This is a genomic window from Polaromonas sp. (assembly GCF_029945895.1).
Lineage (GTDB): Bacteria > Pseudomonadota > Gammaproteobacteria > Burkholderiales > Burkholderiaceae_C > Polaromonas.
Genome location: NZ_JAQSDL010000030.1, coordinates 1 through 56099 on the forward strand (window position 1 = coordinate 1; position 56099 = coordinate 56099).

Consider the following 56099-nt stretch of genomic DNA (forward strand, 5'->3'; position numbering starts at 1 on the left):
GGCAGCCGGTGTTGCCGGCCGGGAAGTTGATGATGTTGTACTTGGCGTAGAACTCACGCATCAGCTTCAGGCCATTGCCCTCGTACATCCAGGCCGACATCTGGCGGCTGTTCAGGCCGAAGGGGATGGCACAACCCAGGGCGAAGGTTTCGTCCTTGCCAAAGAAGTAATACGGCGCGGTGTGCGCGACTTCGACCGTGCCGTTCTGCACGCCATCCACCACGCCGAATGCAGGCATCAACTCGCCGGCAGCATGGGTCGAGATGGTGAATTTGCCACCGCTCATTTCGCCGACTTTTTTGGCAAAGGTCTCGGCTCCGCCAAAAATGGTGTCCAGCGATTTGGGGAAGCTTGATGCGAGGCGCCAGCGGATGGCGGCCCCCTGGGCCTGAACGGCAGGCGCGATGCCGGCAGCCAGGACGCCGGCAATACCGGCATTTTTGATAAGCGAACGACGATCCATGAGCAAACTCCTCAGTTATAGATAGATTAAAAGGATTACTGACACCCCGCGAGTCTAGGAGGAGGTCGATCTATAACTATTGGGAGTTACCCCCTCAGGGCTTCACCTGATGGAGAAAATGCAACAGGACGCCACCCCGCCCGCTCGGGGGAAGTGACGTCCTGTCCGGCCGGCCGCAGCGGCTTACAGTTTCTGCGACTGCATGAAGCTGTCGAAACGCGCTTCCGTGAAGCGGAACCACAGGTTCTGGTCACGCCGGAAGCTGGAGAAATCGTCGTAGATTTTTTTCCAGGCCGGGTTTTTTGCGCTGATCTCGGCGTACAGGGCCATGGACTCCTTGAAGGCGCGGTCCATGATGTCCTTGGGGAAAGGCAGAACCTTGGTCTTGCTGCCCACCAGTTGCTTCAGCGCGGTCGGGTTCTTGGCATCGTACTTGGCCTGCATCTCGACGTGGGCGTAAGCCGTAGCCGCTTCGACGATCGCCTTGTTTTCCGGCGAAAGGGCTTCATAGGCCTTGTTGTTGATGAAAAACTCGAGCTGCGGGCCACCCTCCCACCAGGCCGGGTAGTAGTAGTAAGGCGCGACCTTGTTGAAGCCGAGCTTCTGGTCGTCGTAGGGGCCAATCCACTCAGCCGCGTCCAGCGTGCCTTTTTCGAGGGCCTGGTAAATTTCACCGCCCGGAATGTTCTGAGGCACCACGCCCATGCGCTCGAGCACCTTGCCGGCAAAACCGCCGACGCGGAATTTCAGGCCCTTGAGGTCGGCCACCGACTTCATTTCCTTGCGGTACCAGCCGCCCATCTGGCAGCCCGTGTTGCCGCCCGGGAAGTTCACGATGTTGTAGTTCTTGTAGAACTCACGCGTCAGCTTCAGGCCGTTGCCCTCATACATCCAGGCGGTCATCTGGCGGCTGTTCAGGCCAAAGGGAATCGAGCAGCTCAGGGTGAAAGCGTCGTCCTTGCCAAAGAAGTAGTAGGCAGCGGTATGGGCCATTTCGACCGTGCCGTTCTGCACGCCATCGACCACGCCGAAAGCAGGCATCAACTCGCCAGCCGCGTGTGTGGAAATGACAAATTTTCCGCCGCTCATTTCGTTGACCTTTTTGGCAAAGGTCTCTGCACCGCCGAACACCGTGTCCAGCGACTTGGGGAAGCTCGATGCGAGGCGCCAGCGGATGGCGGCCTGGGCGTGTACAGCCGGTGCAACACCAGCTGCAAGCACACCCGCGATACCGGCATGTTTGATGAGGGAACGACGATCCATTGAGAAAGCTCCGGGAGTTGATAAAACGGTTGTTTGCTAACAGCGCCGCGCAAAGCGGGGCCCTGTTCGTATGTGTACTTATTGTAGAAAAAGGAGAAGCCCGGGCAGCGGGGGTTATCCCGTCAAAACACCTCTCAAATCGCAGGTCTTCAGGCTACTGTCAGGAATGAAAAAAAGCGGTGCGCCCGAGCACGCAGCGTTCAATCGATGGCGCGCTCGATCACCGCATAGGCATCGTGAGCGTGGATCGATTCGAAGTTGGTGACCTCCACCCGGTAGCCGGCGATGCGGGCGTCGGCATCGAGCGCCAGGGCCACGTCACGGATCAGGTCTTCGACAAATTTGGGGTTGGCATACGCCCGCTCGGTGACCCATTTTTCGTCGGGTCGTTTGAGCAGGCCCCAGAGCTCGCAGGACGCGTTGTCCTCGGCAAAACGCACCAGCTCGCTCCAGTCCATCGTTCCGGCCAGCATGGCCAGCAGCTTGATGTGCGAGCGCTGGTTGTGCGCACCGTCATCGCTGACCTCCTTGGAGCACGGACACAGCGACTTGACCGGCACCGTGGCCTGCATGCTGATGCGGGTGGCGCCACCCTGGCGCCGGGCCAGCCAGGCGCCGTCGTACTCCATCAGGCTTTGCAGCCCGCTCACCGGTGCCGACTTCCGGATGAAAAACGGAAACTTCACTTCAATGTGGCCTTCATCGGCTTCCAGCAAGCGCAGCATGCTCTCCATTTCGGAGCGCAGCAAGTTTGCCGTCAGCGCCTGGCCGCGCAGCGTCAACGCATCCAGCCACGCGATCAGGCGCGACATGTGGGCGCCCTTCTGGTCGGCGCGCAAACCCACATCGAGTGTCCAGCTGCCCACCGTCGGCTGTGCCTGGCCTGCCACCACCACGCTCAGGGGGTAACGCAGCGAGGTGATGCCGACGCGCTGGATGGGCAGTCGGCGCAGGTCGGCCCGGCCCTGCACATCGGGCATGGCCGAGAACCCCTGCAAAGGGCTGTCCCCCATTTTCACGATCGCCGTCATGCCACGGATTTGAGCGTGTGCTTGGCCGGCCGGGCCGGCGCGGGCAGGACACCAAAACGCGTGACGATCGCCAGCTCGATCCCGGCAGCGTCCAGCCCCTGCAGGGCCAGCAGCCTGGCCGGATCACCGTGCTCCGTGAATTCATCGCGCAGGCCCAGGTGCAGCAAGGGCTTGACGACACCTGCGGCAGCCAGCGCCTCCGCCACGGCGCTGCCGGCGCCACCCATGATGGAGCCTTCTTCCACCGTGACCAGGGCCTCATGACTGCCCGCCACCTGCAGCAGCAGTTCGATGTCGAGCGGCTTGGCCCAGCGCATGTTGACCACCGTGGCGCCGAGTTTATTGGCCGCTTCCAGGGCCGGATGCAGCAAGGTGCCAAAGGCCAGAATCGCCACGCCCGCGCCCTGGCGACGCAGCTCACCCTTGCCAAAAGGCAAGGCATCGAGGTGGGCCTGCGTGGCCACACCGGCACCGGCGCCGCGCGGATAACGTACGGCCACCGGATGGTTCTGCTCATACGCGCTGCTGAGCAGCATGCGGCACTCGTTCTCGTCGGCCGGGCAGGCGACGCTCATGTTGGGGATGCAGCGCAGGTAAGCGATGTCGTAGGCGCCCGCGTGCGTGGCACCGTCGGCTCCCACCAGCCCGGCGCGGTCGAGGGCAAACACCACCGGCAGGTTCTGCAGCGCCACATCGTGGATCAGCTGGTCGTAACCACGCTGCAGAAAGGTCGAATAGATCGCCACCACCGGCTTGAGGCCTTCGCAGGCCATGCCCGCGGCAAACGTGACCGCGTGTTGCTCGGCGATGCCGACGTCGTAATAACGGTCGGGGAAGCGCTGATGGAACTCCACCATGCCCGAGCCTTCGCGCATGGCCGGGGTGATACCGACCAGCCGGCTGTCCTTCTCGGCCATGTCGCACAGCCAGTGGCCGAAGACCTGGGTGAAAGTCTGTTTTGCCGGTGCCGTGGACTTCTGCAGCCCCATGGTCGGATCGAACTTGCCCGGGCCGTGGTAGGCCACCGGGTCGGCCTCGGCCAGCTTGTAGCCCTGGCCTTTTTTGGTGACCACGTGCAGGAACTGCGGGCCCTTGAGGTGCTTGATGTTTTCCAGCGTGGGGATCAGCGACTCCAGGTCATGGCCGTCGATGGGGCCGATGTAGTTGAAGCCAAAATTCTCGAACAGCGTTGCCGGCACCACCATCCCCTTGGCATGGGTCTCCAGCCGCTTGGCCAGCTCGAAAAGCGGTGGTGCCACCTTGAGCACCTGCTTGCCGACATTTTTGGCCGAGGCATAAAACTGCCCGCTCATGAGCTGCGCGAGGTAGCGGTTGAGCGCGCCTACCGGGGGGCTGATGCTCATGTCGTTGTCATTGAGGATCACCAGCAGGTTGCAGTCGCAGACACCGGCATTGTTGAGCGCCTCGAAAGCCATGCCTGCACTCATGGCGCCGTCACCGATGATGGCCACCGCATGGCGCTCTTCACCCTTTTGTTTGGCCGCCATGGCCATGCCCAATGCGGCGGAAATCGAGGTCGAGGAATGTGCGGTGCCAAACGTGTCGTATTCGCTTTCATCGCGCCGCGGAAAGCCGCTGAGCCCGCCGAACTGGCGCAGGCTGGCCATGCGTTCGCGCCGGCCGGTCAGGATCTTGTGCGGGTAGGTCTGGTGGCCCACGTCCCAGACCAGCCGGTCCTCGGGCGTGTTGAACACGTAGTGCAGCGCCACCGTGAGTTCGACCGTGCCCAGGTTGGAACTCAGGTGCCCGCCGGTCTGCGACACGCTGTGCAGCACATAGGCGCGCAACTCGTCGGCCAGCGTCCTGAGCTGGGGACGCGGCAGCAGGCGCAGGTCTGCCGGGCTGTGGATGGTTTCTAGCAGTGGGTACATCGTGGTGTCTTGTTTCTGATGTCTCGTTTTCTGGAGAGGCCGGTCGCTATTTTTTCTCGAGTCTGTGCTCACGACGTTCGGTTGACCAGCATGTCGGCCAGCGCGCTGAGCGCAGCCGTGGGCCCGAGTTCGCTGGCTTTCAGGCTGTGATGCGCTTGGGACAGCAACTCCTGCGCGTAATTGCGCGAGGCCGGCAGGCCCATTAGCGACACAAAGGTGGGCTTGTCCTGGGCGGCGTCCTTGCCCGCGGTCTTGCCCAGCGTCGCCGAATCGGCCGTGACGTCCAGGATGTCGTCCACCACCTGGAAAGCCAGCCCCACGGCGGCGCCGTAGTCACACAGCGCGTTTCGTGCCGGGGCCGGGGCAGCGCCGCAGGCGGCGCCCATCATCACGCTGGCCTGCAGCAGGGCGCCGGTCTTGAGCCGGTGCATGTCATGCAGCTCCGCCGAGGTCAGCGCCTTGCCGACGCTGGCCAGGTCGATCGCCTGCCCGCCGGCCATGCCCTGGTAGCCCGCTGCCTGGGCCAGCATGCGGCACAGGGTCGCCTGCGTCGCGGGGTCGATGGAGCCGTCTTCCGGTGTCAGCAGCTCGAAGGCCAGCGCCTGCAGCGCATCGCCGGCCAGCAAGGCCTGCGCCTGGCCGAATTTCACATGCACCGTCGGCTTGCCGCGTCGCAGGATGTCGTTGTCCATGCAGGGCATGTCGTCGTGCACCAGCGAATAGGCGTGAATCAGTTCCACCGCACAGGCCACGCGCAGCGCCGCAGCGGGACTGCCTTGCACCGCCTCGCAGGCGGCCATGACCAGCAAGGGACGCAGCCGTTTGCCTCCATCGAGCACCGCGTAACGCATGGCATCGCCGAGCCCGGCCGGTGCGGGTCGGGGTTCAGGTGGGGCCACCCAGCGGTTCAGGGCCTGCTCGACGGCGGCGAGTTGGCGGGCGCTCCAGGCGCCCAGCTCAAAATGGATGTACTCAGTCAATGGGCTTACTCTTGGTTCCAGGGCTTGGTGTCGTTGCCTTCCAGCACCTTGATCTGGTTTTCCACGGCCTCAAGCTTGCCGCGGCAGAACTTGAGCAGCTCGGCGCCGCGCTGGTAACCGGTGAGCAGCTGATCCAGCGGCAATTGGCCGGATTCGAGACGGGCCACCAGGGTTTCGAGTTCTTCCAGCGCAGCTTCGTAACTGGCGGGTGTGGCGGGGACGGGGGCAGAGGAGGTTTTGGCCATGGGTATTTGGTTGGAAGAGTGATTTTAGGCCGTTGTGCGGCGTTTTCCGCCCTGATGGCATTGTGGGCGTTCCAGACCACCTGTTCATGGGATGGCGCTCACCCGCCCGGGGCAGCGCGCAGCGGCACAAAGCGGGGCCCACACGGTACAATCGACGGGCTTCACGCCTTGACGCCCCGCCTGCCTGACAGGGTTGTCTGCCCCTTCATCCACCCCCGAAACTGCCTGTTTCGGAAATTGCATGTCTGATCTAAGCCTCCGTCTCCTGCAGGCCACCAGCCAGCTCCCCGTTTCCAGCTACTTTGACGCCGGCCTGTACCAGCGGGAGCAGCAAAAGCTGTTTGCCCGCGGCCCGCGCTATGTGGGGCATGAGCTCTCGGTGCCCCATCTGGGCGACTACTACGCCCTGCCCCAGGAACTCGGCGGCCGCGCGCTGGTGCGCAATGCGACCGGGGTCGAGCTGATCTCCAACGTCTGCCGGCACCGCCAGTCCACCATGCTGCAGGGCCGGGGCAACACCGGCAGCAACATCGTCTGCCCGCTGCACCGCTGGACCTACAACACCAACGGCGAGCTGATAGGCGCCCCGCATTTCGAGGTCGACCCCTGCCTGAACCTGAACCGCTACCAGACCAGCAGCTGGAACGGCCTGGTGTTTGAAGACAACGGCCGCGACATCGCCGCCGAGATGGCCCCGCTGGGTGCCATGCCCGATCTCGACTTTTCGGGCTATCAGCTCGACCGGATCACCCTGCACGAATGCAACTACAACTGGAAGACCTTCATCGAGGTCTATCTGGAGGATTACCACGTTGGCCCCTACCACCCGGGCCTGGGGGCCTTCGTGACCACCGACGACCTGCGCTGGGAGCTGACGCCGCACTACTCGGTGCAAACCGTCGGCGTGTCCGACAAGCTCGGCAAGCCGGGCACCGATGTCTACAAGAAATGGCATGACGTGGTGCTGCAGTACCGCAAGGGTGTGCCGCCCAAGTACGGCGCCATCTGGCTGACCTACTACCCCAACGTGATGGTCGAGTGGTACCCGCACGCCCTGGTGGTCAGCACCCTGCACCCGCAGGGGCCGGACAGGACGCTCAACGTGGTGGAGTTTTTCTATCCCGAAGAGATCTGCGCCTTCGAGCGCGAGTTCATGGATGCGCAGCAGGCCGCCTACATGGAGACCTGCGTCGAAGACGACGAGATCGCACTGAGCATGGACGCCGGCCGCAAGGCCCTGATGCAGCGCGGCGACAACGAGTTCGGCCCCTACCAGAGCCCGATGGAAGACGGCATGCAGCACTTTCACGAGTGGTACCGCCGCGAGATGGGCGCGAGCAAAACCACGCAAATGCTTTGACGCGGTCTGTCCGGCAGTCAAAGCTATGAATTTCATAGCTGCTTGCGCAGGACCCGCCTGGGCTGCAACCACTTTCTACTTCTAACCACGAGCTCCGCGATGCAAGCCCTCTGGATGTTGGCCGCCGCCTTCTTTTTTGCCACCATGGCGGTGTGCGTCAAGTTCGCCTCGGTGCATTTCAACAGCGCGGAACTGGTGTTTTACCGCGGACTGCTGGGCATGCTGTTCATGTGGGCGCTGGCCCGCACACGTGGCGTGACGCTGGCCACCCGTTATCCCGGCATGCACATGTGGCGCAGCCTGGTCGGCGTGATTTCGCTGGGCGCCTGGTTTTACGCCATCGCCCACCTGCCCCTGGCCACGGCCATGACGCTGAACTACATGAGCAGTGTCTGGATCGCCACCTTTCTGGTAGGCGGCGCGTTGCTGATGGGCTTGCTTCCCGCGCGCGGCCAGGCCTCGGCGGGAAGCATCTCCTCGCAAGGTCCGCTGGTGCTGACGGTGATCACCGGTTTCATCGGAGTCGTGATGATGCTGCGACCAACGATAGAGCAGAACCAGGCCTTCGCCGGCCTGATCGGGCTGATGTCCGGCCTGTTGGCCGCCTTTGCCTACATGCAGGTCATGGCCCTGGCCCGTGTCGGCGAACCCGAAACCCGCACGGTGTTTTATTTCGCAGTCGGCTCGGCCATCGCCGGTGGCCTGGGCATGCTGGTGGCCGGCATCTCCGAGTGGCACTGGAAGCCGGCGCTGTGGCTGCTGCCCCTGGGCGTGCTGGCCTCGCTGGGCCAGCTGTGCATGACGCGGGCCTATAGCATGGCCAAAACCCGCAGTGCCACCCTGGTGGTCGCAAACTTGCAATACTCCGGTATCGTGTTTGGCGCAATCTACAGTCTGGTGCTTTTTGGCGACCATGTTCCCCTGCTGGGCTGGGCCGGCATGGCGCTCATCGTGGCCAGCGGCATCGCAGCCACGGTGCTGCGCGCCCGGGCCGCGCCGGGCGCGCCTGCCGAAGAACACTGAATCACGGGCTTGTTTTTCAACCGGAGCGACCATGTACCCCACCCTGATTTCTGCCGAACAGCTGCAGGCCCTGATGGGCAGCGGCCAGCCCTGCCGCGTGTTTGACTGCAGCTTCGAGCTGATGCAGCCCCATGCGGGCAAACAGCTGTATCTGGAGGCTCACATCCCGGGTGCGGTGTATGCCAACCTCGATACCGACCTGAGCGCCAGACACGGCGTGCCTGGGACGCACGGGGTGCTCACCGTGCGCAGCGGCGCGGACCAGCCCGCTTCCGGCGGTCGCCATCCGCTGCCCAATCGCGAAAAATTTGCCACCTGGCTGTCCAGCGTGGGCTTCAGCAATGACATGCAGGCCGTGGTGTATGACCGCAACGGTGCCAACTACTGCGGCCGCCTGTGGTGGATGCTCAAGTGGGCCGGTCACGAAGCAGTCGCCGTGCTCGACGGCGGGCTGCAGGCCTGGCGGGCCGCGGGCGGTGCGGTCAACCGCGGCGAAGAGCCTTCGCACTTCCAGTCCATCTTTTTCCCCGGCCCTGAAAAGGCGCTGCTGGTCGATGGCCAAACGGTGACCGACCACCTCGGCCAGCCCGGCCAGACCCTGCTGGACGCCCGCGCGCCAGCAAGGTTTCGCGGCGAAGTGGAACCGCTGGACCCGGTGGCCGGCCACATTCCCGGCGCACTGAACCGGCCGTTTGCCGAAAACATGGGGCCTGACGGCAAGTTCAAGCCCGCCGTGCAGTTGCGGGCCGAGTTTGAAGCACTGCTGGCCGGCCGCAACCCGGCGAGCGTGGTGCACCACTGCGGCAGTGGTGTCAGCGCGGTGCCCAATCTGCTGGCGATGGAAATCGCCGGCCTCGGCCGCACCGGTCTTTACGCCGGCAGCTGGAGCGACTGGTGCAGCGACCCCGGCCGTCCTGTGGCCACGGGGAACTGAGGCCACCAACAAATAGTCGCCAGCGCGCAATGCAGTGCTTTAGTATTCACCAAACCTGCACCCGCCATGTCCGACACCTCCGCTTCCCACGAATCCACCCGCCAGCTGGCGGCGGCGCTCATAGAGCAACGTTATTCACGCGGGCTGCGCTCCCTGTTGCTGATGCTGCTGGCCAGCCTGCCGCTGGTGCTCGGCCTGTCGCTTGCCCAGGAAATCGGCGACGTCCAGATCATCGTGATCGTCACCGCCCTGACACTGACTGTATTTGGCTACTGGCTGCTGCACCGCGGGTACTACCAGTGGACTGGCTACCTGCTGGTTTATGCCCTGATCGGGCTGTCGGCCGCTGGCATGGTGGCTTACGGCTCGGTCCGCAGTGCGCTGTTGCTGGGTTTTGTCGGCGCCGTGATCGCCGCCGGAATGATGCAGGGGAAAAAGTCCCTGATCGCGGCGGTTGTGATGAGCTCCCTTGTCCTGGGCCTGCTGAGCTGGGCCGAACAGGCCGGCCTGCTGGTCAAGCCGGATTTTTCGGTCAACCTGAGGTTCTGGCTGGTCAATGTCCTGCTGCTCACCGGCATTGCCGGCAGCGTGTTCACCAGCCGTCAGGTGGTGCTACGGGCACTGCGCGAGCAGCATGCCGAATTGCGCCGGCGCGAGAAAGCTGAAGACGAACTGCGACTGAGCGAAGACCGCTTCAGCCGCATTTTTCGCAGCAGCCCGGCGGCCATCATCGTGCAGGACCTCGAAGCGATGACGGTACTCGACGTGAACCCCGCCTTCGAGCGCCTGTGGGGCTACACGCGTGATGAGTCCCTGGGCGGCACCGACGTTCACCTGTGGCAGGACCCGCAAGCGCGCAAGTCATTCCAGTTGCAGATGGCCACCTCGGGCCGTGCCATCAACCTGCCGCTGGAAGGCCGCAGAAAAGACGGCCGCCTGATCAGCGTCCTGCTGTCAACCGAAATTGAAGGCCGCGGCCAGGGCCGTATCGTGGTCTCCACCATCACCGACGCCACCGCCGAAACCCAGGCCAGGCTGGCAGCGCGCCAGTCGGCCGAACTGTTCTCCAAGGCTTTTGATCACAGCCCCATCAACATGACCATCACGCGGGTTTCCGACGGCACCTTCCTGGCCGTCAATGCCGCCGAGGACTACGTGCAGGGTCTCACCCGGGAAGAACTGCTGGGCCGCACCTCGGTGGAAGCCGGGGTCTGGACCAGCGAGCAAGAGCGTGCGCAGTACATCGCCGAAATTCGTGCAAAGGACGGTGTGGTGCAGCGAGAAACCCGGATGCGGCATAAAAACGGGACCATGATGGACTGCCAGATCTGGTCGGTCATCGTCGATATTGCCGGCGAGTCCTGCATCCTGAGCTCCACCATCAACATCAGCGAGCAAAAGCGCCGGGAAGCCCAGCTGATCGATGTCGCCAAAGCCCTGTCGAGCGGCACCGGCGAAGCCTTCTTCCGTTCCGTCGTCCAGCACCTGGCCATGGCCCTGGATGCAGATCTGGTGATCGTGGGCGAAATCATGCCGGACCAGAGCGTGGCCTCACTGGCCATGGTTCAGGACGGCGAGTTGCAGCCTGACATCCGTTATGCGCTGGCCGGCACGCCCTGCGACCAGGCCCTCAGCCAGTCCGACCTGTGTGTCCACAACGAGGGCGTGCAACAACTTTTTCCGCACGACCGGGTTCTGGCGGAGGGCAACTTCCACGCCTACGTGGGCGCGGCGTTGCGCGATGCCGATGGCACCCCCATAGGTGTCGCCAACGCCTTGTGGCGAAACCCCCAACCCCGCTCCGCCGACCGGGACGCGCTGATGCAGATTTTTGCCAGTCGCATCACGGCCGAGCTGGTGCGCCTGCGGCGCGACCGCGAAATTTCGCGCTTCAATGAAACGCTGGAGCAGCGCGTCAACGAGCGCACCGAGCAGCTCCTGGCGACCAACGCAGAGCTGGAGTCTTTCGGCTATTCGGTCTCACACGACCTGCAGTCGCCGCTGCGCAGCATCGAGGGCTTCAGTGTGCTGCTGGCGCGCCGCCTCAAGGGCCGGCTCAGCGACGAGGAGCAGCGCCTGTTTGATCGCATCCGGGTCAACGTGGTGCGCATGCACGAACTGATCAACGACCTGCTGGCGCTGGCCCGCGTCAGCAAGGGACGGCTGGTACTGGAGGAAGTCGACCTCAGCTTCATGGCGGAGCAGGTGGTCATGCAGGAAAGGCAACGCGACCCGAAGCGCCCGGTGAGTGTCACCATCCAGCCGGGCATCCAGGGCCGCTGCGACAGTAAACTCGCACGCATCATCCTTGAAAACCTGATCGGCAACGCCTGGAAATACTCGCGCCAGCAGTCGGAGGCGACCATCGAGTTCGGCCAGATGCCCGCGCGCGAGGGCGGGCGCAAGATGCTGTTCGTGCGCGACAACGGCGCCGGATTCAACATGGACTATGCGGACAGCCTGTTCAAGCCTTTCCACCGGCTGCACCATGAAACCGAATTTGAAGGCAGCGGCATCGGCCTGGCGACCGTGCACCGCATTCTGGAGCGGCACGGCGGGCTGATACGCGGGGAGTCATCCGAGGGTCAGGGCGCGTGTTTCTATTTTTCCTTCGATCCCCGGGTTGGCGCCATCGTGGCCTGAGCGCCGCGGCAAGCCGTCAGGACAGACCCCCGCGCGGCGGGGGCCGTGGTCAGGCCTCTCAGGCAGACACCCCGTCATTGGCCAGCAGCTCTTCCTTGAGCGTCTTCAGATCGGCGACCATGCCCTTGAGGTCCATGTCGCTCTTGCGGGCCTTGGTGAACATCTCCTCACGCTCTTCCTCCACGTGATGGTCAATGTATTCGCCAAGCACAATGACCTTGGCGTCGAACAGCTCTTCGTCGGCTTCCATGCCCGAAATCTGCGCAATCAGGTCCTTCGCGCTGGCATGCTCGACCTCGGCTTCGTTGAGCAACGCGTCGTCACCGATGGCCTCGCGCGCTGCGGGGTAGAAGATCTGCTCTTCGATATCGGCATGCACGGTCAGCTCCTTGCAGATCCGGTCGGCCAGGGCCTTGCGTTCCGCGGCGGGCGCCTCGGTTTCACTGAGTTTTTTGAACTGGGTGAACAGTTTCTTGACGGCAATGTGATCGGCATCGAGCAGATCGACGGCATCGTTCATCTTGGGCGGGGCTTTGCTCATGGTGGGCTTCCTGGTAATGGTAGGTTGGTGACTTGCAGCACCGGCAGTGCTGCATGCATGGCGGAGGGCCAGACACAGAAATGACTTTAGGTAGCGCCCTCATGCGCTTTTGTCAGACGCAGTTGATGTTTTTGTAGGACAGCACGAAACGACGCCTCATTGCGATTTGTCCTATAGCCGGAGCCTGGAGACATTGAGCGTCGGCGCGTGAACTTGCTGAGTGGAAGACAGGGCCGCCCCGGCAGCGTGCCGTCCCTCCACACCGGACTGCCCTCGGCTTTTAGCCACAAAATTTTTCATCAAATCGGTCCGAAGTCCAATGAAAACCGGCGTTAACTGCTATTTATTCTGTAGCAACCCCCAGAGTGCTACCATTTGCTGAAACTGGTTTCACGCCGTGTCCACGGCGCCTGCCTCGCCATGCCCACCTCTGCACTCCTGACTGCCACCGCTACCGCGCCGCGCCCCACCATTGCCGATGTGGCGCGTGCCGCCGGGGTGTCCAAAGCCACCGTCTCGCGCTTCCTGAACCACCGCGACAAGCTCCTGAGCCCTGACATCGCCAGCCGCGTCGAGGTCGCCGTCGCCGCCCTGTCCTATGTGCCCAGCCCGATGGCGCAGGCCCTCAAGCGCGGCCGCTCGCGCCTGATCGGCCTGGTCGTGGCCGACGTGACCAACCCGTTTTCCGTGGCCGTGCTGCGCGGGGCCGAAAAAGCCTGCCAGGAGGCCGGCTACCTGCTGATGCTGTACAACCTTGGCAACAACGGCGCGCGAGAACGCGAAGCCATTGAAGCCCTGACCTCTTACCAGGTCGATGGTTTCATCCTCAACACTCTGGGCCGGGATGCCGGGGCGGCGGCGGCGGCGGCGCGCCACGGCAAGCCGGTCGTGCTGGTGGACCGGCGCCACCAGGGCATGCAGGCTGACTTTGTCTCGCTGGACAATGCCGGCTCGGTGCGTCTGGCAGCCAGCCATCTGGTCGAGCGCGGCTATCGCGAGCTGCTGTTCGTGTCGGAACCGGTCCGCGACGTCAGCTCTCGCGTGGAACGCGAAGCCGCCTTTCATGCCTTCCTCTTGGAGAGCTCAAGCTCGCCGGCAGTGACAGGCGCTACCTTCGAGAGCAGCGCCGACGATGCCGACGGACTGGACCAGGCCTTGCGGGCGCTGCGTCAGCGCGCCGGCCAGCGCCTGCCGGGCATCGTGGCAAGCAACGCGGTGGTCACCCTGCGGGTGGTCGCGGCCATGGCCAGACTCGGCTGGCGTTTCGGCGAGCAGGTGGGACTGGTCGGGTTTGACGAAACCGAATGGTCGCCCTACGTCGGCCCCGGCCTGACCACCATCGCGCAGCCGACCGACGATATCGGCCGCACGGCCGCTGACTGTCTGCTTGAGCGCCTACGCGGCCTGGCGCCGCCGGCGCGGCAGATTCTGCTGCCCAGCCAGCTCATCGTGCGCGGCTCGTCCTCGCCACACCAGCCCGACCCGCCCTCCGGCCAGGCCTAGGGTTATCCATGCTTTCGGCAGGTACGGGAATTCTTCTATAATTCACTGAAACCGGTTTCATAGACCTTCGCAACCTCTCCAGCTGAGTGTCCAGCACGTCGTTCCAGGAATTTTCGCGTTTCCCTGATTGCGGCGCCTGCGCGCCACCCAGCGCCGCCGCCCGTCCATGAATTACACATTTCAATTCGGTGATGTCTTTGCAGCCTGGCCCCTGTTGCTCAAGGGCACCTGGAACACCATCGAGCTGTCGCTGCTGGCGATGCTGTTCGGGCTGGTCCTGGCCATCGCCTGCGCATGGGGCAAAACCGCCGGGCCCCGGCCCCTGCGGTTTGTGATCAATGCCTACATCGAGCTGATCCGCAACACGCCTTTCCTGGTGCAGCTGTTCTTCTTCTTTTTTGCACTGCCGGCGCTGGGCCTGCGCTGGTCAGCCTACACCGCGGCGCTGACGGCCATGGTCATCAACCTCGGGGCCTATGCGACGGAGATCATCCGCGCCGGCATCGAATCCATTCCCAAGGGCCAGATCGAGGCAGGGCTGGCGCTCAACCTCAAGCGCCACGAGATTTTCCGTTTTGTGATTCTCAAGCCGGCACTCAAGGCGATCTACCCGGCGCTGACCAGCCAGTTCATCCTGCTGATGCTCAGTTCAGCGGTGGTCTCGGCGATCTCCGCCGACGACCTGACCTCGGTCGCCGCCAACCTGCAGTCGCAGACCTTTCGCAGCTTCGAGATCTACATCGTGGTCGCCGGCATCTACCTGCTGCTGGCACTGGCCTTTTCCGCGCTGTTCCGCCTGATCTACCGGAGCAGCCTCAACTACCCGGACCGCCGCTGATGCGTACCTTCGGCCTTCCCGAATTCCTGTTCATCCTGCAGGCGGCGCAGTGGACCATTGTGCTGTCGCTGATCGCCTTTGCCGGTGGCGCCATCGGCGGGCTGATGATTGCCCTGGCGCGCACCTCCGGCAACCGTTCAGCACAGCTGCTGTCGGGCGGCTTCATCCAGATTTTTCAGGGCACACCGCTGCTGCTGCAGCTGTTCCTGGTGTTTTTCGGCGCGCCGGTGCTGGGTTTGGACATCAATCCCTGGGTCGCGGCCGGCGTGGCGCTGGTGCTCAACAGCAGTGCCTTCCTCGGCGAAATCTGGCGCGGCTGCATCCAGGCGGTGCCAGCGGGACAGACGGAAGCAGCCCATGCGCTGAGCCTCTCCTACAGCGCGCGCCTGCGCGACGTGGTCCTGCCGCAGGCCTTCAAGATCGCGCTGGCGCCCACCGTGGGCTACATGGTGCAGATCATCAAGGGCACCTCACTGGCCGCCATCATCGGCTTCACCGAGGTCACCCGCGCCGGCCAGATCATCAACAACGCCACTTTCCAGCCGCTCATCGTTTTCAGCGTGGTCGCGGCGATTTATTTCGTGCTGTGCTGGCCGCTGTCGCTGCTGGCCGCGCGGATGGAGCGCCGGCACGCCGCAGCGCTCTCACGCTGACCGCAAGGCAGCAGCTTCGCAGCTTTCGTTTCTTCCCCTCAATCCACGGAGACTTCCCCATGATCAAATCCCTGCAACGCCGCGTGTTCACCGGCACCGCCCTCGCCCTCGCCATGGCCGCCACGCTGTCGGCCTGGGCCCCCGCGGCCAACGCGCAAAGCGTGGCTGACATCAAGAAAAAAGGCGAGCTCACCGTCGGCATGCTGGTGGACTTTCCGCCCTATGGCACGACCAACAGCGCCAATCAGCCCGACGGTTACGACGCCGACGTGGCGCGCCTGATGGCCAAGGACCTCGGCGTCAAGCTCAACCTGGTGCCGGTGACCGGCCCCAACCGCATTCCCTTCCTGCTGACCAACAAGGTCGACCTGTTGGTCGCTTCGCTGGCCGTCACGCCCGAGCGCGCGAAGCAGGTGCAGTTCTCCAAGCCCTATGCCGCCGCCAGCATCGTGGTCTACGGCGACAAGAAGGCCGGCATCAAGACCGCCGCCGACCTCAAGGGCAAACGTGTCGGCGTGGCCCGGGCCAGCACCCAGGACGTGGCGCTGACCGCCGTGGCGCCTGAAGGCACCGAGATCCGCCGCTTCGACGACGACGCCTCGGCCATGCAGGCGCTGATGTCCGGCCAGGTCGATGTGATCGGCTGCTCGACCACGGTCGCTGCGCAGATCGACAAGCGTGCGCCGGCCAACACCTATGAAAACAAGTTCCTGCTGCGCCAGCAGGTCATGGCGGTTGCCATGCGCCCCGGCCAGGCCGAGCTGCTCAAGACCGTGGACGACTTCGTCGCCCGCAACACGGCCAACGGCGAGCTCAACAAGCTGTACCGCAAGTGGCTGGAAACCGATCTGCCGAAAATGCAATAAACCCCTGGACGGTGCTTTCATGACAGACACAATGCCTTCCCGGCCCCCGGTCGCGGGGGCCGAACCCATCATCCGCATCGAAGCGGTGGACAAATGGTTCGGCAAGTTCCAGGTGCTGACCGACATCAACCTGAGCGTGGCGGCCGGGGAACGCATTGTGGTCTGCGGGCCGTCGGGCTCGGGCAAGTCCACGCTGATCCGCTGCATCAACCGCCTGGAGACCGTGCAGAAAGGCCGCATCGTGGTGGACGGCATCGACCTCACCGCCGGCGGCAAGAATGTCGATTCGGTGCGCCAGGAAGTCGGTATGGTGTTCCAGCAGTTCAACCTGTTTCCGCACCTGACCATCCTGCAGAACTGCATGCTGGCGCCGATGCGCTCGCGCGGCCTGAGCAGGCAGGAAGCCGAAGCCATTGCGATGAAGTACCTCACGCGCGTGCGCATTCCGGAGCAGGCACAGAAATACCCGAGCCAGCTCTCGGGCGGCCAGCAGCAGCGCGTGGCGATCGCGCGGGCGCTGTGCATGACGCCCAAGATCATGCTGTTCGACGAGCCCACCTCGGCGCTGGACCCGGAAATGGTCAAGGAGGTGCTGGACACCATGATCAGCCTGGCCGACGAAGGCATGACCATGCTGTGTGTCACGCACGAGATGGGTTTTGCCCGCAGCGTGGCCGACCGCGTGATCTTCATGGCCGACGGCCGCATCATCGAGCAGGCGCCGCCTCAGCAGTTCTTCAGCAACCCGCAGCACGAGACGACACGCAACTTCCTCGGCCAGATCCTGAGTTCGCACCAACATGCCCACTGAAGGGACCGGCGTACAGGACAGCGCGCTGGACGTTGTCACCTTCGGCGAAGCCATGCTGCTGCTGGTCGCCGACCGGCCCGGCCCTCTCGAGGACGCCGGGGCGTTCCACAAACGCACGGCCGGCGCCGAAACCAATGTGGCGATCGGCCTGGCCCGCCTGGGCCTGAAAGTCGGCTGGGCCAGCCGCCTGGGCACCGACATGATGGGCCGCTACCTGATCAAGGCCATGGCCGGCGAAGGCATCGACTGCTCGCACGTGATCTGTGACCCCACGCAGAAAACCGGTTTCCAGTTCAAGGGCCGCGTGTTCGACGGCAGCGACCCGCCGGTGGAATACCACCGCCAGGGCTCGGCCGCCAGCCACATGGGGGTGCAGGACATCGACGAGGCCTGGCTGCTGTCGGCGCGGCATCTGCACGCGACCGGCGTGTTTGCCGCGGTGTCGGCCAGCACACTGCCCGCCGCGCGCCGCACCCTGGACCTGATGCGCGCCGCTGGCCGCAGCGTGTCCTTCGACCCCAACCTGCGCCCCACGCTCTGGGCCAGCCCCGCGCTGATGCGTGAAGCCATCAACGACCTGGCAGCACGCGCCCACTGGGTGCTGCCCGGCCTCGAGGAAGGCCGCTTTCTCACCGGTGAAACCAGCGCCGAAGGCATTGCCCGCTTTTACCGCCAGCGCGGCGCACAACTCGTGGTCGTCAAGCTCGGCAGCGAGGGCGCGTATTTCGATGGCGACAGCGGCTGCGGCCACGTGCCCGGCTTTCCGGTGCCCGAGGTGGTCGACACCGTGGGCGCCGGCGACGGGTTTGCCGTCGGTGTGATCAGCGGCCTGCTCGACGGACTGAGCGTGCCGCAGGCGGTGCGACGCGGCGCCTGGATAGGCGCGCGCGCCGTGCAGGTGCTGGGCGACAGCGAAGGCCTGCCCACCCGCGCCGAACTCAACGCCGCCCAACTCTGAACAAGGCTCTCCTCATGCGCAAACACGTCCTGGTCTTTCGCGAACTGCCCCCGGACCAGCTGGCACGCCTGCAGGCGCAGCACGAGGTGACCGTAGCCAACCCGCGCATCCCCGCCCAGCTGCCGGCGTTTCGCGCAGCGCTGGCCACGGCCGAAGGCCTGATCGGCGCGAGTTACCCGGTGGATGAAGCGCTGCTTGCCGCCGCGCCGCGGCTGCGGGTCATCTCCAGCGTCTCTGTCGGCGTGGACAACTACGCGCTGCCCGCCCTGGCGGCACGCGGCATCCTGTTGTGCCACACGCCGGGCGTGCTCGACGAGACCGTGGCCGACACCGTGTTTGCCCTGCTGATGGCGACCAACCGCCGCATCGTCGAACTGGCAACCCTGGTCCGCGACGGCGGCTGGACAAAAAACATCGGCGAAGAAATGTTCGGTGTTGACGTGCATGGCAAGACGCTGGGCCTGCTCGGCTTTGGCCGCATCGGACAGGCCATTGCGCGCCGGGCAGCACTGGGCTTCGGCATGCCCGTGCTCTACCATGCACGCCGGCCTGTCGACCTGGCGGTACAGGCGCCCGAACTGCACGGCCGTGCCAGGCACACGCCGCTGGACGCGCTGCTGGCGCGCGCAGACATCGTGGTGGCCATGCTGCCCCTGTCCGGCGAAACACGCGGCCTGATGGGTGCGCGGGAGTTCGCGCTGATGAAAGCCGGCGCCATTTTTGTCAACGGCGGGCGCGGCGCCACGGTGCAGGAAGACGCCTTGTTGCAGGCGCTGGACCACGGCACGCTGCGCGCCGCCGGGCTGGATGTATTTGCCACCGAACCGCTGCCGATGGATTCGCCCCTGCGCCGCCATCCGAAAGTCACGGCCTTGCCGCACATCGGTTCGGCGACTTTCGAGACCCGGCACGCGATGGCCGAGCTGGCCACCACCAGCTTGTTACAGGCCCTGGCCGGTGAACGTCCGGCCGCGGTGTTCGACACCAGCACGTCGTAGCGGATCACTTCCCGGCTGTCGCGGCGTTGATGCGCTCAGGCGCTCAGGCGCGTCAATTCACAACCAGATCTGCCAACAGCCCTTGTGCGGCGGGCGCTGGCAGCTATCGAAACAGGAGTGATTGGTCCGGCTGGAGTTCGGCCAGCACAGGCGCCCTCGCGCCGCACGCATCGCCCCATTCCACATTCCCTGCGCCGACACGTCAAAGGTCCGACATGGCGGCGCGCGGCGCGTCCCCCCCGTTACATCGGCTGAGGCGTCGGCTGTACCTGACCCGGATTGGGCGGGGTGGCGATGGGCTGCACCGGTTCGGGCGGCGGCACGTTGGGGTCGGTGGCCATACCTGGTTTTTGTTCGGACACGTTCTTACTTTCTGTGCGGTGCATGGGCGGGGGACGGCTCCACCCGCTGGTCGAGTTCACGGATCATGCGCTCGCCTTCAAGGTCGCGCCCGTCGGACGGAATGTCGCGTTCGTTGCCGATTTGCGGCTCTTCGGTGGGCAGTGCGAGCGCCGTGTCATTGGCCGAGATGTCCACCGCCGGATTGCGCTGCGGCGTGCCGCTCGGGTCCACCGGCAGTGGCGGTGTGGGGTCGTCGTTGCTGTCGTCGCCCGGCGTCACTGCCGGTTCGTCCGGCCCTTCTTCGTCGGGCAGGGCCTTCGGTTCGGCATGCATCTCAGAACCCGCCCAGCGTCAGCGGCACGGTCTCGGTGACCACGGCCGCCGCGGCAGCCATGCTGGCGCAGACGGTGGTGAGGTAGGCGACGTAGGCCGCGGCGATACGGCGGGCCCGGCGGGGTTTGAAAGGGGTGGCTGTCGGCAGGTTCATGGCGGCGTCCTCAAAGAATGCCTTCATGATGGCCGCGCCCGGGCGCCGCGCCTATAGGCTGCCATGCACTGTGTTTGTCAGTGTCCGGCTGACATGGCCGGCCTCCAGCCGCTCAATGCGAGGAATGCGCCAGCCCGCTGACCAGCGTGACCAGGGCAATGCCCACACCCAGCCAGGCAATTTGTGCGAGTGTCTCGCGGGCTGTCAGCCTTTTTTGCAGCTGCGGTATCAGGTCGGCCAGTGCCACATACACAAAGCTGCTGGAGGCCACCACCAGAAAATACGGCAGCCAGTCGTGCAGCATGTCCACCAGCGCGTAACCGATCAGGCCGCCCAGGGCGGTCACGGCGCCGGCCAGCGACACCTTGACCAGGGCCGCGCTGCGGTTGCTGGAGGTGTGGCGCAGCACCACCAGGTCACCCATGTGGTGCGGCACTTCATGCGCCAGCACGGCCAGCGCGGTGATCACGCCCAGGCGCATGTCGGCAACAAAGGCCGAAGCAATCAGGATGCCGTCACCGAAGGCATGCACGCTGTCGCCGGTCAGCACCGCCCAGCTGCCCGATCGGGCGGGGTGGCCGTGGTGATGGTGGTGCGGGTGGCCGTGCTCCAGCGCACCGGGCGCGGTGTTGACGTGTTCGGCCCGTCCGGAGTTGCCCGAGCGCAGCGGCGCGAGCAGATGGCCCGTATCGCCCTGGCCCTGCGGGTCATGGTGCTCATGGCCGTGGTGATACAGCTCGGCCTTGTCGAGCAGGAAGAAAAACACCAGCCCGACCAGCAAGGTGGCAAACAGCTCCTGCGCACCGGCCTGGCTCTCGAAGGCCTCGGGCAGCAGGTGCATGAAGGCGGTCGCCAGCAAGGCGCCAGCAGCCATGCTGAGCATGTGGTTGGTGTAGCGGGCCAGCACGCCAAAGCTGAGCAGCGCCGCCAGCCACACGCTGCCGATGCCGGCAGCCAGGGTGCCGGTCAAAATTGCTATCAATGTCATAGCTGCTCACGCCCGATCTATATGGGCTGAAGCCCGAAAACGTTGTAAAAATCGCCTCAAACGCAAAAAAGCCGCCACACATCGCTGTGGGGCGGCTCCATGCCGGGCGGGCTTGAACTTAAGCGACGCCGTTGGCCTTGAACCACGCCAGAGCGCGTTTCCAGCCGTCTTCTGCCGGCTCCTTGCGGAAGCTCGGGCGGTAGTCGGCGTGGAACGCGTGCGGGGCATCAGGGTACACCACAAACTGGGACGCCTTCGCCGCGGCACTGCCACTGGCCAAGGCCACTTTCATCTTATCAACCGTGTCAAGGGGGATGCCGCTGTCCTGCCCGCCGTAGAGGCCAAGCACGGGGCCGTTCAGGATGGGGGCAATGTCGATCGGGTGTTTGGGCGTGAGCGGCGTGCTGGCGCCGACCAGGCGGCCGTACCAGGCCACGCCAGCCTTGACACCGGGGTTGTGTGCGCTGTACAGCCAGGTGATGCGGCCACCCCAGCAAAAGCCGGTGATGCCCACCTTGGCGGTATCGCCGCCGTTGGCACCCGCCCACTTCACCGCGCCGTCGAGGTCGGCCATGACCTGGCCATCCGGCACCTTGGAGACAACATCGGCCATCAGCTTGGCCATTTCGCCGTACTGCGAGGGGTCGCCCTGGCGCGCATAGAGCTCGGGCGCGATGGCCAGGTAACCGGCCTTGGCAAAACGACGGACGGTGTCGGCAATGTATTCATGCACGCCAAAAATTTCCTGGATCACCAGGATCACGGGCAAATTGGTTTTACCGGCAGGCGCGGCGTAATAGGCCGGGACCTTGAAACCGTTGACTTCAAACGAGGTTTCGCCGGCCTTCAGGCCCTCGGCCGAGGTCTTGATCGCGGTCTGCGCCATGATCGGCAGGGCTGTGGCGGCATAACCGACACCGAGGGCCGCCTTCAGCGCCGTGCGGCGGGTTGCGCCGTTTTCGGTGCTCTGGCCGGGAAGCAGGGAGTCAAACTCGGATTTCTGATCGCTGTGGAGCATGGCGGTTTCCTCAATATCTGGGTTGATGGGACGTGAAAGGGGCGTGAAGGAGGCTGAGCTGATAAAGCAGTCGGAGTCTAGGCGGTCACAGAAGTTCTTGCCGGTGCAGGGAATTACCAGGGGGTATTCCCCCCGTCCCACCGCGGTCATGCCGCCCCTGCTTGCGGGTTCAGTGGGCCTTTTCCCAGTTCGGACCGATGCCGATCTCGGCCAGCAGCGGTACCTTCAGGTCCGCCACCCCGGCCATCAGGCGCGGAATTTCATGGCGCACCCACTCGACCTCGGCCTCGGGCACTTCAAACACCAGTTCGTCGTGCACCTGCATGATCATCTTGGTGGCGCGCTTTTCAGCATCGAGCACGTCCTGCACCTTGACCATGCTGAGCTTGATCAGGTCGGCCGCCGTGCCCTGCATGGGCGCGTTGATGGCCTGCCGCTCCGCCGCTTTCTTGCGCGGGCCATTGCCGCCATTGATCTCGGGCAGGTAAAGCCGCCGGCCAAACACGGTTTCGACAAAATGGTTTTCCCGGGCGAACACCACGGTCTGCTCCATGTAGTTCTTCACACCCGGGTAACGCTGGAAATACTTGTCGATGTAGGCCGCTGCGGCCTTGGTCTCGATGCCCAGGTTGCGCGCCAGGCCGAAACTGCTCATGCCGTAGATCAGGCCGAAGTTAATGACCTTGGCGTAGCGGCGCTGCTCGCTGCTGACCTGGTCCACCGCAACACCGAACACCTCGGCGGCGGTCGCGCGGTGCACGTCCAGGCCGTCGGTGAAGGCGCGCAGCAGCGCTTCGTCTCCGCTCAGGTGGGCCATGATGCGCAGCTCGATCTGCGAGTAGTCGGCGCTGGCGATCATGCAACCGGGCGGCGCCACAAAAGCCTCGCGCACACGCCGGCCCTCCGGCGTGCGCACCGGGATGTTCTGCAGGTTGGGGTCGTTGCTCGACAGGCGCCCGGTCACGGCCACCGCCTGCGCGTAATGTGTGTGCACCCTGCCGGTACGCGGCAGCGCGAGCTGGGCCAGCTTGTCGGTGTAAGTGCCTTTGAGTTTGGAGAGCGAGCGGTGTTCCAGCAGCTTGGCCGGCAATGGGTAATCCTCGGCGAGTTTTTCCAGCACTTCTTCGTCGGTGCTGCGTGCGCCGGTGGCGGTTTTCTTGATCACCGGCATGCCCAGCTTGTCAAAGAAAATTTCGCCCAACTGCTTGGGGCTGCCCAGGTTGAAGGGCTGGCCGGCAATCTCGTAAGCCTCGGCTTCAAGCTGCAGGATGCGCTGCCCCAGCTCGTGGCTTTGCACCGCCAGCATGGGCGCATCAATCAGCACGCCGTTGCGCTCGATGCGGTACAGCGCTTCGCTGCTGCGCATTTCCAGTTCGTAGATGAAACGCAGCTTGTCGTCGGCCTGCAGCCGCGGCCAGAGCACGCGGTGCACGTCCAGGGTCTGGTCCGAGTCTTCACACGAGTATTCGGCGGCCTTGGCGATGTCAACCTGGTTGAACTTGATCTGGTGCGCTCCCTTGCCGCACAGGTCTTCGTAGTTGATGCCGCTGCGGCCCACATGGCGCTCGGCCAGGCTGGCCAGGCCGTGCGGCTTGTGCACTTCCAGCACATAACTCTGCAGCATGGTGTCGTGGGCGTAACCCTGGACCTCGATGCCGTGGTTGGCAAACACATGGCGGTCGTACTTGATGTGTTGTCCGAGCTTGGCCCGGGCCGGGTTTTCCAGCCAGGGCTTGAGCCGCGCCAGCACCTCATCGCGCGGCAACTGCGCAGGCGCATCGGGGTAGTCGTGCGTCAGCGGAATGTAGGCCGCCTCGCCGGGCGTCACGCTGAAACTCAGGCCGACGATCTGGGCCAGCATTTCGTCGAGCGAGGTGGTTTCGGTGTCCAGCGCCACCAGCTCGGCGGCTTCGATTTTTGCCAGCCAGGCGTCGAACATCGGCCAGTCGAGTACGGTGTCGTAACGCAGGTTGGTGGTCCGCTCGGCCAGCGGGGTGGCCAGAAAGGCCGGCTCGTCAAACAGCCCCGGTTCGTCGGGCGACGCTGTGGCCGAGGCCGCCGCGCGGTCCTGGCGGTGGGTGTCGGGTCCGGCCGGCAGCTCGGCCGGGGCATTCTGGGTGTCCAGGCTGCGGACCAGGCCCTTGAACCCGTACTTTTCATAAAAAGCCTTCAAGGCCTCCGTCTGCTGTGCGCCAACAGCTATGTTTTCCATAGCAGGCAGACCCTCGATGTAAGCCTGCAGTTCGCAGTCTTTCTTGATGGTCAGCAGCTCGCGGCCCCGGGGCAGCCAGTCGAGCGACTGGCGCAGGTTGTCGCCGACCACGCCCTTGATTTCGCCGGCACGCGCCACCAGGGCGTCGAGCGAGCCGTATTCGAGCAGCCATTTCACCGCCGTCTTCGGACCGACCTTGGGCACGCCGGGCACGTTGTCCACGGCGTCGCCGACCAGGGTCTGGTAGTCCACCATCAGGCGCGGCGGCACGCCGAACTCGGACTCCACGCCGGCCAGGTCGCGCCGGCGGTCGTTCATGGTGTCGATCACCGTGATGTTTTCGTCGACCAGCTGGCTCAGGTCCTTGTCGCCGCTGGAGATGATGACTTCAATGCCCTGCTGCGACGCCATGCAGGCCAGCGTGCCGATCACGTCGTCGGCTTCCACCCCGGGCACATCCAGCACCTTCCAGCCGAGCAGGCGCACCACCTCGTGGATGGGCTCGACCTGGCTGCGCAAATCGTCGGGCATGGGCGAACGCTGGGCCTTGTACTCGGGGTAAAGCGCATCCCTGAAGGTCGGCCCCTTGGCGTCGAAGACGCAGACGGCGAAGTCGGCACGCACGTCCTTGCGCAGCTTCTGCATCATGTTGATCATGCCGCGAATGGCGCCGGTGGCGGGGCTTTGCGGGTTGCCGGGGTCGGCGCGCAGGTCGGGCATCGCATGGAAAGCGCGGTAGAGATAGCTGGAGCCATCCACCAGCAGCAGTGTTTTTTTGTCGGTGCTCATGGCGAGGGCCTGTTCACACTATTGATGCAAGTGCGAATATGGTTAAAACAACGCCCATCTAGGCGCGCGACGACGCTCAGCCTGGGCGGCTGAGCTAGGAGTGCAACAACGAGTGGCGTTGCTTTAACCATATTCCCTCCGGGTTGCGGCCAAAAAGGCCATGCGCAGCGTTGCAAAGCCTTGCCGGGCGTCAGCCCGGCTGCATTTTGCGCCTCGCGCATGACCTTTTTGACTCGCAACGCATCTTGCATAAATAGTGTGAGCAGGCCCTAGTGTCCTGTCCCGCAAATAAAGGCGATATGAAACTGCCCAGTCAGCCGGCATGCGGCGTTGCTCGTCGTTGCCATAGCTACGGCTATGTCGCCTTCTCGCGCCTTGCCTGACGACTGACTGGACAATTTCATTTCATCACCTTATTTGCGGGACAGGACACTAGATTGTCACCGTTTTGCCGGCCCTATCCACCGGGGTGCCGGCCCCCTACAATGCAGGCATGCAACACCCTCTTTGCTCCCTTCTGTTCGCCGCCACGGCTGTGCTGGCCAGTGCCCCCGTGTTGGCCCAGACGGCGGCGCCTGCCCCGGCAGCGGCACCTGCGCCAGCCCTGCAGCCCGGCACCAACCCGGTCAGCAGCCGGCCCGAGCCGGCCATCCAGCGCATCCGCACGGAAGACGCCGGTTCGCGCATCGACGAAGTGCGCGTGGGCGGCGAGACACAAAGCATCACCGTGCAGCCCAAAGCCAATGTGCCGGCCTATGAGGTCCTGCCCTCCGACGCCACCAAGGGCGGCGGCACCGCACCGTCCACCTCGGGCGCCGGCAGCACCGGCAAACGCGTCTGGAACGTGCTCAAGTTCTAGTTTCTCCCCTTTAGTTCCAGTTTCCGTTTCAGGCATGGCCGTTTACACCGAAGTCTCGTTTGACGAGGCCGCTCCCCTTTTGCATTCGCTCGGTCTGGGGCAGCTGAAGACCCTGGACCCCTGCTCGGGCGGCATCGAGAACACCAACTATTTCGCCGACACCGACCAGGGCCGCTACGTCCTGACGCTGTTCGAACGCCTGGGCTTCGAGCAGTTGCCGTTTTACCTGTACCTGATGCAACACCTGGCGCAGCGCGGCATTCCGGTGCCGGAACCGCACGCCGCCCTGACGGCCGGCGCAGGCAGCTGGCCCGGCGACATCCTGCACAAGCTCAAGGGCAAACCTGCTGCCGTGGTGGACCGCCTGCGCGGCCGCAGCGAACTGTCGCCCACACCCGCCCACTGTGCGGCGGTGGGCGACATGCTGGCGCGCATGCACCTGGCGGGACAGGATTTCGACCGCCAGCAGGCCAACCTGCGCGGCCTGGCCTGGTGGAATGAGACCGTGCCGGTGGTCCTGCCCTACCTCAGCCCCGAACAAAGCAGCCTGATCCGCGCTGAGCTGGCCTACCAGAACCATGTCGCCGCCTCCTCGGCCTGGCAGGCGCTGCCGCGCGGTCCGGTGCATGCCGACCTGTTTCGCGACAACGTGATGTTCGACAGCGACGGCGGCAAGCTGCATCTGACCGGCTTTTTTGATTTTTACTTTGCCGGCTGGGATGCCCTGCTGTTCGACATCGGCGTCAGCCTCAACGACTGGTGTGTGGACCTCGCCACCGGTGAACGCGACACAGCGCGCACTGCGGCCTTCATGACGGCCTACCAGGCCGTGCGGCCCCTGAACGCCCAGGAACGCGGCCTGCTGCCGGCGATGGAGCGCGCCGGTGCCCTGCGTTTCTGGATCTCGCGCCTGTGGGACTTTCACCTGCCGCGCGAAGCCGCGCTGTTGCAGGCGCACGACCCCGGCCATTTTGAACGGGTGCTGCGCCAGCGCGTGGCCCATCCTTGCAGCCTGTCAGACTGACCCTGTTGCGCCGCGCCGTGGCCAGAAGCGGCCAGCTGGAAATAATGCAGGCACCGTTCCCGCTTTTTGCAGCAAACTGCCAGGCCAGCGTTTCAAGAACCTCTCGGTCAATAATTGTTCACCGGGTCCGCGCCTTTCTAGATGCTTCGATTGAACCTGTACCGACCTGAATCCATCAACATGCAAACCAAGCAATGAAACTAAACATCGTTCCCGCGCGTACTGGCATCACATGGGTCAAACTCGGCATACAAACCTTTTTCAAGCAGCCGCTGGCGCTGGCCGGCCTGTTTTTCATGTACATGGCGGCGGCCACGCTGGCATCGCTGATTCCCGTCATTGGCGTGGTGCTGGCGCTGGCCATCGTGCCGGCGGCCACCCTGGGCCTGATGGCCGCGACGCTGGAAGCCACCAAAGGCCGTTTTCCGATGCCGGCCATTCTGGTCAGCGCCTTTCGCGCCGGCCAGCAGCGCGCCCGCGCCATGATGGTGCTCGGGTTTCTGTATGCAGCGGCCTGCCTGTTGATCGTCTCCGTGGTGCCGCTGTTTTTCGATGTGCCCGTCAGCCGGGAAAGCGCCCTGGCGCCCGAAATGCAGGGGGTGATGCTGGTGATCATGGTGCTCTACCTGCCGATCTCGATTCTGTTCTGGCATGCGCCCGCGCTGGTGCACTGGCATGGCGTGACACCGGTCAAAAGCCTGTTTTTCAGTGCCGTCGTGTGTTTCCGGAACGCAGGCGCCTACGCCTTGTTCGGCCTGACCTGGATGGTGGTGCTGATGCTCATCGGACTGGCCGTGAGCCTGCTGGCCGGCCTGCTGGCCAGCCCCGAGGCCGCGGCAGCGCTGGTCATGCCAGCCGCCTTGCTGATGGCCGCGATGTTTTCAAGCTCGCTGTATTTCACCTTTCGCGACAGTTTTGATGCCACCCCGCCCGACAGCCCCGTCAACAACGACAACACCGACAACAACCCCACCCCAGGAGAGACGCCATGACACAGCACCTGCTGCAAGGCCGGCAAGAAAAGGAAATATTGTGGTTCCAGAGGCGTGACGCGCTCAAGGCCGCCGCAGCCTGGGTGGCCATGGGAGGGCTGCCGGCGGCGATGGCGCAGCAACGCAGCAACATCGTGCAACTGACCGGCGACGCCACCCTCAATGGTCAGCGCCTGAGCCCGCAGCACACCATCCAGACCGGCGATGAGATCCAGACCGGACCGGGCGCCAACCTCGTGTTTGCGATCGGCAACTCGGCCTTCCAGGTGCGCCAGAACTCACGCCTGTCGGTGGAGCGAGGCACCACGCTCAATGCGGTCAGCCTGCTGCGCCTGCTGACCGGCGCCGTGGCCAGCGTGTGGGGCAAGGGCGTGAACCGCGCCATCGTCATGCCGACCCTGACCGCCGGCATACGCGGCACCGGCGTGTATGCCGAAATTTTTGCCGACCAGGGCAACCGCAACTATTTCTGCAACTGTTATGGCACGGTGGACCTGGACGCGGGCAACGACAAGCAGGTGTCCCAGGCGCAATACCACCAGTCCTTCTGGGCCGACCCCGAGCCCCGCAACGGGCGTTACCTGTCGCCTGCCCAGGCGCTGAACCACACCGACGAAGAGCTCGAATTTCTGGCCGGTCTGGTGGACCAGCGCACCGCCTGGCAGATCGCCGGCAGAAAAGGCATCAAGGACGGCCGCGGCCAGATGACCTACTGAGGCTGCGCCCCTGCACCCTTGGGCCACCGGCCCGGCGAGGGCGCTCAGCCCGCCTCACCAGGCATCGCCTGAAGCGTTCTGCAGCCGGCGCACCAGTGCCAGCAGCTGCGGCCGCACCTCTGTCATCAGGAATTGCGGCGAGAGCTTGAAGCCCGGTCCGCCGCAATTGACCACCATCACCGAACGCCCGCTCCCCGGCCGGAAAGCCGCGGCAATGGCATTGACATCTTTCTGCCACTCGCCAAACGATGCGCAGCAGCCGTACTCACGGTAGTGCGCCACAGCCAGCTCCAGCGTCTCCCGTGTCTGCGGCCAGGTTTTTTCGTCCTGGGCCCGGATGCGCTCCATCAGCGCACTGCGCTCGCTGTCGCTGCAGCCGGCCAGGTAGGCGCGCCCCATCGCCGTGCTGGCCAGCGGAATGCGTGAGCCGACGTCCAGGCTCAGCGTGAGGGCTGATTCGCTGCGGCAGTTCTCGACATAAATCATGCTCAGGCGGTCGCGTATGCCCAGTGAGACCATGGCCTGCGAACTGTCGGCCAGCTCCTGCATCATCGGCCGCGCCAGCTGGCGCATGTCCATGCGGGCCAGCATGGCGCTGCCGAGGGCCAGTACCGCGCTGCCAAGCCGGTAGCCCGGATTGCCGCTGCCGTCCTGGGCATGTTCGAGATAGCCCTGTTTGGTCAGCGTGTAGGTCAGGCGCGAAATGGTGGACTTGGGCAGGCCGCAGCGACGTGCCAGCTCCTGGTTGCCCAGGGTGCGGTCGCGCGAGCGAAAAGCACTGAGCACATCGAGCCCGCGCGCCAGTGCGGTCACAAAATGCCGGTCTTCCTTCGCGTTCCCGGCGACGGGTCTGACCGGAGCCGCGTCTTCTGACGTGAGTACTTTTTTCATATTGTTCTGCAATGCGGAATATGTAAATCTTATCAGGCCATGTCACTTGAGGGACTAAATCCCCAATGGAGTACGGGAATTCCATAGCTTCGTCCGGAAGGTGTGGTCACACAATCCCTCAGCATTGCAATCTCATGATTCTGCAGTGCAGAACAATTGAAACACAACAGCAACGAGGAGAACTTCACATGTCGAGCAAGACAATTCATGCCCTGGCGCTGGCGCTGAGCCTGGCCGCCAGTGCGCTTTCGGCCCACGCCGCACCCGCCCGGGAGGACCTGGTGATCGGTCAGGTGGCGCCTCTGACCGGCACCATCGCCGGAACCGGTAACGAATACGTGGCCGGCGGCGCGGCCTATTTCGCCTGGGTCAACGACAACGGCGGCATCTACGGCCGCAAGATCCGTGTCGTACTCAAGGACGACAGCTACAAGCCGGACCAGACCCTGGCGCTGACGCGGCAGCTGCTGGCCGAAGACAAGCCACTGGCGCTGTTCGGTTTTGTCGGCACCGGCAACGTGCTGGCGCTGAACAAGAACAAAGTGCTTGAAGACGCCGGTATCGCGCTGCTGGCACCCTACACCGGCGCGCAAGACCTGCGCGAGCCGATGAACCCGCACATCTTCCACATCCGCGCCAGCTACACCGACGAAACCGCGCGCATGGTGGAGCACCTGCACACCATCGGCCTGCGCCGCTTTGCCGTGATGTACCAGGATGACCCTTTCGGCAAAAGCGGCCTCGCAGGCGCTGAAACCGCGCTGCAGAAACTCGGCCTGCAGGCCGTGGCCAAAGGTGGTTACGACCGCACCAAGCCCGAGGATGTCGATGCGGCCGTGGCCAGCATCGCGGCGGCCAACCCCGACGCCATCATCATGGTTTCGGTCAATCGGGCTTCGGCCGCCTTCATCAAGAAAATGCGCGCCCAGGGCAGCAAGGCCCGCCTGTTCAGCATCTCGGTGGTGAACTTCAAGGAACTGCTGAAAAACGCCGGCGAGGACAATGCCCGCGGCATCGGTATCTCCCAGGTCATGCCCTACCCTTACTCCACGCTGGCACCGGTGGCGCGCGAGTTCCAGACCCTGATGGCCAAGTACCAGCCCGGGAAGGTGGTGTCGTATGCCAGCATGGAGTCTTTCATTGCCGCCAAGATCCTGGTCGAAGCCATCCGCCGCAGCGGTGCCGACCCGACCCGCGCAAAAATCATGGGCCAGCTCGAAAAAATGAACAGCTACGACGCCGGTGGTTTCAAGGTGAGCTTCTCGCCGGACAACCGCGTCGGCTCGAAATTCGTCGAAGTGACCGTGATCGGCCGCGACGGCAAGCTGCTGCGGTAACTCTCTCTTGCAAGCCGGAGCCGCTGAACCGGCCGACCGGAGTGACTCTTCAACCAAGCCGGGGCCGCGGATCTGGCTCCGCCAGTCCGCAGGCGCAGCGGCCCCTCGGGGGGCAGGAAGCTACACGCAGTGAGCGACCGTGGGGGTCATTTACTCCACCGGGGTCAGCTTGGCCACGCTCAGGGCCAGCCACTTCACACCATGCCGCGTGAAGTTGATCTGCGCCCGGGCGTCGTCGCCGCTGCCTTCGAGCATCATGACCCGGCCCTCGCCGAATTTGTTGTGAAACACGTTCATGCCGTTTTTCAGCCCGTGTGCCGGCGCATCGCGCTGCACCGGCACCGCCGGGTTGGGAAACCGGTCCCCACCCAGATTTTTTGAAGCAAAAGCGGCCTTGGCCCAATCCCCACGGGCGCCGCCAGCTCCTGAATTCGTAGCACCCCAGGCGCCGCTGCCGCCGCCGTAGGCCGATGAAAAGCCCTGGTTTTTCGGCGTGATCCATTTAAGGGCCGCCTCCGGCAACTCGTCGAAAAAGCGGCTTTTCAGGTTGTAGCGGGTCTGGCCGTGCAACATGCGTGTCTGTGAGTGACTCAGGTACAGGCGCTGGCGCGCGCGTGTGATGGCCACATACATCAGGCGGCGTTCTTCCTCAATGCCGCCAGCGTCGCTCAGGGAGTTTTCATGCGGGAAGATGCCGTCTTCCAGGCCGGAAATGAACACGCAGTCGAACTCCAGCCCCTTGGAGGAATGCACCGTCATGAGCTGCACCGCATCCTGGCCGGCCTGCGCCTGGTTGTCGCCGGATTCGAGCGCGGCGTGTGTCAGGAACGCGGCCAGCGGCGACAGCGTCTCGCCGGTTTCCTGGTTGGGCGCCAGCAGTTCCGGCAACGGCTCGTCGCCCAAAGGCGCGGACGGGTCCAGCCCCTGGCTGGCCGGCGACTGCGTCAGCGGCGCGCCCAGTTCATCGACCGGCAAGGCCACCGCATCGCGCCCGAAACCCTCCATGCTGACGAAGGACTCGGCGGCGTTGACCAGCTCGCCCAGATTCTCGAGACGGTCCTGGCCTTCCTTCTCAAGCTTGTAGTGTTCCTCCAGCCCACTGTGCTGCAGCACCAGCTCGATGATCTCGCGCAGGCTCAGACCCGGCGTCTGCTCGCGCAGCACATCGAGCCTGGCGACAAAAGCGCCGAGGTTGGCGCCGGCCTTGCCTGGGACGGCGCTCACCGCGTCGTGCAGCGAACAGCCCGAGCTGCGTGCGATGTCCTGCAGCTGCTCGATGCTGCGCGCACCGATGCCGCGCGGCGGGAAGTTGACCACCCGCATGAAGCTGGTGTCGTCGTTCGGGTTCTCGATCAGGCGCAAATAGGCCAGCGCGTGTTTGATCTCGGCGCGCTCGAAAAACCGCAGGCCGCCGTAGACGCGGTAGGGGATGCCGTTGTTGAACAGTGCGGTTTCCATGACCCGGCTTTGTGCGTTGCTGCGGTAGAGCAGTGCAATTTCCTTGCGTGCCATGCCGCCCCGCACCAGCTCACGCACCTCGTCGACAAACCACTGGGCTTCGGCAAAGTCGGACGTGGCTTCGAAAACGCGCACCGGCTCGCCCGGGCCGGCCTCGGTGCGCAGGTTTTTCCCGAGACGCTTGCTGTTGTGGCTGATCAGCTCGTTGGCCGAATCCAGGATGTTGCCGAAGCTGCGGTAATTGCGCTCCAGCTTGATCTGGTGCTGTACATGGAACTCGCGCACGAAGTCGGCCATGTTGCCGACACGTGCGCCGCGGAAGGCGTAGATGCTCTGGTCGTCGTCGCCGACCGCCACCACCGAGCCGCCCGGCATGGCACCGGCGGCAGCGTCGTCGCCCTGCCCGGCCAGCATCTTGATCCAGGCGTATTGCAGCTTGTTGGTGTCCTGGAACTCGTCGATCAGGATGTGGCGAAAGCGCCTCTGGTAGTGCTCGCGTACCGGCGCGTTGTCACGCAGCAGTTCGTAGCTGCGCAGCATCAGTTCGCCGAAATCAACCACCCCCTCGCGCTGACACTGTTCTTCGTAGAGCGCGTAGATCTCGGCCTTCTTGCGCGTCTCCTCGTCGCGCACCACGACATCTTTGGCACGCTGGCCGTCTTCCTTGCAGCCGGCGATGAACCACATCAGCTGCTTGGGCGGAAAGCGTTCGTCGTCAATGTTGAACTGCTTGCACAGGCGCTTGATCGCCGACAGCTGGTCCTGCGTGTCCAGGATCTGGAAGGTCGACGGCAGATTCGCCAGCTTGTAGTGCGCGCGCAGGAAACGGTTGCACAGGCCGTGGAAGGTGCCTATCCACATGCCGCGCACATTGACCGGCAGCATGCTTGAGAGGCGCGTCAGCATCTCCTTGGCCGCCTTGTTGGTGAAGGTCACGGCCAGAATGCCGCCGGGCGACACCTGGCCGGTCTGCAGCAGCCAGGCGATGCGGGTGGTCAGTACCCGGGTTTTGCCGGAGCCCGCGCCGGCCAGAATCAGCGCGTGGGTGTTGGGCAGCGTGACCGCTGCAAGTTGCTCCGGATTAAGATTCTGTAAGAGTGGGGAGCTTGGGACGACTTCTGAGAACATCTCCCCATTGTAGAAAGCCTCAGATGCCAGATTCCGTATCCGCCCGATTACCCGCTTTGATTCCCCTTGTGCTGGCCGTCAGCCTGGCTCAGCCGGCCCTTGCCCAGTCTTCCTGCGCCAGCGATGGCCAGAAACGCCCTGTGGCGCTGGTAGAGCGTTTCATCAATGCCGACTGCGCCACCTGCTGGACCGACCCGGCCGCCGCGCCTGCCCGCCGCGGTGCGGTGGCGCTGGACTGGGTGCTGCCTGGCAGCCGGGGCGAAGACGCCCCGCTGTCTGCCGTGGCCACGCGGGATGCGCTCAACCGGCTGGAGGTGCTGGGCAAGGCGCCGCCAGCGGCCAGCCTGAACCTCAACACCCCGGTACAAGGTCAAAAGGGCACGCTGCGTGTGGCGCACGGCCTGCCGGTCTCCGGCTATATCGGCGCGTCCATTGCGTTCAAGGGCATGGCTGACAGGGACGCCGGCCAACCCTGGTCCGCCTGGCTGGCACTGGTGGAAGCCCTTCCCGTCGGCACCGAGGGGTCGCCGGTGTCGCGCAATTTGGTACGAAACCTCGTTCAAGTCTCGTGGGATGGGCGCGGGCAGCTATCAAAGCAGGAGCAAATCCAGTTCACCGAGACGCGCTCCATGGACGTGCCGGCCGGCACCAACACCGGGCGGCTGCGGGTCATCGGCTGGGTGCAGGACGCCAGGGGGCGCATCGTCACGGCAGCGCAATCGCGCTGCGTCGGGAAATAGCGCCCTCAACCTCACCCTGACGCTCGCCATCCGTTGGAGCATATAGGGGCTATACGGCGCCGCATCTCCTCGCCCCCCGCACAAGCGCCTAGAATCAATCACCGGGCCCAAGCAATTGCGCCCGGTTTTTTGTTTCCGCAGACCTTGCGGGCAAGCCGGTCCAATCCAAGTGCCTTCTGTTCCCAACAGTTTTTAAAGGCTTGGAATCCATGGAAATCTTCGACTACGACAATATCCTGCTGCTGCCGCGCAAATGCCGCGTGGAAAGCCGCTCCGAATGCGACGCCGGCGTCACGCTGGGCAAGCGGCGCTTTCGCATCCCGGTGGTGCCGGCCAACATGAAGACGGTGATCGACGAATCGATCAGCGTGTGGATGGCGCAAAACGGCTATTTCTACGTGATGCACCGCTTCGACCTGGACAACCTCGCGTTTGTCAGAAGCATGGCCGCCCGGGGCCTGTATGCATCGATCTCGCTGGGCGTCAAGCAGGCCGACTACGACACGGTGGACCAGCTGGTCGCCGAAGGCCTGGCACCCGACTACATCACCATCGACATTGCCCATGGCCACGCCGACACGGTGCAGCGCATGGTGGCTTGTCTGAAGGAAAAACTGCCCGCGTCGTTCGTGATCGCCGGCAACGTGGCCACGCCCGAAGCGGTGATTGACCTGGAGAACTGGGGTGCGGACGCCACCAAGGTCGGCATCGGCCCGGGCAAGGTCTGCATCACCAAGATGAAAACCGGCTTTGGCACCGGCGGGTGGCAACTGTCGGCGCTCAAGTGGTGCGCACGTGTAGCAACCAAACCCATCATTGCCGACGGCGGCATCCGCGAACACGGGGACATCGCCAAGTCCATCCGTTTCGGCGCCACCATGGTCATGATCGGCTCCATGCTGGCGGGGCTGGAAGAAAGCCCGGGCAAAACGGTGGAGGTCGACGGCCGGCTCTTCAAGGAGTATTACGGCAGCGCCTCGGACTTCAACAAGGGCGAGTACAAACACGTCGAGGGCAAACGTATCCTCGAGCCGGTCAAGGGCTCTTTGGCCGACACGCTGCGCGAGATGGAGGAAGACGTGCAGAGCGCCATCAGTTATTCGGGCGGGAAAAAACTGATGGACATCCGCAAGGTCAACTACGTGATCCTGGGCGGCGACAACGCCGGCGAACACCTGCTGATGTGAGGTGTCAGGCGGCCGTGGCCGCCAGCAGCTGCAACGCCAGCTGGTGCAGCCGGTGGCCGGGCTGCACCAGGGCCTCGACGATGCTGAAATGGTTCAGGCCCAGCAGGGCTTCGCGCACCGGCACCGCGCGCGGCCCCCAGGCCTGCTCGATCAGCGCGTTGTGGCGCAGGAATTCTTCACTTTCGTCGGCGCCGGCCACGGTATAGAGCACGCCCTGTCTGGGCGCCGGCAGCCAGGCCGGACTGGCTTGCGCGACCTGCGCGGGCGTCAGCCGCAGCGCGTCTTTCAGAAAGGGCGTGTGCATGACGGACTCAAGCTCGTACAGGCCGGAAATCGACAACGCGTTTTTCACCAGATCGGCCGGCAGGTCGGCCGCATGCTGCTCCCACAGGCAGGCCAGCAGCATGGCCGCGAGGTGGCCGCCCGCCGAATGCCCGATCACCGTGATGCGCTGCGGATCGCCCCCGAACTCGGCAACATGGCGGTAAGTCCAGGTCAGCGCCCTGACCATTTGCAGCGTGATCTCGGGAATCGTCACCGCCGGGCACAGGTCGTAGTTGGGAACCACCACGCAGGCGCCCGCCGCCGTGAACGCCGGCGCCACAAACGAATGCTCGGACTTGTCGAGCGAGCGCCAGTAGCCGCCGTGTACAAACACCAGCACCGGTGCGCCGCCCGGCGTGGCCCGGGCCGAAGGAAACACATCGAGTTTCTCGCCGGGGCTTGTGCCGTAAGCGAGGTCCAGCGTACAGGGCTGGCTGCTGCGCGCCTGCGCGGACGTCTGGGCCCAGCGGTTGAAGTGCGCCGCGTGTTCAGGCACCAGGGCGCGGTTGTTGTACATGCGGTCCAGCCAGGCGGGATCGGGTCGGGTCATGGGGGCTCCTGAAAAATCGGCGTAAAGAACTTGTTCTCGCCCGTCATCTTGGCACAGTCAGAAGCACCCGGCAGGCCCTCGGGTAAACCCGCTTCAGCTTGATCGTCACTCATCGTATTCTGTATACAGAGTTAACACCATGACACCCCAACTCATCAAAATCGAATCCAGTCCCGACCTGGTGGATCAGGTCTACCGAAGCCTGCTCGACGCGATCAGCGAGGGCTCGCTGGCGCCGGGCGCCCGCATCACGCAGGAGGACATTGCCGAGCAGCTGGCGGTATCGCGCCAGCCGGTGCTGCAGGCCTTGCGGCTGCTGAAAAAAGACGGCTTTGTGCTCGATGCCCCCGGCCGCGGCGTGCTGGTCGCGCCCCTGGACGTGGGCTGGCTCATGCAGGTGTACCAGGTGCGCAGCGCGCTCGATGCACTGGCCGCCCGGCTGGCCGCGCGCGCCCGTTTCCAGACCGCCCCGGCGCTGATCAGCCAGGGGCGCGCCGCCGCACGCGGCCATGACGTCAAGGCCATGATGGCCGCCGATGCCGAATTTCACGGCGCGATTTATGCCGCCTCCGGCAATCCCCTGATCGCCCAGAGCGCGCAACTTCACTGGCACCACATCCGCCGCGCCATGGGCGCGGTGCTGCAGGTGTCCACCATGCGCGAATCGATCTGGGACGAACACGAGGCCATCGCCCAGGCCATCAGCGCCGGCGATGAGGCCACCGCGGAAAACCTGATCCGCCAGCACGGCGAAGACGCCAGCCACAACCTCTCGGGCCTGTTGTCCAGCGCCCTGCACCCGACGGCTCCGTCCACCGCCCTGCCCGCCTGAGAACACCGCCTGCCAACCATCCCAAGGAGACACCCATGAACCTGACTGCTGAACAACTCGCCCAATTCGACCGCGACGGCTACCTGTTTTTTCCCGGCCTGTTCACGCCGGAGGAAACACAGACGCTCAACGACGCCGTGCCCGAGCTCTACAGCCGGCGCGAGGACTACAACGTGCGCGAAAAAGGCAAGGACGCGGTGCGCACCAACTTCGCCGCGCACATGTACAGCGAGCCGTTTGCAAAACTCGGCCGGCATCCGCGCATGATCGGACCGGTGGAGGACCTGCTCGGTGAAAAACTCTACATGCACCAGTTCAAGATCAACGGCAAGATGGCCTTTGAAGGCGACGTCTGGCAGTGGCACCAGGACTACGGCACCTGGCTCAACGACGACATGATGCCCACCGAACGCGCAATGAACGTGGCGATTTTTCTCGACGACGTCACCGAACACAACGGACCGCTGATGTTCATCCCCGGTAGCCACAAGAAGGGCGTGGTCGATGCCAAACACGACCTGACCACCACCAGCTACCCGCTGTGGACGGTGGACAACGATTTGATCCGCCAGCTGGTGCAGCGTGCCGGTGGCAAGCAGGGCGGCATTGTCAGTCCCAAAGGCCCGGCCGGTTCCATGATCCTGTTCCACTCCTGCCTGGTGCATGCCTCGGGCAGCAACCTGTCGCCCTTCAACCGCGTCAGCGTCTACCTGAGCCTGTGCGCGGTCAGCAACCACATCCGCCGCCACAAACGGCCCGAATACATCGCGCACCGCGACTTCACGCCCATCGAATGCCTGCCGGACGATTGCCTGCTGAAGGACTACCCGGTGGACCTGCCGTGGAAAGACGGCGTTCCGGCTACCGCGCTACAGACGTCGATGGAAGAAATCGTGCCAGAGCGCAAGGTCGCCTGAACCTCTTTGCATGTCATACCGGACTTGAGGAGCCTGCCCCGGACTTTGATCCGGGGGCACCCAGGTTCGTCAACCACTTTCACTCCTCCACCATGGATTGCGGGTCAAACCCGCAATGACAGGAACGCCTTCATGAATTTATATACAAAACTCCAGCAACGCGCCGCCGACAAGCAACCCATCCGTATCGGCCTGATAGGCGCCGGCAAGTTCGGTTCCATGTACCTCGCGCAGATCCCGAAAACGCCCGGTGTGCACCTGGTGGCGATTGCCGACCTGTCACCTGATGCCGCCCGCACCAACCTCGCGCGGGTGGGATGGAATCCGGCCCTGACCCAGGCGCCCTCTGCGCAGGAAGCTATCAAAACAGGAGCAACCTGGATCACCGACGACTGGAACGCGGTGGTCACCCATCCGCAGATCGACATCATCGTCGAGTGCACCGGCAACCCGGTCGCCGCGGTCGAACACTGCCTGCAGGCGTTTGCGCACGGCAAACATGTGGTCAACGTCACGGTGGAAGCCGACGCCTTCTGCGGCCCGCTGCTGGCGCGCAAGGCGGCGCAAGCCGGCGTTGTGTATTCGCTGGCTTTCGGCGACCAGCCGGCGCTGATCTGCGACCTGGTGGACTGGGCGCGCACCTGCGGCTTCCCGGTGGTGGCGGCAGGCCGCGGCCACAAATGGCTGCCGCATTTTTCCGAATCGACACCGGAAACCGTCTGGGGCAACTACGGCCTCACGCCCGAGCAGGCCACACGTGGCGGGCTGAACCCCAAGATGTTCAACAGCTTCCTCGACGGCTCCAAGCCCTCGATCGAATCAACCGCCGTGGCCAATGCCACCGGCCTGACCGTTCCCTCCAACGGACTGCTTTACCCGCCGGCCAGCGTGGAAGACATTCCCTTCGTCACCCGTCCGGTTTCCGAGGGCGGCGTGCTCGAGCGCAAGGGCATGGTCGAAGTGATCTCCTCGCTGGAAGCCAATGGCCGCAAGATTCCCTACGACATCCGCATGGGCGTCTGGGTCACCGTCGAGGCAGAAACCGACTACATCAAGAACTGCTTCGAGGAATACAACGCGCACACCGACCCCAGTGGGCGTTATTTCACGCTGTACAAGCGCTGGCACCTGATCGGACTCGAGGTCGGCGTGTCGGTAGCCAGCGTCGCACTGCGCGGCGAACCCACCGGCGTCGCCACCTGCTGGAATGCCGATGTGGTGGCCACGGCCAAACGCGATCTGAAACCCGGCGACATGCTCGACGGCGAAGGCGGCTACACGGTCTGGGGCAAGCTGCTGCCGGCCGACACCTCGGTGAAGATGGGCGGCCTGCCGCTGGGCCTGGCGCACAACGTCAAGGTCGTGCGCGCCGTGAAAAAAGGCCAGAGCCTGAGCTGGGCCGACGTGGCCATGGACACTTCCACCCCGGCGTACAAGGTGCGCAACGAGATGGAAACCATGTTCTCGCCGGCCATGAAGAAAGCTGCCTGACAGCCTTTTTCCTCGCGTGTGCCGCATGATGGTGGCCACCCCACAGCCCGGAACATTTCATGAGCACCAGCAGCAAGACAGTCATCCCCCGCATCGCCTTTCTGGGCACCGGCAGCATGGGCCTGCCCATGGCCAGGCGTCTGTGTGAAGCGGGCCATGCCCTGCAGGTGTGGAACCGCACGCCGGCCAAGGCCGCTTCACTGACGGCACTGGGCGCGACCGTTCATGCACAGGCCAGCGCGGCGGTAGCAGGCGCCGACATCGTGCTCGGCATGCTGGAAAACGGCGCCGTGGTCGAGGACGTCCTGTTCGCGCAGGGCGTCGCTGCAGCGATGAAGCCGGGCGCCCTGTTCATCGACATGGCCTCGATCAAGCCGCGCGAGGCACGCGACCATGCCGCACGCCTTGGCGCGCTCGGTGTCGCCCACCTCGATGCGCCGGTCTCCGGCGGCACGGGCGGCGCCGAAAGCGGCACGCTGGTGATCATGGTGGGCGGCAAGGCGGCGGATTTTGAGCGTGCCCTGCCGGTGCTCCAGCTGTTCGGGCGCGCCACCCATGTGGGCTCCCATGGTGCGGGCCAGCTGACCAAGCTGGCCAACCAGATGATTGTCGGCATCACGATTGGCGCCGTGGCCGAGGCTCTGCTGTTTGCCACCAAGGGCGGCGCCGACATGGCCAAGGTCAGGGAAGCCATCACCGGCGGTTTTGCTGACAGCCGCATCCTGCAGGTCCACGGCCAGCGCATGGTCGAGCGCGACTTCACCTCGCGTGCCCGGCTGGCCATCCAGCTCAAGGACATGCGCAACGCGCTGGCCACCGCGGAGGAAATCGGCTTCGAGGCGCCGGTGACCACGCTGTTCGAGCAGCTTTACGCCGAAGGTATCCAACACGGCCTCGGCGAGCTGGACCACTCGGGCCTGTTTGTGGAGCTGGCCAGCCGCAACGGCATGAGCTGAAAAGCAGCAACATCCTGAGCGCCCATGAAAAAAGGCCCGCAGAGCGGGCCTTTTTTGTTGTCAGCGCAAAAATCAGCGTGCAGGGCGTGCCGGACGCTTGTGGGCGTCACGTGGAACAAACACCTTGCCGGCGGGTTTGGCAAACGCCGGTTTGCGATCAGAAAAATCACCGCGGGGGGCCGATGCAAAACCTTCCGCACGACCGCCGAAGCTGCGCTCGCCGCCACGCTCGTCGCGCTGGGCAAAACCGCCGTTGTTGTTGTTGCCGAAGCCGCGGTCGTCACGACGCGGGCCGCGGTTGTCACGGTCGTTGAAGGCACCACCACCCGCCGGTGCCTGGAAAGGCGCACGGTCATTGCGGTTGTTGGAGAAACCACCGCGGTCACCACCACGGTCATCACGGTTGCCACCGAAACCACCGCGATCGGCACCAAAGGCAGGCTTCTTGCCGGCGTAGCCGCCGCCAGCGCCGCCACCGAAGCCACCCGAAGGGGCACGGTCGTTGCCGAAACGGCCGCCACCGCCGCCGCCGAAGCTGCGGGGACCGCGGTCATTGCGGTCACCACCGAAATTGCCGCGCGGGCGATCCGAGGTCGGCGCAAAACGCTGCTGTGGCTCCAGACCGGCGATCACGCTGGGCTTGAGGTTCTGCTGGGTGTAGTGCTCGATGTCCTGGATCTTGCGGCGATCGCGGAACTCGGCAATCGTGATGGCCTGGCCTTCGCGGCCGGCACGGCCAGTGCGGCCAATGCGGTGCACATAGTCTTCGGCTTTCATCGGCAGGCCATAGTTGATCACGTGGGTGATGGTCGGAACGTCCAGACCACGGGCAGCGACGTCGGTCGCGACCAGGATCTGCACGCGGCCGTCACGGAAGGCCATCAGGCGGCGGTTGCGCAGGCCCTGGCCCAGGGCGCCATGCAGTGCCACGGCGCTGAAGCCCTCTTGCACCAGGTCGTTGGCCAGGCCGTCACACTCGACCTGCGTGCAGGCAAACACGATGGCCTGGTTGATGGTGGTGTCGCGCAGCCAGTGGTCGAGCAGCTTGCGCTTGTGGGTCATGTTGTCGGCCCACAGCAACGACTGCGTGATGGACGCATGTTTTTCGTGCGGCGAGTCAATCTCGACACGCTGCGGCTGGCGCATCACACGCGTGGCCAGCTGCATGATGCGCGGCGCAAAAGTGGCGCTGAACATCATGGTCTGCTTGCGCTCGATGGTGAGCTGGTTGACTTCGGTCAGGTCGTCGGCAAAGCCGAGGTCCAGCATGCGGTCGGCTTCGTCAACCACGAGAAACTGCACCTGATCCAGCTTGATCTGCATGCTGCGCTGCAGGTCCAGCAGACGGCCCGGGGTGGCCACCACGAGGTCGGCGTTCTGCAGCTTGGCAATTTGCAGCTGGTAAGGAATGCCGCCAACCACGTTGGCAATGCGCAGGCCGCGGCAATGGCGAACCAGGTCGATCGCGTCGGCGCAGACCTGCTGGGCCAGCTCGCGGGTCGGGCACAGGATCAGGGCGCCGGGGGTGGCGGCCTTGAAATTGCGCGCATTGGTCGGGTCCTTGCGCTTGGGTTTTTTCAGCGGAGCTTCGCCGCGGGCGACGGCCTCGGCGCTCAGGCGTTCAAACTCGGCGCGTTCGTTGCGCTCGGCCTCTTCCTGCTGCTTGAGCAGGGTGTGCAGCACGGGCAGCAGGAAAGCGGCGGTCTTGCCGCTGCCGGTCTGGCTGGACACCAGCAGATCGGTGAATTTGGCCTTGGGGTCGGCCTTGACGTCAGCATCCAGCGCCTGCATGGCTTTGGGGATGGTGGCCATCTGCACGGCGGTCGGCTGGGTGAAGCCCATGTCGGCCACGGCTTGCAGCAGTTCCTTGGCCAGGCCCAGCTTGACGAAGCCGTTGGGCTCAGCCACGACGGCGTCCAGCGAGGTTTGCGCTGCGACAGGCGCATCGGAAAAGTCCGCAATTACATTGATATCGGTATCGGTGTTTGCTTCGGCCAGAAAGTCGCCGCGAGCCTCAAAAGAGTCAGTCATGTTTTTTCTCACTAAACACTTGTCCGCGCTGCCACGCTTGTGGTGTGGGCGGGCGAACAAGAAACTACCACCCGCCGCGTAGCAGCAGGGCTTCGTTCATGGTTAATAAAACATCAACCATCAAACGAATATTTCGGTTCGGGCGACTTCCGGAAAAACCGGTGCCTGAAGCGATGGCTCTGTTGGTAGAGCCTCAAAAGTGTGAGGTAGATGTACAAATGCGGTGCACCCCGTGCATCCGTCAAGCCGTTGATTATGGCATGGTTTACGGGTTTACACCAGTCCCCCGTCGCAGAAAGACCTTCAAACCCGCCGCTGCCGGCCGTGGACATAGGCTCGTCACTCTCTTTTTAATAGCTGCCAACGACCATCCAGCAAGGGCCGGAGGCGGGACTCACTTCAGAAAGTGGGTCCGGTAATGCTCCAACTCGTCGATCGATTCATGCACATCGGCCAAGGCTGTGTGGCTTTGCTGCTTCTTGAACGCGCTGAACACCTCGGGCCGCCAGCGTTTGGCCAGTTCCTTGAAGGTGCTGACATCGACATTGCGGTAATGAAAAAACGCCTCGAGTTTGGGCATGTACTTGACCAGGAAGCGCCGGTCCTGGCTGATGGTGTTGCCGCACATCGGCGAGGTGCCCTTGGGCAGGTACTGCGCCAGAAAGGCCAGCAGCTGCTTTTCAGCATCGGCTTCCGTCACGGTGCTGGCCTTGACCTTGTCGATCAGGCCGCTGCGGCCGTGTGTGCCCTTGTTCCAGTTGTCCATTTGCGCCAGCAGTTCGTCGGACTGCTTGATCACCAGCACCGGGCCCTCGATGCGGGGCGTCAGTTGCGGGCCGGTGACGACCACGGCAATTTCGATCAGCCGTTCCTTTTCAGGGTCGAGACCGGTCATTTCGCAGTCGATCCAGACCAGGTTCAGATCGGATTTTTTCAGCAGGGTTTCGTTTTCAGCCATCTTGCGATTCTCGCTGATCGCCTAAACTTGCCCTCATGCCTGACTATTCATTCGCCTTCACCCTGCTGTTCTCGGCCGCACTGGTGCTGGTTCTGCTCACGAAGTTCTACCTCGCCTCGCGCCAGATCCGCCACGTGGCCCGGCACCGCAATCAGGTGCCCGCTGCCTTCGCCAGCACGATTTCGCTGGCCTCGCACCAGAAAGCCGCCGATTACACGATCACCAAGGCGCGCTTTGGCTTGCTCGAACTGGCTTTTGGCACAGCTGTGCTGGTCGGCTGGACCCTGCTCGGCGGCATAGACCTGCTCAATCAGGCGCTGGTGAACTCGGGCCTCGCCGCTTACGGCAGCCTGGTGCCTCAACTGGCACTGCTCGCTGCCTTTGGGCTGATCAGCGGCCTGTTGGACCTGCCTTTCACGCTCTACAGCACCTTCCGCATCGAGGAGCGCTTCGGCTTCAACAAGATGTCGTTCAAGCTGTGGTTGGGCGACCTCGTCAAGTCCCTGCTGGTCGGTCTCGTGATCGGCCTGCCGATCGTGGCGCTGATCCTCTGGATCATGGGCAGCACCGGTGTCTGGTGGTGGCTCTGGGCCTGGGGCGTGTGGATGGGTTTCAACCTGCTGGTGCTCGTGCTCTACCCCACGGTCATCGCGCCGCTGTTCAACAAGTTCCAGCCGCTGGAAGATGAAAGCCTGAAGGCGCGCGTCACGGCCCTGATGCAGCGCTGCGGCTTTGCCGCCAAGGGTTTGTTCGTGATGGACGGTAGCAAGCGTTCGGCCCATGCCAACGCCTACTTCACCGGTTTTGGCGCCTCCAAACGCGTGGTGTTTTTTGACACTCTGCTCAAGCAGCTGAGCCCCGCCGAAGTGGACGCGGTGCTGGCCCACGAGCTCGGTCACTTCAAGCACAAACACATCATCAAACGCATTGCCGCCATGTTTGCCATGAGCCTGGCCGGTTTCGCGCTGCTGGGCTGGTTGTCCACCCAGGCCTGGTTTTACACGGGTCTTGGCGTGCGGCCGAACATGACAGGCAGCAACGACGCGCTGGCCCTGCTGCTGTTTTTGCTGGTGGTGCCGCTCTTCAGTTTTTTCATCTCGCCGCTGTTTGCCCAGCTCTCGCGCAAACATGAATTTGAAGCCGACGCCTACGCCATCACCCAGACCGACGGCCGGGATCTTCAAAGCGCCCTGCTCAAGCTCTACCAGGACAACGCCAGCACGCTGACGCCCGACCCGGTGTATGTGAAGTTTTACTATTCGCACCCGCCGGCCTCGGAGCGGCTGTCCCGCATGGGTGCACCCACCGGAACACCCGCATGAGCAACCCCATCCACCAGAACCGCCGCGCGTTGAGTGCCACCGAGATCGTCACCCAGCTGAGCCAGCTCAACGGCGAGCAGCCGCAGGGCTGGCGCCTGATGGACGGTTCGCTGGAGAAGACCTTCAGCTTCAAGAACTTTCACGAGACCATGGGGTTTGCCAACGCTGTGGCCTTCATCGCCAATGCCGAGGACCATCACCCGGACCTCGCGTTGAGCTACGGCAAATGCACGGTGCGCTTCAACACGCACGACGTGAACGGCATTTCGGTCAGCGACTTTTTCTGCGCGTCCAGGGTTGACGCGCTGCTGGCTTGACCACTGTTTCTTCAGCGGGGACCCTGCCCGGTCTGGTGGTGGCCGGCTTCGGCCGGCATTGCCTGGTGGAAACGCCCGACGGCCAGCGCCTGATCTGCCATCCGCGCGGCAAGAAAAGCCAGGCCGTCGTCGGCGACCGCGTGTTGTGGCTACCCTCACAGGACGAAGGCACGATCGAGAAGGTGGAAAAACGCAGCAACCTGTTTTACCGCCAGGACGACATGCGCACCAAGTCGTTTGCGGCCAACCTCGACCAGGTGCTGATCCTGATCGCGGCCGAGCCCGAGTTTTCGGAGAGCCAGCTGACCCGCGCGCTGATCGCGGCCGAAGCCGAGCGCATCACCCCCATCATCGCGCTGAACAAAAGCGACCTGGCCGAACCCTTTGCCCGCGCCTGGACCAAACTGGCGCCCTACCGCGCCATGGGTTACCAGGTGCTGCCGCTGGCGGTCAAGCCAAAAACCGACACACCCGTTGCCAATGACGCGCAAACTGACCAGCTGCGCGAGCTGCTGCGCGGCAAAAAAACGCTGGTGCTGGGCCCCTCCGGTGCCGGCAAAAGCAGCCTGACCAACCTGCTGATTCCGGGCGCGCAGGTGCTGACCGCGGAAATATCGCAGGCGCTCAATTCCGGGAAACACACGACCACCAGCACCACGCTGTACTGGCTCGACGACGCCAGAACCAGCGCGCTGATCGATTCACCCGGCTTTCAGGAGTTTGGCCTGCACCACATCGAGCCGATGCAGCTGGCCAACTACATGCCCGACCTCAAGGTCCATGCGCAGGACTGCAAGTTCTACAACTGCACGCACCTGCATGAACCCGGCTGCGGCGTGATTTCAGAGGTCAAATCGGCCTCTGGCCCAAGTGGCATAAGCGCAAGTCGCTATCGTTTGTATAGCGAACTTTTCGCCGAGCTGTCGCAACCCCCGCGCTACTGAGCTGGTTCAGGGCCGACCAGCGCGCGGCACGCATCCACCAGCGCCGCACACTGCGCGGGTGTCCCCACACTGATGCGCAGGTATTGCTCGATACGCGGCAGCCTGAAATGACGCACAAGCACGCGCCGCTCGCGCAGGCCCGCCGCAAGCACGGCGGCATCATGCCGGGGATGGCTAACCATCAGGAAGTTGGCCTGTGACGGCAGCACATCGAAACCCAGCGCCTGCAGATCCCGCGTCAGGTCTTCGCGGCTCGCAATAACGGCTGCACGCGTGGTCTCAAACCAGGCGTGGTCCTGGTACGCTGCCACCGCACCCGCCAGTGCCAGGCGGTCCAGCGGGTAGGAATTGAAGCTGTCCCGCACGGTTTCCAGCGCCTCGATCAGGTGGCGCTGGCCGGCGGCAAACCCCACCCGGAGGCCGGCCAGCGAACGCGATTTGGACAGGGTCTGCACCACCAGCAGATTCGGGTAGCGGGCGATCAGTCCGATGGCGCTTTCGCCGCCGAAATCCACATAGGCTTCATCGACCAGCACCACACACTGGCTTTGATGTTGCAGCAACTGCTCAATATCGGCGAGCGGCAAACCTGTGCCGGTTGGCGCGTTGGGATTGGCGACCACCACGCCACCGCAGGAAGACCGGTAATGCGCCGTCTGGACGCGCATGGCCGCATCCAGCGGGACCAGGGTGCATTCAATACCGTACAGGCCGCAGTACACCTTGTAGAAGCTGTAGCTGATGTCCGGCATGAGCACCGGGCGGGCTTGCCGGAAAAAAGCGAAGAACGCATGTGCCAGCACCTCGTCCGAGCCGTTGCCGGCAAATACCTGGCTGGAGGCGATGCCATGGTGGTCAGCAATCGCCTGCCTGAGCCCGGCAGCCTGCGGATCGGGGTAGAGCTGCAGTCCCTCCTGCGCGGCGGCGATGATGGCCGCAACAACCCGAGGCGATGGTGGATACGGATTTTCGTTGGTGTTGAGCTTGACCAGGCCGTCGATGACAGGTTGCTCGCCGGGTGTGTAAGGAGTCAGCCCTCGCAGGGTCGGGCTCCAGAAGGAAGTCTCGGAAGTCACGGAGAACCCCTGGTGCAGCGTTCAGCCCAGCAGGCGCGCCAGCGTCAGCAGCGCCAGCAGCATCATCCAGAGCACCACGGAGCGCCAGACCAGGCCCACGATGCTGCGCAGGTGCCCCACCTCCGGCTCACGCCCAGGCGTACTCTCGGTGGCCTGCGGACCGCCTGCATCAATGCCGTCAGCCTGGAAGCCCTGGGATGCGTCGGGAGAAAACGCAGCTTTCAACGCTTCGCCGCCCAGGCGCACGTTGACCGCGCCCGAGGTGGCGGCCAGGATCACGCCATCGTTGCGGTTTTCCTGGCCTGCGGGCGAACGTTGCATGTAGTTGCGCCAGCCATCGATCGCGTCCTCGAAACTGCCCACAACCGCGAACCCGAGCGAGGTCAGGCGCGCCGGCACGTAGTCGACCACACCCCAGGCTTGCGCAGCGGCCTGCTGCAGCGCCGGGCTCGCGCCTTCGCCGGTCGATTTCGACTTGTAAGCCCAGTAGCGCGATACAAACTCGGCCATGCGGTACAACACGGCACCGGCCGGCCCCAGGCCCAGCGCAGCCAGCACCGAGAACCAGGCCAGCACGCCAAAGACATGGCGATGCGCGGCCAGCACCGAATACTCAATCACATGCCGCACGATCTCGCTGCGCGGCAGTTCGCTGGCATCGACCTGACGCCACTGCGCCAGCAGTTCGCGCGCGGTTGCTTCGTCCCCGTCGTCCAGCGCATCACGTATGTCGGTGAAATAGTGGCTGAACTGGCGAAAGCCGAGCGTCACGTAGAGCACGGCCACGCTCCAGGCAAAAGCCAGCACGCCGTTCACGCTCCAGAGCAGCCAGTGCACGGCCAGGGTCAGCAAGGCCGGACCCACCACCGCCGTGGCCCAGGCGACCCAGCCATGTTGCGGCTTGCCCGCGTCCAGGCTGCGGCTGGCCCAGCGCGCCCAGCGGCGCAAACTGGCGTGGATCAGATTGCCGCGCGCCAGCGGCCTCGCCTGTTCGATGATGAGTGCAAACAAAACAGCAAAAAAACTCATGGCACTTCTATAAATCCATTTTTCGGGCGAATTGCGTCGTTGCGCGTTGCGCGCAATCCTCATGCACCCAAGTGCATTCCGGTTGCTGTGCTCCGTGCGCCTAGCACTTCATCCCGAAATTCTGAATTTCTGAATTTCTGAATTTCTGAATTTCTGAATTTCTGGGAGTGCCCTGCTACCAAATCATAACTGCCCCACGGTCGCGCACTGCGTGTCGCTCCCTGCCCCTGGGGGCCGCTGCGCCTGCGGGTCTGGATATCTTCTCAAGCTCATTTTCCTGGGCGTGGCACTCTCGTTCAGCTGGGGCCGCGGGTCCGGCCTTGCCGGCCCGCAGGCGCCGCCCCCGTGAGAGGGGAACAGACTACACGCAGTGAGCCTGGACGGGGTTGGCTTGTCTACGCGCTCAGAAAGCGGTAGAGGTTGCGCAGCATGCCGGCCGTCGCGCCCCAGATGTAGCGCTCTTTGCTGTCGCTGCTGTCTGCGCCCCCTGTGTAAGGCATGGAGAGCCACTGGCGCAGCACCCCCTCGAATTCAAACTCGTGGCGCTGATGGTTGGCCGGGTCCATCAGGTAACGCAGCGGCACTTCAAAAATGTCGGCTACCTCGGATGGACTGGGTTGCAGCGCAAAACCGGGGCGCACCAGTGCGACGACCGGCGTGATGATGAAGGCCGTGCCAGTGACATAGGTGGGCAGGATGCCGAGCACCTCCACATGCTCGCGGGTCAGACCGATTTCTTCATGCGCCTCGCGCAGGGCCGTGTCCACTGCGTCGTGGTCGGCGTCGTCTGTCTTGCCGCCGGGCAGCGCAATCTGGCCGGAATGGGTGGACATGTTGCCCGCCCGCTCCGTCAGCAACAGCGTCAGCTCATCACGCATGACAAGCGGCAGCAGCACGGCCGCCAGTGCCGGCTCGCGGTTGGAAAATCGTTTCTCGACGCTGTGCTCGGGCGTCCAGACCGGCGGGTGCCGAAAACGCTGGCGCAGGGCCTGCGGCGTGAGTTCCTGCGCCGGCACGCCTGACAGGTGCGCGTCCACCCCGATCACCGGGATGCTGCGGGGATCAAAGGTGGGCAAAGGCGTGGTGAAGCGGTGCGTCGTCATGAGGACGCAAGATTAACAGGGCATAAAAAAAGCCGCTCCGTAGAGCGGCTTTTCTGCGGGCCGGCTGTTTTTATGCAGCTTTGGCACCCAGCTTTTCCTTGATACGTGCCGACTTGCCGCTGCGGCTGCGCAGGTAGTACAGCTTGGCACGACGCACGTCACCACGGCGCTTGACTTCGATCTTGGCGATCAGCGGGCTGTAGACCTGGAAGGTCCGCTCGACGCCTTCACCGTTGGAGATCTTGCGCACGATGAAGCTGGAGTTCAGGCCGCGGTTGCGCTTGGCAATCACGACGCCTTCAAAAGCCTGCATACGCTTGCGGGTGCCTTCAACCACGTTGACGCTGACAATCACGGTGTCGCCGGGGGCGTACACGGGGATGGTCTTGTTCAGGCGGGCAATTTCTTCCTGCTCTAGGGTCTGGATCAGATTCATGATGTATTCCATCTAACTTTTTCGTTCATACACGCGCTACGCTAAAGACCGCAAATCCATGGACACCTCAGGGAGGGTCAAGATGGTTGCAGTGGCCGCCAGAGGACCGAAAAGCCCACGATTATAACAATTTATGGGTGGGGGGACGATTTTGTCGCCAGGCTGTGCAGAAACGCCTCGTCCGGGGCATCCAGCCGGCCGGCTTCCCGGGCGGCGTCCAGCAGTTCGGGCCGGTGCTGCCGGGTCAGGGCCAGACGCTGGTCGCGGCGCCAGCGTTCGATGTGGCCGTGGTTGCCCGACAACAGCATCTCGGGGGTCGTCTGGCCGCGCCAGGTCTCGGGCCGGGTGTAATGCGGGCAGTCGAGCAGGCCGTCGAGCGCCGGGTTGAAACTGTCGAACTGGTGGCTGCCCTCGTCATGAAGCACGCCCGGCTGCAGGCGTGCCACCGCATCCAGCAAGGCCAGCGCGGGAATTTCACCGCCGGACAGCACAAAGTCACCCAGGCTGATCTGCTGGTCCACATAGGTGTCGATAAAACGCTGGTCCAGACCCTCGTAACGGCCGCAGACCAGCACCGCCCCGGTGCCGGCCGACCAGACCTGCACGCCGGTGTGGTCCAGCGCGCGCCCAATCGGCGAAAACAGGACCACCGGCGCCTGCTCGCCGGCAGGCTCTGCGCGCTCCTCGCGGATTTTTTCAAGGCAGCGCGCCAGCGGCTCGGCCAGCATCACCATGCCGGGGCCGCCTCCGAAGGAGCGGTCGTCCACCCGGCGGTAGTTGCCTTCGGCAAAATCGCGCGGGTTCCACAACTTCACCTCGACCAGGCCGGATTCGTAGGCACGGCGCGTCACACCGCTGGTCAGAAACGGCGCAAACAGCTCGGGGAAAAGGGTGATGACGTCAAAACGCATGGCTTGTATTTTGCGTCACGAACCGCCTGTCGACGCTGCCAGGGAAGTTCTAGACCAGCCGGGGCCGCGGAACCGGCTTCGCCGGGCCGCAGGCGCAGCGACCCTCGGGGGGCAGGGAGCTACACGCAGTGAGCGACCGTGGGGGCTTTAATAGTCAGGCTGCCAGTCAACGGAGATGGTCTTGCCCGGCAGATCGACGGCGTCCACATAGGCGGCCACAAAGGGAATCATGCGTTCCAGGGTCTGCTCGCCGTCGGTGTAATCGACACACAGCACCGAGTGCGGGCCGGTGGCCATCAGGTCGCGTACCTTGCCCAGGGCCACACCTTCGCGGTTGACTACGTTCAGGTCCAGCAGGTCGACCCAGTAATACTCGTCCTTGCCCGCCTTGGGGAAACTGCTGCGCGGCACAAAAATGCGCGCGCCGCGCAGGGTCTCGGCCGGCGTGCGGTCGTCGATACCCTCGAACTTGGCCACCACGGAGCCGGAATGGGTTTTGGACTCGCTGACCGTCAGCACCACGGTGCCGGAGAAAGCGTCAAAACCGGGCCGGTGTTGGGTGTCCGGCGGCTGCAAAAACCAGCGGCCGGAAGAAAAAAGCGCCTCGGAAGAGGCGCTGTGAGCCAGGATTTTCACCCAGCCCTTGACGCCCCAGGCGTCAAGAATGCGCCCGACTTCAACCGCATCGTCTGGCAGGACAGACGGCTCAAGGCCGGGCATACTCTCAGCCCCCACGCTTTTCACTGCGTAGAAGGCGCTGCCCCCCGAGAGGGCTAATTTCCCTTGGGGCGGCCCAGCGGGAAATTGTCATTTTTATCAGGCAGCCTTGGGAGCTGCAGCAGCGCCCTGCTTGACCAGGCGCAGCACGGTGGGGGACGCTTGGGCGCCCACGCCGAGCCAGTGGGTCAGGCGGTCCTGCTCGATGCGCAGGCCTTCTTCGCCACCTTTGGCAATCGGGTTGTAAAAACCGATGCGTTCGATGAAGCGGCCATCGCGGCGGACGCGTTTGTCAGCCACAACAATATTGAAAAATGGACGGTGCTTAGAACCGCCGCGCGAGAGTCGGATGACGACCATGATTTATCCTTCGGGTGGTGAGGTGAAAAAAAATCACCCCAAAATGTTCCTGCAGCGCTTGAGACACACGACATGGCACCCGGCCAGCGAAATGCTGCAAAGCCGCAGATTATAACCCGCGGTCTGCCGCTGTCCCGCCCGCTGCATTCACCCAACGCCCTTGCAACCCATTTTTGGCACACCATGACCCACCTGAGAGCCAGCCTTGAAACCGATTTGCCGGCCATCACGGCCATTTACGCCCACCACGTGCTCCATGGCACCGGCACCTTTGAAACCGAAGCGCCCAGCGTGACGGACATGGCTACGCGCCGTGCCGACGTGTTGTCCAAGGGCCTGCCCTATCTGGTCGCCGAAGTGGGTGGCGAGGTGGTCGGTTTTGCCTACGGCAACTGGTTCAAGCCGCGGCCGGCCTACCGGTATTCGGTGGAGGATTCGATTTACCTGGCACCCGGCCAGCAGGGCAAAGGCCTGGGCCGTGCCCTGCTGAGCGAATTGCTGGCGCGCTGCGAGGCTGCCGGCATCCGCAAGGTCATGGCCATCATCGGCGACTCGGCCAACGCGGGCTCGGTCGGCCTGCACCGCGCGCTCGGCTTCACGCTGGTGGGCGTCGTCGAGTCCTGCGGCTGGAAGATGGGTGCCTGGCGTGATATCGTGATCATGCAGAAAACACTGGGCGCTGGCGACACCGCGCCGCCCGTGGATGCCGCGCCCCCTTCTTCCCCACCCACCCCTGCCTGATCGCACCCATGAAAAACAAGAACAAGACACTGGCCGCCTGGCTTGCTTTTGCCGTCGGCCAGTTGGGCATCCATCGCCTCTACCTTTACGGCTGGCGCGATCTGCTGGCCTGGCTGCACCCTGCGACTGCAGCCTTGGGCTGGTGGGGCGTTCAGCGGGTGCGGCTTTACGGCCAGGACGACCAACTGGCGTGGGTGCTGGTGCCGCTGCTGGGTTTCACGCTGGCGGCCACGGCGCTGACGGCGATTTATTACGGCCTGATGGCGCCCGAAAAATGGAATGCCAGACACAACCCGGCGGCTGCGCCGGACAGTGCCTGCGGCAAAACCAACTGGATCACCATGGCGGTCGTGATCCTGGCCCTGCTGTTCGGCACGATTGCGCTGATGTCCAGCATCGTGTTCAGCTTCCAGCGCTACTTTGAATACCAGGTCGAGGAAGCGCGCAAGATCAGCCAATGAGGGCCCCCACGGTTGCTCACAACGCGCAAGCGCCCTGCCCCCCGAGGGGGTCGCTGCGCCTGCGGACTGGCAGAGCCAGATCCGCGGCCCCTGCTTGAAGGGGCAGCGACCACAAGTTCAACAGCGCGTCACCCTAAAAAAGCTGCAGGCTGACCCAGTAAGCAATGGCGGCCACAAAGGCCGAGGCCGGGATGGTGAAAATCCAGGCCCAGACAATGTTGCCGGCCACGCCCCAGCGCACCGCGGAGGCGCGCTGGGTCGAGCCCACGCCGACAATGGCGCCTGTGATGGTGTGGGTGGTCGACACCGGAATGCCCAGGCCGGTGGCCAGAAACAAGGTGATGGCGCCGCCGGTTTCCGCGCAGAAGCCGCCTACCGGCTTGAGCTTGGTGATTTTCTGGCCCATGGTTTTAACGATGCGCCAGCCGCCGAACATGGTCCCCGCTGCAATCGCAATATAGCAACTGACAATCGCCCAGGTCGGCGGAGCGCTGTCGCTGGCTGAGGTGTAGCCGGTGGCAATCAGCAGCATCCAGATGATGCCGATGGTTTTTTGCGCATCGTTGCCGCCGTGGCCCAGGCTGTAAGCGCCGGCAGAAACGAGTTGCAGGCGCCGGAACCAGCGGTCCACGCGCGACGGCGTGGCGCGGCGGCAGACCCAGGCCACCAGCACCATCATCAGGGAGCCCAGCAAAAAGCCCAGCAGCGGTGAGACAAAAATGAAGGCCACGGTTTTCAGGATGCCTCCGGCTATCAGTGCGCCGGCACCCGACTTGGCCATCACCGCACCGACGATGCCACCAATCAGCGCATGCGAGGAACTGCTTGGAATGCCGTAGTACCAGGTCACCAGGTTCCAGCTGATGGCGCCTATCAGCGCCCCAAACACCACATGGGTGTCCACAATTCCGGGCTGCACGATGCCCTTGCCCACGGTGGCCGCCACGCTGAGGTGAAAAACGAAAATGGCGATGAAATTGAACGAAGCCGCAAACAGCACCGCCTGCCCGGGCTTGAGCACGCCGGTCGAGACCACGGTGGCAATCGAGTTGGCCGCATCATGAAAACCATTCATGAAGTCGAAGGCCACAGCCAGAATGACCAGCATCACCACCACCCACAGGGCCGTCTGTACGGTCTCCATGTTCAGGAGTTTTCGAGGACGATGCCCTCGATCAGGTTGGCCACGTCCTCGCACTTGTCCGTGATGGTCTCCAGCAGCTCGTAAATCGCCTTGAGCTTGATGACTTCACGCACATCGGGCTCTTCGCGAAACAGCTTGCTCATGGCCGAGCGCATGACGCGGTCGGCATCGGACTCGAGCTTGTCGATTTCCTCGCAGGTCTTCAGGGCCGCCTCGGCCGTGGCGGCGTCACTGAGCTTGTCGATCAGGGCGACCGCGTCTTTCAGGCGCTCGCAGCATTTGACGCTGAGGTCGGTCAGGCGCACGATCTCCTCGGTCATGTGGCGCACGTCGTACAGCGCCATGGTTTCGGCCGAGTCCTGGATCAGGTCGCAGACATCGTCCATGGTGTTGATCAGCGAATGGATCTGCTCGCGGTCGATCGGCGTGATGAAGGTCTTGTGCAGCATGCGGTTGACCTCCTGCGTGATCCGGTCGGCCGCACGTTCGGCGTTGTCAACCTCCCGGTTGTAGGCTTCGCGCTTTTGCACATCGTTGTAGTTGGCCACCAGGTTGGAGAACGCGCGAGCGGCCTCCACGATGCGATCCGCATGCTGGTTGAACAACTCGAAAAAATTGCCTTCACGCGGCAACAGTTTGCCAAACAGCATCTTCCACTCCTCGGGGGTACATGTCAGTTATATATGACAGATTTGTGACTCCCGGGAGTGTAACAAGCCCCCACGGTTGCTCACAACGCGCAAGCGCCCTGCCCCCGAGGGGGTCGCTGCGCCTGCGGGCTGGCGAAGCCAGTCCCGCGGCCCCGGCTTGAATAAAGAGCAGTCCCGGGTCAGGCGGAGCGGAAAATGAAATACACCGCGCCCACCATGCACAGCGCCGCCCACAGGTAGTCGAGCTTGAGCGGCTCGTTGAGGTAGAAAACGGCAAAAGGGACAAACACGGTGAGAGTGATGACCTCCTGCATGATCTTGAGCTGCCCGATGTTGTACATGGTGAAGCCGATGCGGTTGCCCGGCACCTGCAGCAGGTACTCGAACAGCGCAATGCCCCAGCTCACCAGCGCCGCGATGTACCAGGGCGAAGTCGCCAGGTTCTTCAGGTGGCCGTACCAGGCAAAGGTCATGAAGACGTTGGACAGCAGCAGCAAGCCGATGGCTTGCGCCGAGACCGGAAGGGATTGTAAAAATGGCATAAAACTCCGTGCTCGGCGAGCAAAGCCTGCGAATTCAAGCGGCGATCTTATCCGCCGCGCGCCAACCGTGCCCGGCCTGGTACTGCGGCCCGGAAGTAGCGAAACAAAATGAAAGTGATGACTTCGTGCCCAAGGCAAGGCGCAAGCCGCAGCGAAGGCTGTACGCCTTCGCAAGGATGGCAACGCCGCCATGGGTGCGAAGGCGCGCTTTCATGTTTCGATAGTTTCGGGTTGCAGTACTAAGCCCGGGCGATCCAGCGCTGATGCGCGGCGAGTTTTTCCACATCGCGCCAGGAGTGGCATTGCCCTGCCATGCGCGGCCAGATGCGCAGCAGCAGTTCGCACTCGGCCAGCGTGTCGGCCGCTGCCTGGTGCCGGGGCGCGCAGATGATGCCGAAATGGGCCATCCATTCGTCCAGCGCGCGGGCCTTCACCTTCTCATGGGTCACGGCGCACAGCTGCTCAATGTCCACCCAGCGGTTCGTCAACCCCGCGCCCAGGTGCTGCAGGACATGCCGGCCAATCATGGCCTGGTCGAAGGGAGCATGAAAGGCCAGCAGCGGCGAGTTGCCGATGAAGTCCGCAAAGGCGCGCAGGGCCTGATCGGGCGGCACGCCTTCACTCTGGCGCTGCAGCCCAATGCCGTGCAGCAGGATGTTGTCTTTCGCTGAAGCCACCGAAGACTGGCGCAGCACCACCTCGAAGCTGTCGCCAGGCAGGATGCTCAGACGCCTGGCCGTCCAGTCCACCTGCACGGCAATGGCGGCAATCGCCAGCAACTGGTCGCGCTGCGGGTCCAGCCCGCTGGTCTCCACATCGAGCACCACCCAGCGCGCTTCATCCGTGGCGGCCAGCGCGGCGAAGGGCCTTTTCAGCCAGTCCGCCCAGCTCATCGCTCGTAGTCCAGCTGCAGGCGCTGCTGCAGCGAGCGCGCCACGCGAAACGACTCGCGCAGGATGCGCCGGTCGATGTCGTTCAGGCGGTCCACTTTGAGGTGATTCGGCTGCTGCGGCGATGCCGTACCTTCGAGTTGCACGCGCAGCCGCAGGGTCTGCAGGAACTCGAAACCGCTGACCCAGGCCTGGTACTCGGACGGGGCCAACCCGAGCAGCAGGCC

At 64.0% G+C, this 56099-nt stretch carries 55 protein-coding genes and 1 pseudogene (1 of these 56 running past the window's edge); 27 read left to right on the forward strand and 29 right to left on the reverse strand.

What is annotated here, in order from left to right:
• The 6 genes and pseudogenes from PSV33_RS03520 to PSV33_RS03545 form a co-directional block, all read right to left on the reverse strand.
• Positions 1-463, reverse strand: a pseudogene (locus PSV33_RS03520) (ABC transporter substrate-binding protein); the annotation flags it as partial.
• Positions 464-646: 183 nt separating this feature from the next.
• The gene (locus PSV33_RS03525) at positions 647-1726 is read right to left on the reverse strand and encodes a TRAP transporter substrate-binding protein (RefSeq protein ID WP_300558752.1); all 1080 of its coding nucleotides are present in this window, start codon (positions 1724-1726) and stop codon (positions 647-649) included.
• Between the two features lie 200 nt (positions 1727-1926).
• Positions 1927-2757 carry a GTP cyclohydrolase FolE2 gene (gene folE2, locus PSV33_RS03530; protein ID WP_300558755.1) on the reverse strand — a complete coding sequence of 277 codons (831 nt, stop codon included), beginning with the start codon at positions 2755-2757 and terminating at the stop codon, positions 1927-1929.
• Complete coding sequence (dxs, locus tag PSV33_RS03535) at positions 2754-4649, reverse strand: 1-deoxy-D-xylulose-5-phosphate synthase (protein ID WP_300558757.1); 1896 nt, start codon at positions 4647-4649, stop codon at positions 2754-2756. The genes folE2 and dxs overlap by 4 nt, the downstream gene beginning before the upstream one ends.
• A 68-nt stretch (positions 4650-4717) precedes the next feature.
• Positions 4718-5629 carry a polyprenyl synthetase family protein gene (locus tag PSV33_RS03540; RefSeq protein WP_300558762.1) on the reverse strand — a complete coding sequence of 304 codons (912 nt, stop codon included), beginning with the start codon at positions 5627-5629 and terminating at the stop codon, positions 4718-4720.
• A gap of 5 nt (positions 5630-5634) precedes the next feature.
• Positions 5635-5874, reverse strand: coding sequence for an exodeoxyribonuclease VII small subunit (locus tag PSV33_RS03545; protein ID WP_300558764.1), 240 nt, complete (start codon positions 5872-5874; stop codon positions 5635-5637).
• Between the two features lie 241 nt (positions 5875-6115).
• On the opposite strand from PSV33_RS03545, the gene PSV33_RS03550 reads away from it, so the two are divergent.
• From PSV33_RS03550 to PSV33_RS03565, 4 genes are all read left to right on the forward strand, one after another.
• On the forward strand, positions 6116-7234 hold the full coding sequence (locus tag PSV33_RS03550) for an aromatic ring-hydroxylating dioxygenase subunit alpha (protein ID WP_300558768.1): 1119 nt from the start codon (positions 6116-6118) through the stop codon (positions 7232-7234).
• Positions 7235-7333: 99 nt separating this feature from the next.
• On the forward strand, positions 7334-8257 hold the full coding sequence (locus tag PSV33_RS03555) for a DMT family transporter (protein WP_300558770.1): 924 nt from the start codon (positions 7334-7336) through the stop codon (positions 8255-8257).
• A 31-nt stretch (positions 8258-8288) separates the two neighbouring features.
• Positions 8289-9191, forward strand: coding sequence for a sulfurtransferase (locus PSV33_RS03560; protein WP_300558773.1), 903 nt, complete (start codon positions 8289-8291; stop codon positions 9189-9191).
• A gap of 66 nt (positions 9192-9257) precedes the next feature.
• A complete protein-coding gene (locus PSV33_RS03565) occupies positions 9258-11834 on the forward strand; it encodes a PAS domain S-box protein (RefSeq protein ID WP_300558776.1) in 2577 nt (858 codons plus the stop codon).
• 58 nt (positions 11835-11892) lie between these two features.
• Here the strand turns inward: PSV33_RS03565 and PSV33_RS03570 are convergent, their stop codons facing one another.
• Complete coding sequence (locus tag PSV33_RS03570) at positions 11893-12375, reverse strand: hemerythrin domain-containing protein (protein WP_300558779.1); 483 nt, start codon at positions 12373-12375, stop codon at positions 11893-11895.
• A gap of 420 nt (positions 12376-12795) precedes the next feature.
• On the opposite strand from PSV33_RS03570, the gene PSV33_RS03575 reads away from it, so the two are divergent.
• The 7 genes from PSV33_RS03575 (at position 12796) to PSV33_RS03605 (ending at position 19002) form a co-directional block, all read left to right on the forward strand.
• Positions 12796-13878 carry a LacI family DNA-binding transcriptional regulator gene (locus PSV33_RS03575; protein ID WP_300558781.1) on the forward strand — a complete coding sequence of 361 codons (1083 nt, stop codon included), beginning with the start codon at positions 12796-12798 and terminating at the stop codon, positions 13876-13878.
• A gap of 166 nt (positions 13879-14044) precedes the next feature.
• Positions 14045-14716: an amino acid ABC transporter permease gene (locus PSV33_RS03580; protein ID WP_300558784.1), complete on the forward strand. Its 672-nt coding sequence runs from the start codon at positions 14045-14047 to the stop codon at positions 14714-14716.
• Positions 14716-15369: an amino acid ABC transporter permease gene (locus PSV33_RS03585; RefSeq protein WP_300558787.1), complete on the forward strand. Its 654-nt coding sequence runs from the start codon at positions 14716-14718 to the stop codon at positions 15367-15369. Before PSV33_RS03580 ends, PSV33_RS03585 begins: the two co-directional genes overlap by 1 nt.
• Before the next feature lie 59 nt (positions 15370-15428).
• Positions 15429-16235 carry a transporter substrate-binding domain-containing protein gene (locus PSV33_RS03590; protein WP_300558790.1) on the forward strand — a complete coding sequence of 269 codons (807 nt, stop codon included), beginning with the start codon at positions 15429-15431 and terminating at the stop codon, positions 16233-16235.
• Positions 16236-16254: 19 nt separating this feature from the next.
• Positions 16255-17046, forward strand: coding sequence for an amino acid ABC transporter ATP-binding protein (locus PSV33_RS03595; protein ID WP_300558793.1), 792 nt, complete (start codon positions 16255-16257; stop codon positions 17044-17046).
• Positions 17036-18004 carry a sugar kinase gene (locus tag PSV33_RS03600; RefSeq protein ID WP_300558796.1) on the forward strand — a complete coding sequence of 323 codons (969 nt, stop codon included), beginning with the start codon at positions 17036-17038 and terminating at the stop codon, positions 18002-18004. The genes PSV33_RS03595 and PSV33_RS03600 overlap by 11 nt, the downstream gene beginning before the upstream one ends.
• A gap of 14 nt (positions 18005-18018) precedes the next feature.
• Positions 18019-19002, forward strand: coding sequence for a D-glycerate dehydrogenase (locus tag PSV33_RS03605; RefSeq protein WP_300558799.1), 984 nt, complete (start codon positions 18019-18021; stop codon positions 19000-19002).
• 366 nt (positions 19003-19368) lie between these two features.
• Here PSV33_RS03605 and PSV33_RS03610 read toward each other — a convergent pair whose 3' ends face one another.
• The 5 genes from PSV33_RS03610 to polA form a co-directional block, all read right to left on the reverse strand.
• Entirely contained in the window at positions 19369-19677 is a 309-nt protein-coding gene (locus tag PSV33_RS03610; RefSeq protein ID WP_300558801.1) for a hypothetical protein, read from the reverse strand.
• Position 19678: 1 nt separating this feature from the next.
• Positions 19679-19858: a hypothetical protein gene (locus tag PSV33_RS03615; protein WP_300558803.1), complete on the reverse strand. Its 180-nt coding sequence runs from the start codon at positions 19856-19858 to the stop codon at positions 19679-19681.
• An 85-nt stretch (positions 19859-19943) separates the two neighbouring features.
• Positions 19944-20819: a ZIP family metal transporter gene (locus tag PSV33_RS03620; protein WP_300558805.1), complete on the reverse strand. Its 876-nt coding sequence runs from the start codon at positions 20817-20819 to the stop codon at positions 19944-19946.
• A 118-nt stretch (positions 20820-20937) separates the two neighbouring features.
• A complete protein-coding gene (locus tag PSV33_RS03625; protein ID WP_300558807.1) occupies positions 20938-21837 on the reverse strand; it encodes a dienelactone hydrolase family protein in 900 nt (299 codons plus the stop codon).
• Positions 21838-22006: 169 nt separating this feature from the next.
• A complete protein-coding gene (polA, locus tag PSV33_RS03630) occupies positions 22007-24838 on the reverse strand; it encodes a DNA polymerase I (RefSeq protein ID WP_300558808.1) in 2832 nt (943 codons plus the stop codon).
• A 493-nt stretch (positions 24839-25331) separates the two neighbouring features.
• Between polA and PSV33_RS03635 the strand changes: the two genes are divergently transcribed.
• The 4 genes from PSV33_RS03635 to PSV33_RS03650 all read left to right on the forward strand — a co-directional run bounded on the left by PSV33_RS03635 (position 25332) and on the right by PSV33_RS03650 (position 28429).
• Positions 25332-25697 (forward strand): hypothetical protein, encoded by a 366-nt coding sequence (locus tag PSV33_RS03635; RefSeq protein ID WP_300558809.1) that lies wholly within the window; start codon positions 25332-25334, stop codon positions 25695-25697.
• A gap of 34 nt (positions 25698-25731) precedes the next feature.
• On the forward strand, positions 25732-26721 hold the full coding sequence (locus tag PSV33_RS03640) for a homoserine kinase (protein ID WP_300558810.1): 990 nt from the start codon (positions 25732-25734) through the stop codon (positions 26719-26721).
• 194 nt (positions 26722-26915) lie between these two features.
• The gene (locus PSV33_RS03645) at positions 26916-27713 is read left to right on the forward strand and encodes a BPSS1780 family membrane protein (RefSeq protein ID WP_300558811.1); all 798 of its coding nucleotides are present in this window, start codon (positions 26916-26918) and stop codon (positions 27711-27713) included.
• Complete coding sequence (locus PSV33_RS03650; protein ID WP_300558812.1) at positions 27710-28429, forward strand: iron dicitrate transport regulator FecR; 720 nt, start codon at positions 27710-27712, stop codon at positions 28427-28429. The genes PSV33_RS03645 and PSV33_RS03650 overlap by 4 nt, the downstream gene beginning before the upstream one ends.
• A gap of 54 nt (positions 28430-28483) precedes the next feature.
• Here PSV33_RS03650 and PSV33_RS03655 read toward each other — a convergent pair whose 3' ends face one another.
• Positions 28484-29320, reverse strand: a complete 837-nt coding sequence (locus PSV33_RS03655) for an IclR family transcriptional regulator (protein ID WP_300558813.1) — start codon at positions 29318-29320, stop codon at positions 28484-28486.
• Between the two features lie 188 nt (positions 29321-29508).
• On the opposite strand from PSV33_RS03655, the gene PSV33_RS03660 reads away from it, so the two are divergent.
• Complete coding sequence (locus tag PSV33_RS03660; protein ID WP_300558814.1) at positions 29509-30657, forward strand: ABC transporter substrate-binding protein; 1149 nt, start codon at positions 29509-29511, stop codon at positions 30655-30657.
• A gap of 150 nt (positions 30658-30807) precedes the next feature.
• Here PSV33_RS03660 and PSV33_RS03665 read toward each other — a convergent pair whose 3' ends face one another.
• Positions 30808-33243 carry a UvrD-helicase domain-containing protein gene (locus tag PSV33_RS03665; protein ID WP_300558815.1) on the reverse strand — a complete coding sequence of 812 codons (2436 nt, stop codon included), beginning with the start codon at positions 33241-33243 and terminating at the stop codon, positions 30808-30810.
• A 23-nt stretch (positions 33244-33266) separates the two neighbouring features.
• On the opposite strand from PSV33_RS03665, the gene PSV33_RS03670 reads away from it, so the two are divergent.
• Both PSV33_RS03670 and PSV33_RS03675 read left to right on the forward strand, forming a co-directional pair.
• A complete protein-coding gene (locus tag PSV33_RS03670) occupies positions 33267-33983 on the forward strand; it encodes a hypothetical protein (RefSeq protein ID WP_300558816.1) in 717 nt (238 codons plus the stop codon).
• A gap of 209 nt (positions 33984-34192) precedes the next feature.
• Positions 34193-35170 carry a GMP reductase gene (locus tag PSV33_RS03675; RefSeq protein WP_300558817.1) on the forward strand — a complete coding sequence of 326 codons (978 nt, stop codon included), beginning with the start codon at positions 34193-34195 and terminating at the stop codon, positions 35168-35170.
• Between the two features lie 4 nt (positions 35171-35174).
• Here PSV33_RS03675 and PSV33_RS03680 read toward each other — a convergent pair whose 3' ends face one another.
• Positions 35175-36044, reverse strand: a complete 870-nt coding sequence (locus PSV33_RS03680) for an alpha/beta hydrolase (RefSeq protein WP_300558818.1) — start codon at positions 36042-36044, stop codon at positions 35175-35177.
• A gap of 139 nt (positions 36045-36183) precedes the next feature.
• On the opposite strand from PSV33_RS03680, the gene PSV33_RS03685 reads away from it, so the two are divergent.
• The 4 genes from PSV33_RS03685 to PSV33_RS03700 all read left to right on the forward strand — a co-directional run bounded on the left by PSV33_RS03685 (position 36184) and on the right by PSV33_RS03700 (position 40240).
• The gene (locus tag PSV33_RS03685; protein ID WP_300558819.1) at positions 36184-36876 is read left to right on the forward strand and encodes a GntR family transcriptional regulator; all 693 of its coding nucleotides are present in this window, start codon (positions 36184-36186) and stop codon (positions 36874-36876) included.
• Positions 36877-36911: 35 nt separating this feature from the next.
• Complete coding sequence (locus PSV33_RS03690; protein WP_300558828.1) at positions 36912-37793, forward strand: phytanoyl-CoA dioxygenase family protein; 882 nt, start codon at positions 36912-36914, stop codon at positions 37791-37793.
• A 132-nt stretch (positions 37794-37925) separates the two neighbouring features.
• Positions 37926-39284, forward strand: a complete 1359-nt coding sequence (locus PSV33_RS03695) for a Gfo/Idh/MocA family oxidoreductase (protein WP_300558829.1) — start codon at positions 37926-37928, stop codon at positions 39282-39284.
• 59 nt (positions 39285-39343) lie between these two features.
• Entirely contained in the window at positions 39344-40240 is an 897-nt protein-coding gene (locus PSV33_RS03700) for an NAD(P)-dependent oxidoreductase (RefSeq protein ID WP_300558830.1), read from the forward strand.
• Between the two features lie 72 nt (positions 40241-40312).
• Here PSV33_RS03700 and PSV33_RS03705 read toward each other — a convergent pair whose 3' ends face one another.
• Positions 40313-42271 carry a DEAD/DEAH box helicase gene (locus tag PSV33_RS03705; RefSeq protein WP_300558832.1) on the reverse strand — a complete coding sequence of 653 codons (1959 nt, stop codon included), beginning with the start codon at positions 42269-42271 and terminating at the stop codon, positions 40313-40315.
• 394 nt (positions 42272-42665) lie between these two features.
• Positions 42666-43229: an oligoribonuclease gene (gene orn / locus PSV33_RS03710; RefSeq protein ID WP_300513001.1), complete on the reverse strand. Its 564-nt coding sequence runs from the start codon at positions 43227-43229 to the stop codon at positions 42666-42668.
• A 35-nt stretch (positions 43230-43264) separates the two neighbouring features.
• Here orn and PSV33_RS03715 point away from each other — a divergent pair, with 35 nt between their 5' ends.
• From PSV33_RS03715 to rsgA, 3 genes are read left to right on the forward strand one after another with little or no spacing between them, the layout of a single operon-like run.
• Positions 43265-44551: a M48 family metallopeptidase gene (locus PSV33_RS03715; RefSeq protein WP_300558834.1), complete on the forward strand. Its 1287-nt coding sequence runs from the start codon at positions 43265-43267 to the stop codon at positions 44549-44551.
• A complete protein-coding gene (locus PSV33_RS03720) occupies positions 44548-44868 on the forward strand; it encodes a 4a-hydroxytetrahydrobiopterin dehydratase (RefSeq protein ID WP_300558836.1) in 321 nt (106 codons plus the stop codon). The genes PSV33_RS03715 and PSV33_RS03720 overlap by 4 nt, the downstream gene beginning before the upstream one ends.
• On the forward strand, positions 44865-45812 hold the full coding sequence (gene rsgA, locus PSV33_RS03725; protein ID WP_300558838.1) for a ribosome small subunit-dependent GTPase A: 948 nt from the start codon (positions 44865-44867) through the stop codon (positions 45810-45812). Before PSV33_RS03720 ends, rsgA begins: the two co-directional genes overlap by 4 nt.
• Here rsgA and hisC read toward each other — a convergent pair.
• The 7 genes from hisC to rpsP form a co-directional block, all read right to left on the reverse strand.
• On the reverse strand, positions 45806-46888 hold the full coding sequence (gene hisC / locus PSV33_RS03730) for a histidinol-phosphate transaminase (protein WP_300558839.1): 1083 nt from the start codon (positions 46886-46888) through the stop codon (positions 45806-45808). The two genes, rsgA and hisC, sit on opposite strands and share 7 nt — an antisense overlap.
• Positions 46889-46909: 21 nt before the next feature.
• A complete protein-coding gene (locus PSV33_RS03735; protein ID WP_300558841.1) occupies positions 46910-47917 on the reverse strand; it encodes a CobD/CbiB family protein in 1008 nt (335 codons plus the stop codon).
• A 395-nt stretch (positions 47918-48312) separates the two neighbouring features.
• Positions 48313-49020: a CoA pyrophosphatase gene (locus PSV33_RS03740; protein WP_300558843.1), complete on the reverse strand. Its 708-nt coding sequence runs from the start codon at positions 49018-49020 to the stop codon at positions 48313-48315.
• A 70-nt stretch (positions 49021-49090) separates the two neighbouring features.
• Positions 49091-49456, reverse strand: a complete 366-nt coding sequence (gene rplS / locus PSV33_RS03745) for a 50S ribosomal protein L19 (RefSeq protein WP_096668567.1) — start codon at positions 49454-49456, stop codon at positions 49091-49093.
• 131 nt (positions 49457-49587) lie between these two features.
• Complete coding sequence (trmD, locus tag PSV33_RS03750; protein WP_300558845.1) at positions 49588-50367, reverse strand: tRNA (guanosine(37)-N1)-methyltransferase TrmD; 780 nt, start codon at positions 50365-50367, stop codon at positions 49588-49590.
• 147 nt (positions 50368-50514) lie between these two features.
• Entirely contained in the window at positions 50515-51087 is a 573-nt protein-coding gene (rimM, locus tag PSV33_RS03755) for a ribosome maturation factor RimM (RefSeq protein ID WP_300558847.1), read from the reverse strand.
• Positions 51088-51183: 96 nt separating this feature from the next.
• Positions 51184-51444, reverse strand: coding sequence for a 30S ribosomal protein S16 (gene rpsP / locus PSV33_RS03760; RefSeq protein ID WP_096668573.1), 261 nt, complete (start codon positions 51442-51444; stop codon positions 51184-51186).
• A gap of 183 nt (positions 51445-51627) precedes the next feature.
• Between rpsP and PSV33_RS03765 the strand changes: the two genes are divergently transcribed.
• Positions 51628-52185, forward strand: a complete 558-nt coding sequence (locus tag PSV33_RS03765; RefSeq protein WP_300558849.1) for a GNAT family N-acetyltransferase — start codon at positions 51628-51630, stop codon at positions 52183-52185.
• 8 nt (positions 52186-52193) lie between these two features.
• The gene (locus PSV33_RS03770; RefSeq protein WP_300558850.1) at positions 52194-52646 is read left to right on the forward strand and encodes a hypothetical protein; all 453 of its coding nucleotides are present in this window, start codon (positions 52194-52196) and stop codon (positions 52644-52646) included.
• Between the two features lie 133 nt (positions 52647-52779).
• Here the strand turns inward: PSV33_RS03770 and PSV33_RS03775 are convergent, their stop codons facing one another.
• The 5 genes from PSV33_RS03775 to PSV33_RS03795 all read right to left on the reverse strand — a co-directional run.
• On the reverse strand, positions 52780-53790 hold the full coding sequence (locus tag PSV33_RS03775; protein ID WP_300558852.1) for an inorganic phosphate transporter: 1011 nt from the start codon (positions 53788-53790) through the stop codon (positions 52780-52782).
• Between the two features lie 2 nt (positions 53791-53792).
• Positions 53793-54440, reverse strand: a complete 648-nt coding sequence (locus tag PSV33_RS03780; RefSeq protein ID WP_300558854.1) for a DUF47 domain-containing protein — start codon at positions 54438-54440, stop codon at positions 53793-53795.
• Positions 54441-54619: 179 nt separating this feature from the next.
• A complete protein-coding gene (locus PSV33_RS03785; protein ID WP_300558856.1) occupies positions 54620-54982 on the reverse strand; it encodes a DMT family protein in 363 nt (120 codons plus the stop codon).
• A gap of 239 nt (positions 54983-55221) precedes the next feature.
• A complete protein-coding gene (locus PSV33_RS03790) occupies positions 55222-55875 on the reverse strand; it encodes a 3'-5' exonuclease (RefSeq protein ID WP_300558858.1) in 654 nt (217 codons plus the stop codon).
• A protein-coding gene (locus PSV33_RS03795) for a DUF294 nucleotidyltransferase-like domain-containing protein (protein WP_300558860.1) crosses the window boundary here: on the reverse strand, positions 55872-56099 show its 3' portion. The gene runs 1686 nt beyond the window's last position; the window shows 228 of its 1914 coding nt (coding positions 1687-1914); its start codon lies off the right edge, out of view; the stop codon is at positions 55872-55874. Before PSV33_RS03795 ends, PSV33_RS03790 begins: the two co-directional genes overlap by 4 nt.

Bases quoted from the DNA above. Each gene is read 5' to 3' on its own strand.
- PSV33_RS03525 (WP_300558752.1), bottom strand. From the start codon at position 1,726: ATGGATCGTCGTTCCCTCATCAAACATGCCGGTATCGCGGGTGTGCTT.
- folE2 (WP_300558755.1), bottom strand. From the start codon at position 2,757: ATGACGGCGATCGTGAAAATGGGGGACAGCCCTTTGCAGGGGTTCTCG.
- dxs (WP_300558757.1), bottom strand. From the start codon at position 4,649: ATGTACCCACTGCTAGAAACCATCCACAGCCCGGCAGACCTGCGCCTG.
- PSV33_RS03545 (WP_300558764.1), bottom strand. From the start codon at position 5,874: ATGGCCAAAACCTCCTCTGCCCCCGTCCCCGCCACACCCGCCAGTTAC.
- PSV33_RS03550 (WP_300558768.1), top strand. From the start codon at position 6,116: ATGTCTGATCTAAGCCTCCGTCTCCTGCAGGCCACCAGCCAGCTCCCC.
- PSV33_RS03555 (WP_300558770.1), top strand. From the start codon at position 7,334: ATGCAAGCCCTCTGGATGTTGGCCGCCGCCTTCTTTTTTGCCACCATG.
- PSV33_RS03560 (WP_300558773.1), top strand. From the start codon at position 8,289: ATGTACCCCACCCTGATTTCTGCCGAACAGCTGCAGGCCCTGATGGGC.
- PSV33_RS03565 (WP_300558776.1), top strand. From the start codon at position 9,258: ATGTCCGACACCTCCGCTTCCCACGAATCCACCCGCCAGCTGGCGGCG.
- PSV33_RS03570 (WP_300558779.1), bottom strand. From the start codon at position 12,375: ATGAGCAAAGCCCCGCCCAAGATGAACGATGCCGTCGATCTGCTCGAT.
- PSV33_RS03575 (WP_300558781.1), top strand. From the start codon at position 12,796: ATGCCCACCTCTGCACTCCTGACTGCCACCGCTACCGCGCCGCGCCCC.
- PSV33_RS03580 (WP_300558784.1), top strand. From the start codon at position 14,045: ATGAATTACACATTTCAATTCGGTGATGTCTTTGCAGCCTGGCCCCTG.
- PSV33_RS03585 (WP_300558787.1), top strand. From the start codon at position 14,716: ATGCGTACCTTCGGCCTTCCCGAATTCCTGTTCATCCTGCAGGCGGCG.
- PSV33_RS03590 (WP_300558790.1), top strand. From the start codon at position 15,429: ATGATCAAATCCCTGCAACGCCGCGTGTTCACCGGCACCGCCCTCGCC.
- PSV33_RS03595 (WP_300558793.1), top strand. From the start codon at position 16,255: ATGACAGACACAATGCCTTCCCGGCCCCCGGTCGCGGGGGCCGAACCC.
- PSV33_RS03600 (WP_300558796.1), top strand. From the start codon at position 17,036: ATGCCCACTGAAGGGACCGGCGTACAGGACAGCGCGCTGGACGTTGTC.
- PSV33_RS03605 (WP_300558799.1), top strand. From the start codon at position 18,019: ATGCGCAAACACGTCCTGGTCTTTCGCGAACTGCCCCCGGACCAGCTG.
- PSV33_RS03610 (WP_300558801.1), bottom strand. From the start codon at position 19,677: ATGCATGCCGAACCGAAGGCCCTGCCCGACGAAGAAGGGCCGGACGAA.
- PSV33_RS03615 (WP_300558803.1), bottom strand. From the start codon at position 19,858: ATGAAGGCATTCTTTGAGGACGCCGCCATGAACCTGCCGACAGCCACC.
- PSV33_RS03620 (WP_300558805.1), bottom strand. From the start codon at position 20,819: ATGACATTGATAGCAATTTTGACCGGCACCCTGGCTGCCGGCATCGGC.
- PSV33_RS03625 (WP_300558807.1), bottom strand. From the start codon at position 21,837: ATGCTCCACAGCGATCAGAAATCCGAGTTTGACTCCCTGCTTCCCGGC.
- polA (WP_300558808.1), bottom strand. From the start codon at position 24,838: ATGAGCACCGACAAAAAAACACTGCTGCTGGTGGATGGCTCCAGCTAT.
- PSV33_RS03635 (WP_300558809.1), top strand. From the start codon at position 25,332: ATGCAACACCCTCTTTGCTCCCTTCTGTTCGCCGCCACGGCTGTGCTG.
- PSV33_RS03640 (WP_300558810.1), top strand. From the start codon at position 25,732: ATGGCCGTTTACACCGAAGTCTCGTTTGACGAGGCCGCTCCCCTTTTG.
- PSV33_RS03645 (WP_300558811.1), top strand. From the start codon at position 26,916: ATGAAACTAAACATCGTTCCCGCGCGTACTGGCATCACATGGGTCAAA.
- PSV33_RS03650 (WP_300558812.1), top strand. From the start codon at position 27,710: ATGACACAGCACCTGCTGCAAGGCCGGCAAGAAAAGGAAATATTGTGG.
- PSV33_RS03655 (WP_300558813.1), bottom strand. From the start codon at position 29,320: ATGAAAAAAGTACTCACGTCAGAAGACGCGGCTCCGGTCAGACCCGTC.
- PSV33_RS03660 (WP_300558814.1), top strand. From the start codon at position 29,509: ATGTCGAGCAAGACAATTCATGCCCTGGCGCTGGCGCTGAGCCTGGCC.
- PSV33_RS03665 (WP_300558815.1), bottom strand. From the start codon at position 33,243: ATGTTCTCAGAAGTCGTCCCAAGCTCCCCACTCTTACAGAATCTTAAT.
- PSV33_RS03670 (WP_300558816.1), top strand. From the start codon at position 33,267: ATGCCAGATTCCGTATCCGCCCGATTACCCGCTTTGATTCCCCTTGTG.
- PSV33_RS03675 (WP_300558817.1), top strand. From the start codon at position 34,193: ATGGAAATCTTCGACTACGACAATATCCTGCTGCTGCCGCGCAAATGC.
- PSV33_RS03680 (WP_300558818.1), bottom strand. From the start codon at position 36,044: ATGACCCGACCCGATCCCGCCTGGCTGGACCGCATGTACAACAACCGC.
- PSV33_RS03685 (WP_300558819.1), top strand. From the start codon at position 36,184: ATGACACCCCAACTCATCAAAATCGAATCCAGTCCCGACCTGGTGGAT.
- PSV33_RS03690 (WP_300558828.1), top strand. From the start codon at position 36,912: ATGAACCTGACTGCTGAACAACTCGCCCAATTCGACCGCGACGGCTAC.
- PSV33_RS03695 (WP_300558829.1), top strand. From the start codon at position 37,926: ATGAATTTATATACAAAACTCCAGCAACGCGCCGCCGACAAGCAACCC.
- PSV33_RS03700 (WP_300558830.1), top strand. From the start codon at position 39,344: ATGAGCACCAGCAGCAAGACAGTCATCCCCCGCATCGCCTTTCTGGGC.
- PSV33_RS03705 (WP_300558832.1), bottom strand. From the start codon at position 42,271: ATGACTGACTCTTTTGAGGCTCGCGGCGACTTTCTGGCCGAAGCAAAC.
- orn (WP_300513001.1), bottom strand. From the start codon at position 43,229: ATGGCTGAAAACGAAACCCTGCTGAAAAAATCCGATCTGAACCTGGTC.
- PSV33_RS03715 (WP_300558834.1), top strand. From the start codon at position 43,265: ATGCCTGACTATTCATTCGCCTTCACCCTGCTGTTCTCGGCCGCACTG.
- PSV33_RS03720 (WP_300558836.1), top strand. From the start codon at position 44,548: ATGAGCAACCCCATCCACCAGAACCGCCGCGCGTTGAGTGCCACCGAG.
- PSV33_RS03735 (WP_300558841.1), bottom strand. From the start codon at position 47,917: ATGAGTTTTTTTGCTGTTTTGTTTGCACTCATCATCGAACAGGCGAGG.
- PSV33_RS03740 (WP_300558843.1), bottom strand. From the start codon at position 49,020: ATGACGACGCACCGCTTCACCACGCCTTTGCCCACCTTTGATCCCCGC.
- rplS (WP_096668567.1), bottom strand. From the start codon at position 49,456: ATGAATCTGATCCAGACCCTAGAGCAGGAAGAAATTGCCCGCCTGAAC.
- trmD (WP_300558845.1), bottom strand. From the start codon at position 50,367: ATGCGTTTTGACGTCATCACCCTTTTCCCCGAGCTGTTTGCGCCGTTT.
- rimM (WP_300558847.1), bottom strand. From the start codon at position 51,087: ATGCCCGGCCTTGAGCCGTCTGTCCTGCCAGACGATGCGGTTGAAGTC.
- rpsP (WP_096668573.1), bottom strand. From the start codon at position 51,444: ATGGTCGTCATCCGACTCTCGCGCGGCGGTTCTAAGCACCGTCCATTT.
- PSV33_RS03765 (WP_300558849.1), top strand. From the start codon at position 51,628: ATGACCCACCTGAGAGCCAGCCTTGAAACCGATTTGCCGGCCATCACG.
- PSV33_RS03770 (WP_300558850.1), top strand. From the start codon at position 52,194: ATGAAAAACAAGAACAAGACACTGGCCGCCTGGCTTGCTTTTGCCGTC.
- PSV33_RS03775 (WP_300558852.1), bottom strand. From the start codon at position 53,790: ATGGAGACCGTACAGACGGCCCTGTGGGTGGTGGTGATGCTGGTCATT.
- PSV33_RS03780 (WP_300558854.1), bottom strand. From the start codon at position 54,440: ATGCTGTTTGGCAAACTGTTGCCGCGTGAAGGCAATTTTTTCGAGTTG.
- PSV33_RS03785 (WP_300558856.1), bottom strand. From the start codon at position 54,982: ATGCCATTTTTACAATCCCTTCCGGTCTCGGCGCAAGCCATCGGCTTG.
- PSV33_RS03790 (WP_300558858.1), bottom strand. From the start codon at position 55,875: ATGAGCTGGGCGGACTGGCTGAAAAGGCCCTTCGCCGCGCTGGCCGCC.